This is a genomic window from Serratia sp. CY52157 (genome assembly GCF_052168495.1).
In the GTDB taxonomy this organism is placed as follows: domain Bacteria; phylum Pseudomonadota; class Gammaproteobacteria; order Enterobacterales; family Enterobacteriaceae; genus Serratia; species Serratia ureilytica.
Window position 1 is genome coordinate 619,058 of the sequence record NZ_JBJNMO010000002.1, and the last position, 55,854, is coordinate 674,911.

Annotated in this window: 56 protein-coding genes and 1 pseudogene (2 of these 57 only partly in view); 27 read left to right on the forward strand and 30 right to left on the reverse strand. The window is 59.9% G+C overall.

Going from position 1 to position 55,854, the window contains the following annotated elements; translation table 11 throughout:
• From ACJ8IP_RS12750 to ACJ8IP_RS12760, 3 genes and pseudogenes are all read left to right on the forward strand, one after another.
• Positions 1–554, forward strand: the 3' portion of a protein-coding gene (locus tag ACJ8IP_RS12750; protein WP_164107250.1) for an FMN-binding negative transcriptional regulator. The gene continues 76 nt to the left of window position 1, outside the view; only the last 554 of its 630 coding nucleotides appear in the window; its start codon lies beyond the left edge, outside the window; its stop codon occupies positions 552–554.
• A gap of 37 nt (positions 555–591) precedes the next feature.
• Positions 592–1,551, forward strand: a complete 960-nt coding sequence (gene ybiB / locus ACJ8IP_RS12755; RefSeq protein ID WP_164107251.1) for a DNA-binding protein YbiB — start codon at positions 592–594, stop codon at positions 1,549–1,551.
• A gap of 46 nt (positions 1,552–1,597) precedes the next feature.
• Positions 1,598–3,454, forward strand: a pseudogene (locus ACJ8IP_RS12760) (M3 family metallopeptidase).
• Between the two features lie 62 nt (positions 3,455–3,516).
• On the opposite strand, the gene ACJ8IP_RS12765 reads toward ACJ8IP_RS12760, so the two are convergent.
• The gene (locus tag ACJ8IP_RS12765) at positions 3,517–4,152 is read right to left on the reverse strand and encodes a carbonic anhydrase (RefSeq protein WP_004939270.1); all 636 of its coding nucleotides are present in this window, start codon (positions 4,150–4,152) and stop codon (positions 3,517–3,519) included.
• 378 nt (positions 4,153–4,530) lie between these two features.
• Here ACJ8IP_RS12765 and ACJ8IP_RS12770 point away from each other — a divergent pair, with 378 nt between their 5' ends.
• Positions 4,531–5,070, forward strand: coding sequence for a hypothetical protein (locus ACJ8IP_RS12770; protein ID WP_044031650.1), 540 nt, complete (start codon positions 4,531–4,533; stop codon positions 5,068–5,070).
• Positions 5,067–5,483 carry a putative T6SS immunity periplasmic lipoprotein gene (locus tag ACJ8IP_RS12775; RefSeq protein WP_047572179.1) on the forward strand — a complete coding sequence of 139 codons (417 nt, stop codon included), beginning with the start codon at positions 5,067–5,069 and terminating at the stop codon, positions 5,481–5,483. The genes ACJ8IP_RS12770 and ACJ8IP_RS12775 overlap by 4 nt, the downstream gene beginning before the upstream one ends.
• 68 nt (positions 5,484–5,551) lie before the next feature.
• Here the strand turns inward: ACJ8IP_RS12775 and bhsA are convergent, their stop codons facing one another.
• Positions 5,552–5,812 carry a multiple stress resistance protein BhsA gene (gene bhsA, locus ACJ8IP_RS12780; RefSeq protein ID WP_015377148.1) on the reverse strand — a complete coding sequence of 87 codons (261 nt, stop codon included), beginning with the start codon at positions 5,810–5,812 and terminating at the stop codon, positions 5,552–5,554.
• 166 nt (positions 5,813–5,978) lie between these two features.
• Positions 5,979–6,608: a flavin reductase family protein gene (locus ACJ8IP_RS12785; RefSeq protein ID WP_047025039.1), complete on the reverse strand. Its 630-nt coding sequence runs from the start codon at positions 6,606–6,608 to the stop codon at positions 5,979–5,981.
• Between the two features lie 118 nt (positions 6,609–6,726).
• Here ACJ8IP_RS12785 and rlmF point away from each other — a divergent pair, with 118 nt between their 5' ends.
• From rlmF to ACJ8IP_RS12810, 5 genes are all read left to right on the forward strand, one after another.
• On the forward strand, positions 6,727–7,692 hold the full coding sequence (gene rlmF / locus ACJ8IP_RS12790) for a 23S rRNA (adenine(1618)-N(6))-methyltransferase RlmF (RefSeq protein ID WP_442524411.1): 966 nt from the start codon (positions 6,727–6,729) through the stop codon (positions 7,690–7,692).
• 294 nt (positions 7,693–7,986) lie between these two features.
• A complete protein-coding gene (locus ACJ8IP_RS12795) occupies positions 7,987–9,291 on the forward strand; it encodes a methyl-accepting chemotaxis protein (RefSeq protein ID WP_442524412.1) in 1,305 nt (434 codons plus the stop codon).
• Between the two features lie 180 nt (positions 9,292–9,471).
• Complete coding sequence (locus tag ACJ8IP_RS12800; protein ID WP_033642384.1) at positions 9,472–10,041, forward strand: TetR/AcrR family transcriptional regulator; 570 nt, start codon at positions 9,472–9,474, stop codon at positions 10,039–10,041.
• 11 nt (positions 10,042–10,052) lie between these two features.
• Positions 10,053–10,691: a GNAT family N-acetyltransferase gene (locus ACJ8IP_RS12805; protein WP_164107252.1), complete on the forward strand. Its 639-nt coding sequence runs from the start codon at positions 10,053–10,055 to the stop codon at positions 10,689–10,691.
• Positions 10,679–11,689, forward strand: a complete 1,011-nt coding sequence (locus ACJ8IP_RS12810) for an alpha/beta hydrolase family protein (RefSeq protein ID WP_089196784.1) — start codon at positions 10,679–10,681, stop codon at positions 11,687–11,689. The genes ACJ8IP_RS12805 and ACJ8IP_RS12810 overlap by 13 nt, the downstream gene beginning before the upstream one ends.
• A gap of 2 nt (positions 11,690–11,691) precedes the next feature.
• Here the strand turns inward: ACJ8IP_RS12810 and ybiO are convergent, their stop codons facing one another.
• The 6 genes from ybiO to dps form a co-directional block, all read right to left on the reverse strand.
• Positions 11,692–13,911: a mechanosensitive channel protein gene (ybiO, locus tag ACJ8IP_RS12815; RefSeq protein WP_164107253.1), complete on the reverse strand. Its 2,220-nt coding sequence runs from the start codon at positions 13,909–13,911 to the stop codon at positions 11,692–11,694.
• 154 nt (positions 13,912–14,065) lie between these two features.
• Positions 14,066–14,788 (reverse strand): glutamine ABC transporter ATP-binding protein GlnQ, encoded by a 723-nt coding sequence (glnQ, locus tag ACJ8IP_RS12820; RefSeq protein ID WP_004939230.1) that lies wholly within the window; start codon positions 14,786–14,788, stop codon positions 14,066–14,068.
• Positions 14,785–15,444 (reverse strand): glutamine ABC transporter permease GlnP, encoded by a 660-nt coding sequence (glnP, locus tag ACJ8IP_RS12825; RefSeq protein WP_004939229.1) that lies wholly within the window; start codon positions 15,442–15,444, stop codon positions 14,785–14,787. The genes glnQ and glnP overlap by 4 nt, the downstream gene beginning before the upstream one ends.
• A 103-nt stretch (positions 15,445–15,547) precedes the next feature.
• Complete coding sequence (gene glnH / locus ACJ8IP_RS12830) at positions 15,548–16,291, reverse strand: glutamine ABC transporter substrate-binding protein GlnH (RefSeq protein ID WP_016928516.1); 744 nt, start codon at positions 16,289–16,291, stop codon at positions 15,548–15,550.
• Between the two features lie 338 nt (positions 16,292–16,629).
• The gene (locus ACJ8IP_RS12835) at positions 16,630–16,896 is read right to left on the reverse strand and encodes a DksA/TraR family C4-type zinc finger protein (RefSeq protein WP_033642389.1); all 267 of its coding nucleotides are present in this window, start codon (positions 16,894–16,896) and stop codon (positions 16,630–16,632) included.
• 142 nt (positions 16,897–17,038) lie between these two features.
• Positions 17,039–17,542, reverse strand: a complete 504-nt coding sequence (gene dps, locus ACJ8IP_RS12840) for a DNA starvation/stationary phase protection protein Dps (protein WP_016928514.1) — start codon at positions 17,540–17,542, stop codon at positions 17,039–17,041.
• A gap of 357 nt (positions 17,543–17,899) precedes the next feature.
• Between dps and ACJ8IP_RS12845 the strand changes: the two genes are divergently transcribed.
• A complete protein-coding gene (locus tag ACJ8IP_RS12845; RefSeq protein WP_164107254.1) occupies positions 17,900–18,451 on the forward strand; it encodes a shikimate kinase in 552 nt (183 codons plus the stop codon).
• On the opposite strand, the gene nanQ is transcribed toward ACJ8IP_RS12845, so the two are convergent.
• Complete coding sequence (gene nanQ / locus ACJ8IP_RS12850; RefSeq protein WP_033642391.1) at positions 18,433–18,900, reverse strand: N-acetylneuraminate anomerase; 468 nt, start codon at positions 18,898–18,900, stop codon at positions 18,433–18,435. The genes ACJ8IP_RS12845 and nanQ overlap by 19 nt on opposite strands.
• 132 nt (positions 18,901–19,032) lie before the next feature.
• Positions 19,033–19,920, reverse strand: coding sequence for a threonine/homoserine exporter RhtA (gene rhtA, locus ACJ8IP_RS12855; protein WP_033650558.1), 888 nt, complete (start codon positions 19,918–19,920; stop codon positions 19,033–19,035).
• Positions 19,921–20,320: 400 nt separating this feature from the next.
• On the opposite strand from rhtA, the gene ompX reads away from it, so the two are divergent.
• Positions 20,321–20,839 (forward strand): outer membrane protein OmpX, encoded by a 519-nt coding sequence (gene ompX, locus ACJ8IP_RS12860; protein ID WP_019454480.1) that lies wholly within the window; start codon positions 20,321–20,323, stop codon positions 20,837–20,839.
• A gap of 86 nt (positions 20,840–20,925) precedes the next feature.
• Here ompX and ACJ8IP_RS12865 read toward each other — a convergent pair whose 3' ends face one another.
• The gene (locus tag ACJ8IP_RS12865; protein ID WP_108680345.1) at positions 20,926–21,909 is read right to left on the reverse strand and encodes a nitrilase family protein; all 984 of its coding nucleotides are present in this window, start codon (positions 21,907–21,909) and stop codon (positions 20,926–20,928) included.
• A 91-nt stretch (positions 21,910–22,000) separates the two neighbouring features.
• Here ACJ8IP_RS12865 and ACJ8IP_RS12870 point away from each other — a divergent pair, with 91 nt between their 5' ends.
• Complete coding sequence (locus ACJ8IP_RS12870) at positions 22,001–22,873, forward strand: LysR family transcriptional regulator (protein WP_042783989.1); 873 nt, start codon at positions 22,001–22,003, stop codon at positions 22,871–22,873.
• Between the two features lie 4 nt (positions 22,874–22,877).
• Here ACJ8IP_RS12870 and ACJ8IP_RS12875 read toward each other — a convergent pair whose 3' ends face one another.
• The 6 genes from ACJ8IP_RS12875 to ltnD all read right to left on the reverse strand — a co-directional run bounded on the left by ACJ8IP_RS12875 (position 22,878) and on the right by ltnD (position 28,531).
• Positions 22,878–23,408, reverse strand: coding sequence for a GNAT family N-acetyltransferase (locus ACJ8IP_RS12875; protein ID WP_033650561.1), 531 nt, complete (start codon positions 23,406–23,408; stop codon positions 22,878–22,880).
• A gap of 63 nt (positions 23,409–23,471) precedes the next feature.
• Positions 23,472–24,842, reverse strand: coding sequence for a GntP family transporter (locus ACJ8IP_RS12880; RefSeq protein WP_042783990.1), 1,371 nt, complete (start codon positions 24,840–24,842; stop codon positions 23,472–23,474).
• Positions 24,843–24,948: 106 nt separating this feature from the next.
• Positions 24,949–25,725, reverse strand: coding sequence for a 2-oxo-tetronate isomerase (gene otnI, locus ACJ8IP_RS12885; RefSeq protein ID WP_046686680.1), 777 nt, complete (start codon positions 25,723–25,725; stop codon positions 24,949–24,951).
• A gap of 3 nt (positions 25,726–25,728) precedes the next feature.
• Complete coding sequence (gene otnC / locus ACJ8IP_RS12890; protein ID WP_089191378.1) at positions 25,729–26,361, reverse strand: 3-oxo-tetronate 4-phosphate decarboxylase; 633 nt, start codon at positions 26,359–26,361, stop codon at positions 25,729–25,731.
• On the reverse strand, positions 26,358–27,617 hold the full coding sequence (gene otnK, locus ACJ8IP_RS12895; protein WP_164107255.1) for a 3-oxo-tetronate kinase: 1,260 nt from the start codon (positions 27,615–27,617) through the stop codon (positions 26,358–26,360). Before otnK ends, otnC begins: the two co-directional genes overlap by 4 nt.
• A complete protein-coding gene (ltnD, locus tag ACJ8IP_RS12900; protein ID WP_042783993.1) occupies positions 27,617–28,531 on the reverse strand; it encodes an L-threonate dehydrogenase in 915 nt (304 codons plus the stop codon). Before ltnD ends, otnK begins: the two co-directional genes overlap by 1 nt.
• Positions 28,532–28,814: 283 nt before the next feature.
• On the opposite strand from ltnD, the gene ygbI reads away from it, so the two are divergent.
• Complete coding sequence (ygbI, locus tag ACJ8IP_RS12905) at positions 28,815–29,585, forward strand: DNA-binding transcriptional repressor YgbI (RefSeq protein WP_042783995.1); 771 nt, start codon at positions 28,815–28,817, stop codon at positions 29,583–29,585.
• Positions 29,586–29,734: 149 nt separating this feature from the next.
• Here ygbI and ACJ8IP_RS12910 read toward each other — a convergent pair whose 3' ends face one another.
• The 4 genes from ACJ8IP_RS12910 to ACJ8IP_RS12925 form a co-directional block, all read right to left on the reverse strand.
• Positions 29,735–30,262, reverse strand: a complete 528-nt coding sequence (locus ACJ8IP_RS12910) for a hypothetical protein (protein WP_049866663.1) — start codon at positions 30,260–30,262, stop codon at positions 29,735–29,737.
• A gap of 122 nt (positions 30,263–30,384) precedes the next feature.
• Positions 30,385–31,152 carry a molybdopterin-dependent oxidoreductase gene (locus tag ACJ8IP_RS12915; RefSeq protein WP_042783996.1) on the reverse strand — a complete coding sequence of 256 codons (768 nt, stop codon included), beginning with the start codon at positions 31,150–31,152 and terminating at the stop codon, positions 30,385–30,387.
• Entirely contained in the window at positions 31,145–31,750 is a 606-nt protein-coding gene (locus tag ACJ8IP_RS12920) for a cytochrome b/b6 domain-containing protein (protein WP_042783999.1), read from the reverse strand. The genes ACJ8IP_RS12915 and ACJ8IP_RS12920 overlap by 8 nt, the downstream gene beginning before the upstream one ends.
• A gap of 13 nt (positions 31,751–31,763) precedes the next feature.
• Positions 31,764–32,390 carry a hypothetical protein gene (locus ACJ8IP_RS12925; protein ID WP_072628051.1) on the reverse strand — a complete coding sequence of 209 codons (627 nt, stop codon included), beginning with the start codon at positions 32,388–32,390 and terminating at the stop codon, positions 31,764–31,766.
• Between the two features lie 140 nt (positions 32,391–32,530).
• On the opposite strand from ACJ8IP_RS12925, the gene ACJ8IP_RS12930 reads away from it, so the two are divergent.
• Positions 32,531–33,202 carry a heavy metal response regulator transcription factor gene (locus ACJ8IP_RS12930; protein WP_033650568.1) on the forward strand — a complete coding sequence of 224 codons (672 nt, stop codon included), beginning with the start codon at positions 32,531–32,533 and terminating at the stop codon, positions 33,200–33,202.
• On the forward strand, positions 33,199–34,617 hold the full coding sequence (locus tag ACJ8IP_RS12935) for a heavy metal sensor histidine kinase (RefSeq protein ID WP_089191383.1): 1,419 nt from the start codon (positions 33,199–33,201) through the stop codon (positions 34,615–34,617). Before ACJ8IP_RS12930 ends, ACJ8IP_RS12935 begins: the two co-directional genes overlap by 4 nt.
• 13 nt (positions 34,618–34,630) lie before the next feature.
• On the opposite strand, the gene ACJ8IP_RS12940 is transcribed toward ACJ8IP_RS12935, so the two are convergent.
• Together ACJ8IP_RS12940 and ACJ8IP_RS12945 are read right to left on the reverse strand one after the other, a co-directional pair.
• Entirely contained in the window at positions 34,631–36,097 is a 1,467-nt protein-coding gene (locus ACJ8IP_RS12940) for a sensor histidine kinase (protein WP_033650570.1), read from the reverse strand.
• Between the two features lie 3 nt (positions 36,098–36,100).
• Positions 36,101–36,814, reverse strand: coding sequence for a response regulator transcription factor (locus ACJ8IP_RS12945; protein ID WP_016928494.1), 714 nt, complete (start codon positions 36,812–36,814; stop codon positions 36,101–36,103).
• A gap of 151 nt (positions 36,815–36,965) precedes the next feature.
• Between ACJ8IP_RS12945 and ACJ8IP_RS12950 the strand changes: the two genes are divergently transcribed.
• From ACJ8IP_RS12950 to ACJ8IP_RS12965, 4 genes are all read left to right on the forward strand, one after another.
• Positions 36,966–37,577 (forward strand): cytochrome b/b6 domain-containing protein, encoded by a 612-nt coding sequence (locus ACJ8IP_RS12950; RefSeq protein WP_033650571.1) that lies wholly within the window; start codon positions 36,966–36,968, stop codon positions 37,575–37,577.
• Positions 37,578–37,587: 10 nt separating this feature from the next.
• Entirely contained in the window at positions 37,588–38,364 is a 777-nt protein-coding gene (locus ACJ8IP_RS12955; RefSeq protein ID WP_046686687.1) for a molybdopterin-dependent oxidoreductase, read from the forward strand.
• 59 nt (positions 38,365–38,423) lie between these two features.
• On the forward strand, positions 38,424–38,729 hold the full coding sequence (locus ACJ8IP_RS12960) for a pentapeptide MXKDX repeat protein (protein ID WP_108680354.1): 306 nt from the start codon (positions 38,424–38,426) through the stop codon (positions 38,727–38,729).
• 64 nt (positions 38,730–38,793) lie between these two features.
• Entirely contained in the window at positions 38,794–39,264 is a 471-nt protein-coding gene (locus ACJ8IP_RS12965; protein WP_004939115.1) for a YkgB family protein, read from the forward strand.
• 44 nt (positions 39,265–39,308) lie between these two features.
• Here ACJ8IP_RS12965 and ACJ8IP_RS12970 read toward each other — a convergent pair whose 3' ends face one another.
• Complete coding sequence (locus tag ACJ8IP_RS12970) at positions 39,309–41,348, reverse strand: choline transporter (RefSeq protein WP_004939112.1); 2,040 nt, start codon at positions 41,346–41,348, stop codon at positions 39,309–39,311.
• Positions 41,349–41,748: 400 nt separating this feature from the next.
• On the opposite strand from ACJ8IP_RS12970, the gene betI reads away from it, so the two are divergent.
• The 3 genes from betI (at position 41,749) to betA (ending at position 45,643) form a co-directional block, all read left to right on the forward strand.
• Positions 41,749–42,351: a transcriptional regulator BetI gene (betI, locus tag ACJ8IP_RS12975; RefSeq protein WP_033642409.1), complete on the forward strand. Its 603-nt coding sequence runs from the start codon at positions 41,749–41,751 to the stop codon at positions 42,349–42,351.
• A gap of 14 nt (positions 42,352–42,365) precedes the next feature.
• A complete protein-coding gene (gene betB, locus ACJ8IP_RS12980) occupies positions 42,366–43,838 on the forward strand; it encodes a betaine-aldehyde dehydrogenase (RefSeq protein WP_047572157.1) in 1,473 nt (490 codons plus the stop codon).
• A 137-nt stretch (positions 43,839–43,975) separates the two neighbouring features.
• Positions 43,976–45,643 (forward strand): choline dehydrogenase, encoded by a 1,668-nt coding sequence (gene betA / locus ACJ8IP_RS12985; protein ID WP_004939099.1) that lies wholly within the window; start codon positions 43,976–43,978, stop codon positions 45,641–45,643.
• A gap of 108 nt (positions 45,644–45,751) precedes the next feature.
• Here the strand turns inward: betA and ACJ8IP_RS12990 are convergent, their stop codons facing one another.
• The 3 genes from ACJ8IP_RS12990 to ACJ8IP_RS13000 form a co-directional block, all read right to left on the reverse strand.
• On the reverse strand, positions 45,752–47,377 hold the full coding sequence (locus ACJ8IP_RS12990; protein WP_004939096.1) for an FMN-binding glutamate synthase family protein: 1,626 nt from the start codon (positions 47,375–47,377) through the stop codon (positions 45,752–45,754).
• A 184-nt stretch (positions 47,378–47,561) separates the two neighbouring features.
• Positions 47,562–48,152 (reverse strand): LuxR family transcriptional regulator, encoded by a 591-nt coding sequence (locus tag ACJ8IP_RS12995; protein WP_004939094.1) that lies wholly within the window; start codon positions 48,150–48,152, stop codon positions 47,562–47,564.
• 21 nt (positions 48,153–48,173) lie between these two features.
• The gene (locus ACJ8IP_RS13000) at positions 48,174–48,890 is read right to left on the reverse strand and encodes an EAL domain-containing protein (RefSeq protein WP_016928483.1); all 717 of its coding nucleotides are present in this window, start codon (positions 48,888–48,890) and stop codon (positions 48,174–48,176) included.
• Positions 48,891–49,404: 514 nt separating this feature from the next.
• On the opposite strand from ACJ8IP_RS13000, the gene ACJ8IP_RS13005 reads away from it, so the two are divergent.
• Genes ACJ8IP_RS13005 through ACJ8IP_RS13020 form a run of 4 tightly spaced genes read left to right on the forward strand, consistent with a single transcriptional unit; the run spans position 49,405 to position 54,371 of the window.
• Positions 49,405–49,947 (forward strand): fimbrial protein, encoded by a 543-nt coding sequence (locus tag ACJ8IP_RS13005; RefSeq protein ID WP_033647475.1) that lies wholly within the window; start codon positions 49,405–49,407, stop codon positions 49,945–49,947.
• A 48-nt stretch (positions 49,948–49,995) separates the two neighbouring features.
• Positions 49,996–50,682, forward strand: coding sequence for a fimbrial biogenesis chaperone (locus ACJ8IP_RS13010; RefSeq protein WP_049198962.1), 687 nt, complete (start codon positions 49,996–49,998; stop codon positions 50,680–50,682).
• Between the two features lie 12 nt (positions 50,683–50,694).
• A complete protein-coding gene (locus ACJ8IP_RS13015) occupies positions 50,695–53,289 on the forward strand; it encodes a fimbria/pilus outer membrane usher protein (protein ID WP_033650576.1) in 2,595 nt (864 codons plus the stop codon).
• 14 nt (positions 53,290–53,303) lie between these two features.
• Positions 53,304–54,371 carry a fimbrial protein gene (locus ACJ8IP_RS13020; protein WP_042785668.1) on the forward strand — a complete coding sequence of 356 codons (1,068 nt, stop codon included), beginning with the start codon at positions 53,304–53,306 and terminating at the stop codon, positions 54,369–54,371.
• Positions 54,372–54,448: 77 nt separating this feature from the next.
• Here the strand turns inward: ACJ8IP_RS13020 and ACJ8IP_RS13025 are convergent, their stop codons facing one another.
• Both ACJ8IP_RS13025 and ACJ8IP_RS13030 read right to left on the reverse strand, forming a co-directional pair.
• On the reverse strand, positions 54,449–54,907 hold the full coding sequence (locus tag ACJ8IP_RS13025) for a helix-turn-helix domain-containing protein (RefSeq protein ID WP_033642413.1): 459 nt from the start codon (positions 54,905–54,907) through the stop codon (positions 54,449–54,451).
• Between the two features lie 212 nt (positions 54,908–55,119).
• On the reverse strand, positions 55,120–55,854 hold the end of the coding sequence (locus ACJ8IP_RS13030) for a malate:quinone oxidoreductase (protein WP_033642414.1). It continues 846 nt past the right edge of the window; the window shows 735 of its 1,581 coding nt (coding positions 847–1,581); its start codon lies beyond the right edge, outside the window; it ends in the stop codon at positions 55,120–55,122.

Genomic DNA, 55,854 nt, shown 5'->3' on the forward strand with positions numbered 1-55,854 from the left:
TGTTGGTCAGCCACGGCGAGCACGGATTGACGGCCGACCCGCTGCCGTTTGTGGCTGATGTCGAGCAGGGGCAGCTGCGGCTGCGGGCGCACCTGTCGCGCGCCAACGAGCACTGGCGGCGGTTGCGGCACGACGCGGAATGCCTGGTGATCTTTCAAGGCCTGGAAGGTTATGTGTCGCCAGGCTGGTACCCGAGCAAACGCCAGACCGGCAAGGTGGTGCCGACCTGGAATTACAGCGTGGTGCAGCTGTATGGCGTGCCGACGATGACGGACGATCCGGCCTGGCTGCGCCGCCAGCTGATCGCTCTTACCGCGCAGCAGGAAGGGCGACGCCCGGAACCCTGGCGGCTCGATGATGCGCCGGCCAACTACATCGCCGCGCAGCTTAAAGGCATCGTCGGCATCGAGATCGCCGTCACCCGGCGTGAAGGCAAATGGAAGATGAGCCAAAACCGCAGCGCCGACGACGCCGGCGGGGTCATCGCCGGGCTGCGCGAGGGCGATGACGCGCAGCGGCGACTGGCGCAGGAGGTTGAGCGGCGGCGCGGATAGGGTATGCTAACTGAAGGGCAGCCAGGGGAACCTTCGGATGGATTACACCAAAATTATCAAAGAAATAGGCCGCGGCAAAAATCATGCGCGCGACCTGGATCAACAGACCGCTTTTCAACTGTATCTGGCGATGCTGGCCGGGGAGGTCCCCGAACTTGAGCTGGGCGGCATTCTGATCGCGCTGCGCATCAAGGGCGAAGCCGAAGAGGAGATGCTGGGGTTCTACCAGGCGATGCAGCAGCAGGTATTGTCGCTGCAGGCGCCGCAAGGGCGCCCGCTGCCGGTAGTGCTGCCGAGCTACAACGGTGCGCGCAAGCAGGCCAACCTGACGCCGCTGCTGGCGCTGCTGCTGGCGAAAGTGGGCCTGCCGGTGGTGGTGCACGGCGTCCTGGACGACAGCACCCGCGTGACCAGCGCCGAGATTTTCCGCGCTCTGGGGCTGCCGTGGTCGGAACAGGCCGCTCACGCCCAGCGGCGTCTCGATAAAGGCGAGGCGGTATTCATGCCGGTTTCCACGCTGTCGGCGCCGTTGGCGCGGCAGCTCGGATTGCGTTGGCGCATGGGGGTGCGCAACAGTGCCCATACGCTGGCCAAGCTGGCGACGCCGTTTGGCGAACAGGATGCGTTGCGCCTCGCCAGCGTCTCACATCCGGAGTATGTTGGCCGGGTGGCGTCGTTTTTCCGCCAGATCGGCGCCCGCGGGTTGCTGATGCACGGCACGGAAGGCGAGGCCTACGCCAACCCGCTGCGCTGCCCGCAAATTCACCACATCGTCGGCGGCGAACAGCAGGTGCTGCTGGAGCGCACCTTGCCGGATGAAACGCCGGCATTGCCGGCGGCGAAAGACGCGGAAACCACCGCGCGCTGGACTGAACGCTGTCTGGCGGGTGAGGTGGCGATCCCGCAGGCTATCCAGCGGCAGGTCGCCTGTTGCCTGGTGGCCGCCGGCGAGAGCGAGACGCTGGAGCAGGGGCTGCAGCGCCTGCGTCAGGCCTAAGCGCGACTATACTGGGATATTTCCTCATCGGCTGAGAAGGACGGTTATGCAACAGGCTCTCGATTACTTCAATCAATTGAACCAGGATTACCTCGACGTTCACCGCGCTAAAGAAGAGCTGTTCTGGCAAAACTACATGGGCACTGGCGATGAAGACGTCTCGGCGCGCTTTTCCGCCGCGGAAAGCGCCTATAAGCGCTTCGTCGCCGAACCGCGCCGGCTGGCCGAGATCCGCAGTCTGCTTGCCGGGCTGGAAGCGTTGCCGCAGGAGGCGCAGCGCGATGCGCTGATCCATGGCCTGCAAGGTTGGCTGCGCTTTTTCGACTGCAACGCCATTGAAGACTCGCAGGCGCAGGCGCTGTTGGATCAAATCATCCACGCCGAGTCCGATCTCTACTCGCGCCGCAAGGGCTATCAGGTCACGCACCTGAACGCCGACGGGCGGCGGGTGGCGGCCTCGCTCGGCGAGCTGTTGACCAACCAGGCGACCAACCCGAACGAAGACTCTCGCCGCAGCTCGCAGCAGGCGCTGCGCGATCTGGAGCAATGGCTGCTGCATAACGGCCTGCCGGAGCTGATCGGCCTGCGCAACCGCTTTGCGCGCCAGATGGGCTATCGCAACTACTTCGATTACAAGGTGAACAAAACCGAGCGCATGACGCCGGAGCAGCTGTTCGCCATTCTGGATCGCTTCGAGCGGGAAACCCGCGCGGCCAACGCGCGCAGCCTGCGGCAGCTGGCGGCCGACAAGGGCGACCAGGCGCTGGAGCCGTGGAACGTACGCTTCGCCAGCGCCGGCGACGTTACCCGTCAACTGGATCCTTACTTCCCGTTTTCTCGTTCGCTGGAACGCTGAGTCGACAGCTTCAAACGCCTGCACATCGGTTTTGGCGGCGCCGAGATGAATCTCGATCTGCTGGTGCGCAAAGGCAAGTTTGAGAACGGCTTCATGCACGGCCCGGTGCCGCCGTTTGTGCGCCAGGAGGAATGGGTGCCGGCGCGCATCAACTTCACCAGCCTGGCGCAGCCGGGGCAGGTGGGCAGCGGCGCTTACGGGCTCAACACCCTGTTCCACGAGGGCGGCCACGCGGCGCACTTCGCCAACATCCGCCAGAATGCGCCGTGCTTCTCGCAGGAGTTTCCGCCGACCTCGATGGCCTATGCCGAAACCCAGTCGATGTTCTGCGACAGCCTGCTGGACGATGCCGACTGGTTGAAGCGCTATGCGAAAAACGCTGCCGGCGAAGCGGTGCCCGATGCGCTGATTGAAGCCGGCATCGCGGCGCGCCAGCCGATGCGCGCGTTCAACGAACGCCATATCCTGCTGGTGCCGTACTTCGAGTGGGCGTTGTATCAGTGGGATGACGAGCAGCGCACGCCGGAAGCCATCACCGCGCTGGCGCGCGAGGTCGAGCAAAAGATCCTCGGCATCAGCGGCAGCCCGCGCCCGACGTTGGCGATCCCGCACCTGCTGTCGCTGGAGTCCGCCTGTTCCTATCAGGGTTATCTGCTGGCGATGATGGCGGTGGAGCAAACCCGTCACTTCTTCCTGCAGCGCGACGGTTACCTGACGGACAACCCGGCCATCGGCCCGGATCTGGCGCAACACTACTGGTTGCCGGGCAACAGCGTCAGCCATGACGACACGCTGCGCAGCCTGACCGGCGAAGGGTTTAATCCGGACTATCTGGCGCAGGCCTGCAACCAGACGGTGGCGCAGGCGTGGCACGAGGCGCAGCAGACGATGGCCGCCGCGGCCAAGCGCCCGCAGCCGCCTGCAGATTTCGATTTGCAGGCGCACATCCGGGTGGTGGATGGCGAGACGGTATTGGCGGACAACGCTGAGGGTGACGAACGGATGTGCCGCGACTTCGCTGCGGCGATAGAGGCGCGCTTGGCTTAAGGCGGATAATAAAATCCACGCCGCGGCGTGGATTTTATTTAATGGCTAAACCGGACGCTATTTTATTCGAAATAGACGTCGGGATTATCGGCCAAAGACACGAAGCTCTTGGTGTTTCTATCCAGCGTGCGAATTTCGCCGCTTTCGATGTCGTACACCCAGCCGTGCAGGCGCAGCCCGCTGTTGCGCAGACCCACCGCCACAGAAGGGTGGGTTTTAATATTATTTAGCTGAGCAATAACGTTCTCTTCGACCATAGCGTTAACTTTGTCTGTTTCGCTATTCCACGTTTTCTTCTCGACCACCGCTTTTGCCGCATCGGCATAGTGCAGCCAGTGGGCCACGGCAGGCATGGGATCGAGGCACTGGCAGGAGGCTATCGCTTTCATGGCGCCGCAGTTCGAGTGGCCACAAATCACGATATCGGTAACCCCCAACGCCACCACTGCATACTCGATGGTGGCAGAGACGCCGCCCGGCTCCGGGCCGAAGGAAGGGACGATGTTGCCGGCGTTACGGATAACGAAAAGCTGCCCAGGTTCTTGCTGTGTGACCAGCTCGGGCACTAAACGGCTGTCAGAGCATGAGATAAACAGCGCTTTGGGATTTTGGCTGGAGGCAAGGCTGCGGAACAGTTCCTTGCGCTGCGGGAAAATCTCTTTCTGGAAACTGAGGAAACCTTCAATGATATGTTGCATACAACGCTCTCTGCATCTGTAGTCTGCGTAACATGATAATCATCCTCTCCCGTTAGTCCAGCTATGGGCAGGTAAAAAAATGTGTGTGCAAGCCGCCTGCAAACCCCATTGAATACAGGGTTTCTGCCTGTTGGCGACACAATTTTCCGGCTCGTTTACGCATGGGGGGATAATGCGGACGGCAAAAAACTCTTTGTTTTAGTTATTTAAAGAATAAATAGATTTTAGTGAGTCCATCATAAATCAGAATTGGTATCGCACTAACGAGAGGATACCATCAATTTTTCCGGGAGAATTATCCCAAACTATCAGGGCATTCCCGCACAAGGTGGCTATTTATGCTAGGGTATTCTTTCACTTGTCAATGGAACTGACGATATGACTACGGCTAAAGGAATGGCGCGAAAGCTCACCGTCGGTGAGATAGGAATAGCCCAGATCATTTTTAAGAATGCTATCGATTATTCGAGAGTGAGTGTGCATAACGCGGGTTATTTCCCTTTAGGTTTGCAAAATGATAATACGGCCGTTACACCGAACGGCGAAATTTATTTCACTCCAAAGAATTTTCGTGAGGATTATTCAAGAGAGGGCGCGGGTTTTCAACATTGGTTTATCCATGAAATGGCGCATGTTTGGCAGTATCAAATGAAAATGAATGTGTTGCTCAGAGGTACCATGAGCTGGGCGGCAACTTATGAATACTCTCTTCCCAACTATAACACTCTCGCTGATTACGGAATGGAGCAGCAGGCTTCCATCCTTGCTGATTACTTTTTACTTATTCGTTTTAGTCGAGAAGAGTGGCGTCGTAACAAACGGATGACTGGCTTGGAAGGGCCAGATCTTAAAACTCGCTATGAAACCGTGTTACGGTTGTTCCTTCGAGAGCCGCGTAATCCTAAGGCGATGAAATGAAAAAACTGACTTTTTTATTGGCGCTGGCATTGCTGAGCGGCTGTGTGCAGGAACGTCCCTGGTTCTATCCGGCAAACGTCAGCGTTAAAAACAATCGCGTATGCATTAGTGTGCCGGACGATATTGACGGAAAACGCGAGCTGGTGGGCATCGGAATTTATCAACCGGGGGCCGGAGGGAAGGCGGAATGGTCCACGTCGGTTGCGCCGGGCCAGCAGCCGATAGCGGTCATGCCTGGCGAATGCCTGACGGAGGCTTTCGACGGGTTCAAGATTGGGCATAGCTATTCGGTTGAGATTGCGACGGTCGGCAATGCGTCAAATGAGGCACCGCGCAAATATTGGACTGAATTTACATTGGTTGCTGACAAAGCGGACGGCAAAAAACTCGCTGTCTTACCCATCCAGCGCTAATGCACTTGAACATAAAAAAAGCCCGCCGGGGTGATAGCCGGCGGGCTTTTTGACGTCTGGGGCGGCGATTATTTGTAGATAACCGCGGTGGCGTGCATCAGGTTATTGCCGCTGGTGGAGGTGATGGTGAAAGCCTTGGCGCCCGCCGCATCGGCTTTGGCGGCCAACTGGGATTTCAGGCTGCTCAGGTCGGTCGCGCCGCTGGCGACGATCACGCCGGCTTTTTCGAATTGGGCGGCATCCTGCGCGCTGACGTGTTCAGCGGCGAAAGTGGTGAAAGAAACGGTAGCCAGAGCGATAGCAGCAGCAAAAGTTTTGATGGTTTTCATGTTCGTCATTCCTGTCAAAGCGGATTAGGGAGAAAGGGAGTGCCTTTCGATGGGAAGATTATTGCGCAGGATAAGACGTGATGAAATCGGAGAGTGTTGACGGTTTTATTCAGATTTTTTGATTGTTAATTCCCCCGTTCATCTTCTGCATAAACGGGGGAGACGATCAGCGCGTCGGGCGCGTCAGATCGAAACGGTGCTGCTCGGAAATGCCGTAGTAGGCGCTCGGGCCGCCGGCGCGCAGGATCGGTTCGGCGGCGGCGGTCTGGTAAACGCCGTGTTCATCCAGCAGCGCCGGATCGAGATGCACCGCCACCACTTCGCCCAACACCAGCCAGGTCTCCACCTGTTCCCCGGCGGCGGTTTGCAACTGGATGCATTGGGTCAGGCGGCATTCGAAGTTCACCGGGCTTTCGGCCACGCGCTCGGCTTTGACCCGGCGCCCGGGCAGCGGCGTGACGCCGGCGAAGGCGAATTCGTCCTCACCGCGCGGCAGGGTGATGGAACTGTTGTTCATCGCTTCCGCCAACGGGCGCGTTGCCAGGTTCCAGACGAACTCGCCGGTTTCCACGATATTCGCCACGCTGTCTTTCCAGCCGGTGCTGGCGAAACCGATGATTGGCGGGCGGTAGTTGAAGCAGTTGAAAAAGCTGTAGGGCGCCAGATTACGCAAGCCGGCGGCGCTGCGGGAAGAGATCCAGCCGATGGGGCGCGGGCCGACGATGGCGTTCAGCGGATCGTGCGGCAGGCCGTGGCCGGCGGCGGGTTCATAATAATAACGAGATTCACGGCTCATGGGGGCCCCTGTGGCAATCGATGAAGCTTTCATTGTGCCGGGTTTCCCGCCGCTGCGCCATTCCGGGCCGGATGTGTTATCTTACGCGCCGGAAATACCTTCAAGAGAGCCCGTCACGGTGGAAAAAAAGAAAACCTTCCCGCAGCAGAAAAGCGGCCTGCATCCGCGCAACCGTCATCGTTCGCGCTACGATTTCCCGGCGCTGATCGCCAGCTGCCCGGCGCTGGCGCCGTTCGTAAAACCGAACGCCTGGGGCGATGTCTCGGTGGATTTCGCCGATCCGGCGGCGGTGAAAATGCTCAACCGTGCGTTGCTGCAACACTTTTACGGCATCGAACACTGGGATATTCCGGCTGATTACCTGTGCCCGCCGATCCCCGGCCGCGCCGACTATCTGCACCACCTGGCGGATCTGCTGGCGACCAGCAACGGCGGCGAGGTCCCGCGCGGCAAGGGCGTGGCGATCCTCGACGTCGGCGTCGGCGCCAACTGCATTTACCCGATCGTCGGCCTGCGCGAATACGGCTGGCGTTTCACCGGCTCCGAAATCGATCCGGTGTCGCTGAACGCCGCCAAAATGATCGTCGAGATGAACCCGACGCTGCGCAACAGCGTGCGTCTGCGGCTGCAAAAACAGCCTGAGCTGATTTTTAGCGGCATCATCGGCGCGGCCGAGAAATTCGACGCCACTCTGTGCAACCCGCCGTTCCACGCGTCCGAGCAGGAAGCGCGCGCCAGCACCCGCCGCAAGCTGCATAAATTGGGCAAAGGGGAAGTGGCCGACAAGCCGGTGCAAAACTTCGGCGGCAAGAACAACGAGCTGTGGTGCGAAGGCGGCGAAGAAGCCTTTGTGCGCAAGATGGTGGAAGAGAGCGTCAGCAAGGCCAACAACTGCTTGTGGTTCACCTCGCTTATCTCGAAAAACACCACGTTGCCGGCCATCTACCATGCGCTGAAAGTGGCGGGGGCGGCCGAGGTGCGCACCATCGAGATGGCGCAAGGGCAGAAGATCAGCCGCTTCGTCGCCTGGACCTTCCATGACGCCGAGCAACAGGCCGCCTGGGCAGCCGAGCGCTGGCATTAATCTTCCCGGCGCCGGTTATCCTGCCGGCGCCGACAAAAATCCGCATTTTACCTTTCAATTTTCATCACTTACGTTATTCTCAATACAGTTATTCATAATAAAAATCTTAGGTTGTTGGTTTATTTAAATTCGAATAATTACTTTACTGAATAAATAAATTTAATCCGGTTAAGAGCAATAACCAGAAGGATCGGCGCGCCCGCTCCTTCCGCGATGGCACGTCTGCGTGTGGGCGCGGCATGTGGCCAGACAAAATAAGAAAAGCGCGATCATCTGCCACAAGGACTACACCCTATGCTGTTACGATTCAGTCAGTTAACTACCCACAAAGGCGCCGAGCTGAGCGCGATAGAACACGCCGTTCCCATGATTGTATTCTCGCCCGACGGCACGGTATTGCGCGCCAACGATCTCTTTCTCAGCACGCTCGGATTTCAACGCGATGATGTGAGAGGCCGGCATCACCGTATTTTCTGCGATCCGAACTATGTCGCCAGCCCGTTATATCGCGAACATTGGGAGACGCTGAATAAAGGGCAACCCATCACGGACACGATAAAGCGCATCGCGAAAAACGGCGAGGCGGTGTGGCTGCAGGGCACCTATGCGCCGGTGCTGAATAAACAGGGTAAGGTGGTGGAAATCGTCAAGATCGCCAGCGAAGTGACCGAGCGAGTGACCCAGGCGCAGGAACACCGCAGCCTGCTGGCGGCGCTGAATCGCTCGATGGCGATGATTTCTTTCACGCCGCAGGGCGACATTGTCAGCGCCAATGACAATATGCTGGCGCTGATGGGCTATCGGCTGGATGAGGCGTGCGGGCAGTCGCATGCGGTGCTGTGCCCACCGGCGTTCGCCGCTTCCGACGACTATCGGCGGCATTGGCAGCGCCTGGCGCGCGGCGAGTTCATCACCGGGCGTTTTGAGCGCGTCAACCGGCGCGGCGAACGGGTCTGGCTGGAGGCCAGCTATAACCCGATCCTCGACAACGACGGCCAGGTGGTGAAAGTGGTGAAGATCGCCCAGGACATCACCCGGCTGATGCAACAGCAGCAGCACGAAGAAGAGATGGTGCGCAACGCGCATCATCTGTCGCTCGATACCGACCGGCAGGCGGCGCAGGGCGCGGTCATCGTGCAGCAGGCGGTGAAGGGCATGCAGCAGGTCGAAGCGGCGGCGCGCGAAACGTCGGACGTGGTCACCGAGCTTGGCAAGTGCTCTCAGCAGATCGGCACCATCGTCGAAGCCATTCGTAAAATCGCCTCGCAAACCAATCTGCTGGCGATTAACGCCTCCATCGAAGCCGCCCACGCCGGTGAGCACGGGCGCGGTTTTGCGGTGGTGGCCAATGAGGTGCGCACGCTGGCGGAACAGTCGCGCAAGGCGGCGACCGAGATCGAACGCATGACCAAGTCTATCCAGCAAGGCGTGGCGGCGGCGATCGCCGGCATGGCGACCTGCGTGGAACAGGCTGGCGGCGGTGTGGCATTGACCCATGACGCCGGAGAAGTGATCAACCAGGTCAACATCGGCATGCATGACGTCGTGAAACTGATGCAGGCGTTTACGTCGGTGAAGCAGGGCGACGCGCTGCACTGAGTTTGCCGGGCGCCGCCCCTGAAAGTGGGGCGGCGTTTGTCTCTTCCCACCGATCTCTGCCCCGTTGAGCCGTAGTTCAATTTTACCGGTCTATGCTAGACTTGAAAATGAACGAACGTTCGTTCACTTGTTTGTATCAATTTACGGCGCCCAGCGCCCTCATTGCTTCGGGAGCTGCCGATGGGAAACCGAGAAAAGATTGTCGACGCTGCGCTGCACAGCTTTACCCATAAGGGATTTCACCAGACCAGCATGCGGGATATCGCCCAGGCGGCGGGCGTTAGCGTGGGCAACCTCTATAACCATTTTTCCGGCAAGGAGGCGCTGATCGGCGAGATCGCGCTGCTGGAAAACGGCGTATTCGCCGAGTTCGCCGCCGCATTGCGGGCCGAGAAAAAGCGGCCGAAACAGGCGCTGTCGGCCTTTTTCACCGCCTATCACGCTTTTGTCGCCGAACCGGACAATGTGCAACTGTCGGCGGAGATTGTGGCTGAAGTGGCGCGTAACCCGGCATTGGCCGAGCCGTTCAGCGCCAACCAGCGGCAGTTGATTGAGGCGCTGGCGACGACGATCGCCGAGGCTCAGCAAATCGGCGAGATCGCGCCGGCGATAGCGCCCTTGCCGCTCGCGCAGCTGGTGCTGGACGTGATCGAAAGCCAGGCTTGGCGGCAGGCGATCTTCGCGTCGCCTTCGCCGGAGGCGATCACGCCGGTGCGGCTGTTGGAGCAACTGCTCTACCGCCAACCCTAGTCGAGGTTGATATGTTGCACATTGAGCCTTATCGCGACGCTGACCGGCTGCAAACGGCGGCGTTGATCTACGCCGCGTTCTGCGACAAATTCCAGCGCGCGCGCCGTCTGAGCGCCCGCCTTCAGTGGCGTCTGTTCTATCGGCTGTGGCGTTGGCGGCAAAGCGGCAGCCGGGAGCGCAGCTTCGTGGTGAAACAGGATGAACAGGTGGTGGCGGCCTTTGCCCTGAATGCCATCGATGGCGAGAACCGCGCCGGGCTGCGTCCGCACGCCTTGCCGATTTGGCGGCTGTGTCGCCGCTATGGCTGGCTGAACGTTTGGCGCATGTATCTGCAAATTGCGGTGTTGCAGCACACCCCGGCGGCCGATGAGCTGTATCTTTCCTACCTGGCGGTGGCCGAGAGTCAGCGCGGCAAAGGCGTGGGCAGGCGACTGCTGCAGTGGATGAACGACTACGCCGCCGAACAAGGCGCAGGCCGGCGCCTGAGCCTGCACGTCAGCCGGCGCAACGTCGATGCGCAGCGTCTGTATCAGCGCTGCGGTTTTCAGGTGCGGCGCGAAGAACATTACGCCTCGCTGGGCTTGCTGTTCGGCCAGGCCGATTGGGTGTTGATGGAGAAACGCAGCGGGGAGGCGACGTGCGCAGAATAGGGCTGTGTCTCGTGGCGCTGCTCCTGCCGGTGCTCGGCTGGGTGATTTACGTCAACGACTTTCGCTTTGTCACCGAACCGGTCGTGGTGACCGCCGGTGGCAATCGGCTGACCGGCACGCTGGTGCTGCCGGAGCATGCGCCGGTGAAGCCCGGCGTCGTGGTGTTCGTGCACGGCGATGGACCGGCCAACGCCAGCCGCGACGAAGGCTATTACGGCATTTGGGAGACGATGGCGCAGCAGGGCTATGCGGTTTTATCCTTCGATAAGCCGGGCGTGGGCGGCTCCGGCGGCAACTGGCTGCATCAGACCATGGCGGATCGCGCGCGGGAAACCGTCGATATCATCGACTGGGCCCGGCGGGACGGGCGCTTCGATGCGCGCTGCGTGGGGCTGTGGGGCACCAGTCAGGCGGGGTGGGTGATGCCGGAGGTGGCGCGTTTGCGCCCCGACATCGCGTTTACGCTCGCGGTGGCGCCGGCGATCAACTGGCTGCGGCAGGGGCGCTACAACACCCGGGCGGCGATGGCGGCGGCAGGGGACGATGAAGCGTCGATCGCCGCGCGCGAGGCGCACTGGCGCCACATCCAAACGCTGCTCGAACAGCCGGACGGTTACGAACAGTACCGCCGTGAGTCTGGCGCCGCCGCTGCATTGAGCGCCGACCGCTGGCGCTTTATTCGCGCCAACATGGCCAGCGACGCGACGGCGGGATTGCGGCATTTCGCCACGCCGGTGCACCTGATCCTGGGCGGGCGCGACGTCAACGTGGACGCGGACGAAACCGAGCGCGTGTATCGGCAAACGATCCCGGCCTCGCTGCTGACGGTGACGCGCATCGACGAGGCCGATCATGTGATGGTCAAGCCGCTGTTCGCGCGCCATCCGTGGCTGATCAACGTGGTGGGCCTGTTTGCCCCGCGCTCGGTGCAATACGACGCCTACCGGCAGGACGTGGCGGCCTTCCTGGCCGCTCAGCCCTGCGGGCGCGGGCGCTAACCTCAGATCGCCGCGGGCGGCGCCTGCTCGTCATGCGGCTGCGGCGCGCGGGAAATCTGCATCGCCTGCTGCGGCATGCCGATGCCGGCCCGATCGAAATGGATTTTCACCAGCCGGTCGAGGGCGTATTGCACCACCCACTGTTTCAGCGCCTGCGTGCGCACCGTCACGCGGGTGGTGAACGAGCGATCGCCCAGCGCCACCACGCCGTTGAAGACCGGCTCGCCAATCAGGAAATGCTTCACCTGTTCATCCTGCTTCAGCGCCTCGATGGCCTGATGCAGCACCTCATTGACCCGATCGATGTCCTCGTCGCGGCTGACGGTGTAATTGGCGCGGTATACCCCGAACTCACGCGCATAGTTGGCCAACGTGGTGATCGAAGAGTACGGCACGATGTGATAGACGCCGTAGTCGTCGCGCAGGCCGATCGAGCGGATGGTCATGCGCTCCACGGTGCCGGTGATGCCGCTGACGGTCACGTATTCGCCGGTATTCATGCCGTTTTCAAACTGGATGAACACGCCGGTGATCACGTCTTTCACCAGCGTCTGGGCGCCGAAGCTGATGGCCAGCCCCAGCGCGCCGGCGCCCGCCAGCAGCGGCGCGATGTTCAGTCCGACCTGCGACAGCACGATCATCACGGTGATGGTGCTGATAACGATAGCCAACACGTTGCGAAACAGCGTCAGCAGCGTGCGTTCGCGCGCGCTCGGCCGCACGCCGTTGCTCAGCTCCAGCGCCAGGCGGTGCTCGATGATGCTGGCCATCAGCGTCCAGCTGAACACGGCGATCAACAGGATCAGCAGAATATGCACCAGCCCGCCGAGCGTCCGCTGGCCATTTTCGCTGCCCGCCCATTGATACAGGTTGATCAGATGCCAGGCATCGAGCAGAAACAGCGTCACTGCCAGCACCACCATCACCCGCAGTATCTTCAACCCGTTGGGGATGTAAGAGTTGATGCGCCGCTCAAGCATCGGATAGCGCAAATTGACGTCGGTCGGCAGCGAAATGCGGCGGAAAATCCAGCGGGTCAGCATGCCGGACAGCAGGGCGCCGACGCCGACCACCAGCAGGCTTTTTACCGTGGCGCTCATCATAAAGCGCAGGCTGTTGCCGATGTCGAACTGGGACAGCACGAACAGCACCAGAAAATAGGCGATCGCCAGCAGGTGCCAGACATGCCCCAGCCCGCGCAGGATCACGCTGAAAAACGCCATCGACCGTTCGGCCAGCAGGTTGATCTGTTGCTGTATCGGTTTGCGGTTGTGCAGGATCAGCCAAATGGCGTATAGCGTCAGCGCCAGCATTACCACCAGGTTGACGGCGGCGGCGGCCGAATAGCTGATCTGCACCGCCACCACCGGCACCACCACCATCAGGCCATAGCCGATCAGGCCGCTGAGCCAGGCGAGGCGGGTGTTCCAATAGCGCGCGCTCCGATCGCTGAAGGGGAACGGGCGCAGATAGTCGAAGCTGGGGGCGAAAATCAGCCGCAGCACCGCCTTGAAAAATTCAATTACCGCGAAGGCGCTGAGAAACAGGGTCTGCAGCCGCAGGATGGTGGCGCTGTCGGCGTGGACGTGGCGGGCAAACAGGTTGCCTGCCGCCAGCGCCAGCAGCAGCACCAGCAGATCGATGGCGAAAGCGCCGAGAATGGCGGCGGGGCGCTTATACCACGGGCCGCGCTGCAGCCTGGCGTTGTGCCCCCAACTGCCCATGCGCTTGTACAGCGGCGCGATCAGCCGGCGGATCAGGTGGAACAGCGCAAAGGTGACCGCCACCGTCAGCAGAAAGTAGCCCAGCGCGCGGAAAAAGCCGGCGGGATTGAAAACGCGCTTCGGGCCGGAATCGATCAGCTTTTGCAGCGCGCCGAGCTTCTGGTTAAAGGTGCCGATGCCTTCCTGCGCCAGCGAGTTCAGGCTGTCGCTCAGCGTAACGGGCGTCGACTCCTCCGGCGTTGCCGGCGCGGCGGCCGCAGCGTCGCCGGCGGTCTGTTTCAGGTGGTCGATGAGTTCCGCGCGCGCTTGGTCGTCTTGCAGCAGATCGGCCAGCGCGGCGTAGGCGGCTTTCTGCTGCTCGCTCTTGTCGGCGGGCGCAGGCGGCGCGTTTTGCGCCAGCGCCGGTGCTGCGAAGACGCTCAGGGTCAACAGCAGCAGCAGGAAAAGCAGGTGTTCTCGCAGATGAGAACCTCGTCGGGAGTCTGCGTTTGGCGGCATGGTTCCTCTCTTTGGCGTTCTGTGATCGGCGGATGTCAGAGCAATACGATGAAAAACAATCAATATAGTAGGAAAGGAAACGCGATGGGGCGTGGAAGAGCGTGCGGAATGAAAGCGGCGGGCGCGTGGCGCGCCCGCCGTTAAACCGCCAGGATCAGGAAACGTGCTGCAGGAATTCCTGCAGACGCGGGCTCGGCGGATGGTTGATCAGATCGTGCGGATTGCCGTCTTCGGCAATCCGGCCCTTGTCGATAAAGATCAGGCGCGACGCCACTTTTTCGGCAAAGCCGACTTCGTGGGTGACGATGACCATCGTCATGCCTTCCTCGGCCAGATCCTGCATCACCTTAAGCACTTCGTGGCGCAGCTCCGGATCGAGCGCGGAGGTCGGCTCGTCGAACAGCATCATTTTCGGCTTCACCGCCAGCGCGCGCGCGATCGCCACGCGCTGCTGCTGGCCGCCCGACAGTTCGGACGGGTAGTGGTGGGCGCGCTCAGCCAGACCGACCTTGGCCAGCAGCTCGCGCGCCAGCTTTTCCGCATCGGACTTCTTCGCGCCGCGCACGCGGATCGGGCCGAAGGCGACGTTTTCCAGCGCCGTCAGGTGCGGGAACAGGTAGAACTGCTGGAATACCATGCCGGCTTCCTGGCGGATCAACCGATCGTCCACTTTCGGATCGTTGGCTTTCAGGCCATCGACGATCAGATCGCCGCTGGTCACCTCTTCCAGCTTGTTGATGCAGCGCAGCAGGGTGGATTTGCCGGAGCCGGACGGCCCGATGATCACCACCACTTCGCCTTTGTCGATCTTCAAATCGATGTTGTGCAGCACCTGGGTTTGGCCAAAATGCTTGGAGACGTTTTTAAATTCAATCACAGGATTTTCATCCTTCTTTCCAGACGACGCAGCACGAAGCTCAGCACCAGAGTAATAATCAGGTAGATAACCGCCACGGCGCTCCAGATTTCCAGCGCGCGGAAGTTACCGGCAATAATTTCCTGACCCTGACGGGTCAGCTCCGCCACGCCGATCACGATGAACAGCGAGGTATCTTTGATGCTGATGATCCACTGGTTGCCCAGCGGCGGCAGCATGCGGCGCAGCGCCAGCGGCATAATGACGTAGCGGATGGTTTCGCGGCGCGACAGGCCGAGCGCCAGCCCGGCTTCGCGGAAACCGTTATGGATAGACAGCACCGCGCCGCGGGTGATTTCCGCGATGTAGGCGCCGGAGTTGATCATGATGGTCACCACCGCCGCGGTGAACGGATCGATGCGCAAATCGGTGAACGCCATCGGCAGGGCGAAGTAGATGAACATCACCTGCACCACGATCGGCGTGCCGCGGATCACTTCGATAAACACCAACGCGATGTGGTTGGCGATCCATCCGCCGTAGGTGCGGGCAAAGCCGGCGACGAGGCCGATGATCAGGCCGCCAATCAGACCGAGGACCGAAATCCACAGGGTCATTTTGGCGCCCTCTAACAAGATAGGAATGGCGGGCCAGATGGCGCTCCAGTCGAACTGCATGATATTTCTCCCGGTGATCCCAAACGTGGGTATCAGATACAACGAAGCGCAGGGGGTTAAGCGACCCCCTGTGCTTAAGTTAATAGCGTGCCAAGTTCACCGCTTACTTAGGTTCGGTGCCGAACCACTTCTTGTAGATTTCGTTATAGGTGCCGTTCTCGCGCAGGGTTTTCAGCGCGCCGTTCACCTTCTCGCGCAGCGCATCGCTGCCTTTAGGGAAGGCGATACCATACTGCTGCGCTTCCAGCGAATCGCCGACGGTTTTGAACTTGCCGGCGCCGGCCGTCTTGATGAAGTATAAGATGTTTGGCGTGTCGTGCAGCACCGCGTCGGCGCGCTTGGTGCCCAGTTCCATATAGGCGTTGTCAATGTTCGGGAACTGACGCAGATCCTTGGTTTTGATGTGCTGCTTGGCGTAATCCACCGAGCCGGTGCCGCTCTTCACCGCCACCACTTTACCGTTCAGATCGTCGATGCCTTTCACGCTGTTATTGTCGGCATTGACCATGACCAGCAGGCCGCTTTTGTAGTAACCGTCTGAGAAGTCGATGGCTTTCTTGCGCTCATCGGTGATGGTGATGCCGGCCAGCGCCAGATCGACGTTTTTGGTCTGCAGCGCCGGAATGATGCCGCCGAAGTCCATCGGTTTCAGGGTGTAGTCCAGCTTCAGCTCTTTGGCGACGGCGGCCCACAGGTCGATGTCGAAGCCGACGTATTTGTCGCCTTGCTTGAACTCAAAAGGAACGAAAGCGGTGTCGGTGGCGACCACCAGTTTGTCTGCTGCGTGGGAACTTACGGCAAAGGCCAGGGAGAGTGCGGCCAGGGAGACTTTAAAAATCGACTTCATGAGAGGAATTCCTGTACAGGTTGCGGATTACCCATTTTTTATATTGCAGTTGGTGCCATGAAAAAATCGTGCCATGTTTTCAACTAATATAAAAACAAAGAGTTACTGCGTGATGTTGTGCCGTGACGGCGAATAGTTATGGTTATGCACCACAATGAGGCACCGAAATGGTGCGTAAGAATTATCTTGGTGCACGGGGCTATCATTAACCAAATTTTGGCTGTGAAACAACCGTTCTTTAACGTTTTTGCTTCAATATTGATAACTAACTCTAACTTTCATGATCCATTGACGGTGCAAGCGTGACCGCGAGAGGGGAAAAAGGGGAGCAGATAATGCTAGCGCAACTGGCTGTCTTTGCTGCCGCGCCGGTTGTACAGGCTGCTGGCCGCGTGTTTTTTGTCTTGTTCGGCCTGGCAGGTGACACAAAAACGCACCCCCTTCAGCGCCTTGCGGCGCGCCTCGGGGATCGGTTCTCCACATTCCTGGCAATAGCGCTCGCTCTCGCCATGCCCGAGCGCATCACGCGCACGCTGCACCGCATCGTCGACGGTAGAATCAATTTGATCTTGTACGGCGCCGTCCGCCGCCCAGCCGCTGGCCATCATGACCTCCTGACAAGGGAAACCTACCGTTTAATATGGGCCGTTTATTGCACAATTCAACGGCCGCGCAAAAGAAAACAGGCCGGGCGAAGCCCAGCCTGTTCTGCCCGGCACAACGGGCGGTCTGCAACGCGCTGCGGCGTTATTCGATGTTGGATTCGATGAACCACAGGAACTTGTCCAGATCGCGCGAGGCGGCGGTGAACATGTCGGCGGTGTCTTCGTCTTCCACTTCGGTAATGGCCTTACGGATGTCATTCGCCACCGCGCCGTAGCGATCGGCCAGCGCTTTCAGGTGTTCTTGCACGCTGTGGATATTGGTCGGATAGCTTTTCAGCGGCGTGCGATCGTTCACCACCTGTACGGTGCCCAGCGCCACGCCGCCCAGCTGCACCACGCGCTCGGCGAAGGTGTCCTGGTGCTCGATGATGGCGGTGCGGAAGCCGTCCAGCATTTCATGAACCGCGATAAAGTTCGCGCCACGCATGTTCCAGTGCGCCTGTTTGGTGATCAACGAAAGATCGATGAATTGCACGACCTGATGGTTCAGCGCCTTGATGGCGGCCAGTTTGATTTTTTCGTCCAGATCGTTACGGGTATACAGCAGATCAGAAGATTTCGTTTTCACCAGTTTAGCGGTACTCATATCAGATATCCTCTTGATTAGTCGTTGTCCTATTTCGTTACGGGATCAATTATAGCAGGGCTGTTTATTTTTGCCGGACGAAAATGGCTATTGCACAAATAGGGTTAGCCTACGAATAATGGATCTGGTTGAATTTTTAATTAATGCAACATCATGAAAAATATAATTATTTATCATTCGCTGATTTATTGTTTATGGCTGTGAAAATTTACCCTGGTTATTTTATTTTTTCGCCTGCGGGCTTCGGCTAAATATCCGCTTTGTTATCGTAGTGTTAATTTCTCATCCATTCATATTGATAGCGGTAATTGATGCCGCTACAGTAGGGCAATTATCCTCTCTCTTTATAGGCGAATAATGAAAATTAACGTCGTCGGCACCAGCGGCAGCGGTAAAAGCACCCTGGCACGTCAACTGGCGGAACGGCTTGGCGTGCCCTATATCGAGATGGACAGGCTGTATTGGCGGCCCGAATGGCAGGGAACGCCTGATGACGCGTTCCTGGCGCGGCTTGAACAGACGCTGGCCGAAGCGGGGGATGGCTGGGTGCTGGACGGCAATTACAGCCGCACGCAGCCGATCAAGTGGCGCGAGGTCGATTATATTCTGTGGCTGGACTACGGTTTCGGCCGCACGCTGTGGCAGGCCGTGCGCCGCGCGTGCCGACGCGCGGCCGGCAAAAGCAAGCTGTGGCCGGGCACCGGCAATCGGGAAAGCTTCCGCCGTTCTTTCTTCAGCCGCGAGTCGATCGTGCTCTGGACGATCCGCACTTACTCGAAGAACCGGCGAAAATACCTGGCGGAGATGGCTCGTCCCGACGCCGGACGCCGTTTCGTGCGCCTGCGTTCTCCCCGCCAGGCCGCCGATTTTCTACGGGCGCTGCCGCAGGTTCACAGCAGCAGACGGTGATGGATCCTCACCACCGCTTTCTTGATTTGCTGTGGCCGCTGCCACACGCAGCCGGTCTTGTGCGGCTCCATCTGGAAAAAGAGGGCGAACATGCCGTGCGTCATGTGCAGCGTTTGCGGGTGGCGTTTGATGTCCAGCAGCAGCAGATCGCTATTTTCCGCGTGGGGTTGTTCGCGATGTCCGTTGCCCGCCAGACCGTATTCGATGCGCTCTTCACCGCTGATCAGCAGATGCAGCGCAATGTATTCCTGATGCATTTCGGCGCGCTTTTCCGCCGCCGGCGCGGTGGTCAGCGTCATCACGTCCATAAAGATGTTGTCGCCGTCGATCGGGTGATGCCCCAGCGCCAGTTCTGGCAGGTCGCATCGGCGCAATTCGGTCAGGGTTGAAACCAGCGCCGGCGCGAGTCCGCGGCCGAAGCGTGGGTTGAACAGGCTGTTGTGAATCACTGTTATTCTCCATGTGAGCGAAAGTCCAAAGAGCCTGCGATACAGGCTAAGGGGAAGTATGCCGACTTGTCACGAGGAAAACAGTTAACCCGCCTGCATTCCGACGTTGCGGTCTGCAGGCGAGTCGGGTCATCAGGAAAGGCTTTCGAGGCGAGGTTTGGGGCGAATGGTGAGGGCGGAGCCCATGGAGGCGGCGATGATCGCCGCCAGCGCCAGCCATTGCACGCCGCTCAGGTGTTCGCCGAGGAACAGCATGCCGGATAACGCCGCCATCGCCGGTTCCAGGCTCATCAAGGTGCCGAAGGTGCGCGCCGGAATTTTGGGCAGCGCGATGATCTCCAGCGAATAAGGCAGCGCGGTGGAGAGGATCGCCACCGCCAGCGCTATCGGCAGAATCTCAACGTTGAACAGCACGCTGCCGGTTTGCCAGGCGCCGATCGGGCAGAACACCAACGCGGCGATCAGCGAGCCGAGCGCCACCGTGCCGGGGCCGTGATCGCCGCCGGCCTTCTGGCCGAAGATGATATAGACCGCCCAGCAGGCGCCGGCGCCGAGCGCGCAGGCGGCACCGAACGGGTCGATTCCGCCTACGCCGTGACCAAGCGGCAGCAGGAACCACAGCCCGGCGATCGCCAACGCCACCCAAAGGAAGTCGATCGGCCGCCGCGACGAGAACATGGCCACCGCCAGCGGGCCGGTAAACTCCAGCGCCACGGCGATGCCGAGCGGCACGGTGCGCAACGACAGGTAGAACAGGTAGTTCATCGCGCCGAGCGACAGGCCGTAAATCAACAGCGGCAAGCGGCTGCCGGCGGCGATGCGCATGCGCCACGGGCGGAAGATGATGAACAGAATCAGGGTGCCAATGAAAAGACGCAGCGTCGTGATGCCTTCCGCGCCCACGATCGGGAACAGGCTTTTGGCCAACGAAGCGCCGCTCTGGATCGACACCATGGCGATGATTAACAGACAAATGGGCAGCAGCGCGGAGGGCGCTCTGCCGGCAGTAGATAACGACATCCTTAACGGGCCTTTTATGCGCCGTTCCTCAGCCTTGAGAAAACGGTCGAAACGGGGATGCGAGCAGTGTAAATGAAATGGCGAAAATCTGTCTGAGAAAAGCGCGCATCGCGGTGAAATCCGCCGATCCTCGGATGAGATGTGGCGGATTTGGTCAAAAAATGCGCTTTTTCTTAAGAATTATCTGGATATTAAATAGGTGATTTTTGTCACAGAAAGTCGTAGAATACGGCCGAAAATAGAGCGAAAAGAAGAAGATACACTGTTCTTGAAATCTTCTGTTACACGATATAAAGCATTAGACACTCATTTCAAGGCAGAGTTTCACGCTAATTTTTGTTATATTTTCAAAGCATGAACAAATGGATGTACTTAATAATAAAACGCGTTTGAGGTGGTTATGAAAAAAATTGCATGTCTTTCCGCAGTAGCAGCTTGCGTATTAGCAGTTAGCGCAGGTACCGCATTCGCTGGTCAGAGCACCGTATCCGCTGGCTATGCGCAGGGTGATTTCCAAGGCGTTGCTAACAAAGCCGACGGTTTCAACCTGAAATACCGTTACGAGTTCGACAACAACCCACTGGGCGTAATCGGTTCCTTTACCCACCTGGAAAAGGACGGTTCTCAGGACGGTTTCTATAACAAAGCTCAGTACAACTCTATCTCAGCCGGTCCAGCATACCGCATCAATGACTGGGCGAGCATCTATGGTCTGGTTGGCCTGGGTTACGGTAAATTCACTACCAACGCTCAGAACGGCACTTCTCGTCACGACACCGCTGACTACGGCTTCACCTACGGCGCCGGTCTGCAGTTCAACCCAATCGAGAACGTTGCCCTGGATGTCGGTTACGAGCAGAACCGCATTCGCAGCGTTGACGTTGGCACCTGGAACGTTGGCGTAGGCTACCGCTTCTAAGTGTGTTCGTGCCTGCGGGCATGAACCTGCGGCCTTGTTTGCCGCACCCATAAAAAATCCGCCTCCGGGCGGATTTTTTTTATCTGTCATTCACCGCCGCGCCCCGTCGGCTGCGTCGAAAAACGCGCGCTGCGGGCATCGCGCTCGTAGCCTTGCGGCTCGGTCAACAACCCGTACAGCTCGGGGCGCCGCCCGTAGATCCAGCGGCGACCGGTGCTGAGCGGGATCAGCGTCAGATCGAGCTCGGCGCTGACCATCCGGTCTTCCGCCGCCCAGGTCTCCGCCACGATCCGGCCGTAAGGATCGAGGATCATCGCGTTGCCGGTGCGTATTTCATCGTCATCTCGGCCCACGCCGTTGCTGAACAGCAAGAACAGCCCGTTGTCGTGAGCGCGCGACGGCAGCCAGCGCATCAGCCAGCCGCGGCCGTGTTCGCCGCGAAAGGCGGCTTCTATCGCCTGCGGATCTTCCGCGCGCCGCTGCCACAGCGCCTGTGGGATCGGCTTCATGCCGTGCGGGCTGCGCGAATGGGTGCCGCCGGTCTGGTGCGGGGCGATCAGCACCTCCGCGCCCAGCAGCGCCGTTGCGCGCACATTCTCCACCAGATTATTGTCCCAGCAGATCAATACGCCCACGCGTACGCCCCAGGGGGTATCGAACACCGTATAGCGGTCGCCGCTGGCGATAGCCGGGTGCTCGAAGGCGTGCAGTTTGCGGTGCACATGCAGTTCGCCGTCCGGCAGACAAACGGCATAGGCGTTGTAACACCGGCCGTCATCGCCCAGCTCGATCAGCCCGACGCCAATCGCCATGTTGTAACGCTCAGCCAGCGGGCGAATGCGCGCCAGCGAAGGGCTGCTCACGATCGGCTCCGCCAGCGCCCGCACTTCGGCGTCGGACAGATGGCGCACGTGCCAATAGCCGGTGACGCACATTTCCGGGAAGGCCAACAGTTGTATCTGTTGTTCGGCCGCTTCCTTGATAAAGCGTTCCATGGTCGACAGGTTGTAATTCTTGTCATTGGCATGATGCTGGAATTGCACCGTGGCGGCGCGTAATGAGGTGGTCATGGGATCTCTCCGGTTGGGGTCTGCATTGATTACAGCAGGCGAATTGATTACTGTATAATCAATTAAATTCCTTATTTGATAACATAATGGAATGGATATAAAACAACTGCGCGCCCTGGTGGCGCTGGCGGAGCAGGGCAACTATCGGCAGGCGGCGAGCCTGCTGTGCATCAGCCAACCGGCGCTGAGCAAGCAAATTCAGGCGCTGGAAGCCCAGCTTGACGTTCGGCTGTTCGAGCGCGGCCGACAAGGGGCGGTGCTCACTGCCGGCGGGCGGCGGCTTTACCCGGAGGCGCAGGCGCTGGTGGAGCAGTATCAGCAGTTTCAGCGGCGCGCGCGGCGGGTGGCGCTCGGGGAAGCGGGGCGGCTGGCGCTGGGGTTTGGCCTGTCCAGTTTTCATCTGGCGCCGCAGCTGGTGGCCGCCTTTCGCCAACGGTTTCCCGAGGTGGCGATTGGCCTCGAAGATCTGCCGTCGGAGCGGCAGTATCAGCTGTTGCTGCAGGGAGAGTTGCAGGCGGGGTTCGTGCGCTTGCCGGTCAATACGCCGCTGTGCGGTGTGGCATTGCTGAGCGATAGGTTGGTGCTGGCTGCGCCGGGCGCGCTGGCGCTGCGCACCGACGATCTGATGGCACGTTTCAATCAGCTGCCGCTGTTGCAATTGACCCCTAAACGCGGGCGCGGGCTGAGCGATCAGTCGCTGCGGTTTATCGCCGCTCACCGGTTGACGCCGAACGTGGTGCAGCAGGCCGGCGACATCCAGACGCTGTTGGCGTTGGTCGCCGCCGGCGTCGGCGTCGCGCTGCTGCCGCACAGCATCACGCATATCGCGCCGGCCGGCATCGACATTTTACCGCTGAGCGGCGAGGAGACGGAGTGGCAGGTCGGTATCGCCTGGGATCCGCAGCGCACCGACGCGCTGCGGGACAACTTCATTCAGACGGCGTTGGCGGTGCAACGCGCTTAGGCATTCAAAGCGGGCAGTGCATCACCACGATCGGGTTTTGATGGTACTCGCTGCGGTGGCTTTCGCTGAAGCCGACCTTTTTCGCCAACGCCAGCGAAGCCTGGTTTTCAGGCGAGATGATGCAGACGGTTTTTTCCCCCGGCAGGTGCGTTTTCCCCCAGGCCAGCGCCGCCCGCAGCGCCTCGGTGGCATAGCCTTTGCCGTGCGCCGAACTCACCAGCGTCCAGCCCATCTCCGGCGCATCGAGCGCCGGGGTGATGTCGCGCAGGAAGTTGGAAAAGCCGATGCTGCCGAGGTACTCGCCGCTCTGCTTGTCACGCACCGCCCAATACCCGTATCCCAACAGCGCCCAGTGGCCAACGTAGCGCATCAGGCGCCCCCAGGAGTCTTCCCGGTCGCGCGGGGTGCCGCCGATATAGCGCACCACCAGCGGGTCGGCCCACAGCGCGGCCAGCGAGTCGAAGTCGTCCAGCGTGTGCGCGTCCAGCCGCAGGCGTTCGGTGATAAGCGTTGGCGCGGTGTTGATTACGGTCATGTTGCTGCTCCTGCACAGGGTGAAAGGCGATGAAAAACAACGGCGTTCAGTATGCCAGAGAAATCACGCCGCCAGCCACAACAGCCAGGTGAACAGGAAGCCGCTCAGGCCGAGCAGGGTGGTCAACACCGTCCAGGTCTTCAGGCCATCGGCCACCGACAGCCCCAGATAGCGCGTGACGATCCAAAAACCGGAGTCGTTGACGTGCGAAAGCCCGAGCCCGCCGAAACAGGTCGCCAGCGTTACCAGCACCAGCTGCAGTTGATTCAAGCCGCTGACCGCTTCCGACAACAGACCGCCGGTGGTCAGGATCGCCACGGTGGCGGAACCCTGCGAGGCGCGCAGCGCCAGCGAAATGATAAAGGCGGCGGGCACCAGCGGCAGGCCGATGGCCGTCAGCACTTCCGCCAGCGCCTTGCCGACGCCGGATTCCACCAGCACCTTGCCGAACACGCCGCCCGCGCCGGTTACCAGGATCACCACTGCGGCGGTCGGCAGCGCAGCCCCCATCACGTCGCTGGCGTGTTGCAGGCTCCAGCCGCGGCGCAGCGCCAGGAAGTAGAAGGCCAACAGCAGGGCTATCATCAGCGCCACCGCCGGCGAGCCCAGCAGCGACAGCGCATCGCGCAGCGCCGAGCCGGCCGGCAACAGCGTGGCGGAGACGGTGCCGAGCATGATGATGGCGATCGGGATGACGATCAGCGCCGCCACCAGGCCGGCGCCGGGTGGGTTGATGCGATCGCTGAGCGGCGCGTGATCTTCCGGACGCGGCTCCGGCGCCGCCAGCTGCAGCTGTTCCAGAACCTCTATCGATAACGGATAGGTTTTGCGGTTGAGGTAGTTGGCGGCGAAATAGCCGATAACGCCGACCGGAATACAGATCGCGAGGCCGATAATGGTCAGCCAGCCGATGTCGGCGTTGAGCAAGCCGGCGGCGGCGACCGGGCCGGGGTGCGGCGGCAGCGCGACGTGTACCGTCAACATCACGCCGGCCATCGGCAGGCCGAACTTGAGCGGCGACACTTTGGCGACCTTGGCGAAGCCATAGATAATCGGCGCCAGAATGATAAAGCCGACGTCGAAGAACACCGGAATGCCGAGAATAAACGCGGCGAGGGTCAGCGCCGCGACGGTATGTTTCGGCCCCAGACCCTGGCTGAAACGCTGCGCCAGCGACTCGGCGCCGCCCGATTGTTCGATCATGCGGCCGAGCATCGCCCCCAGACCAATGATGATGGTCACCGAGCCGAGCACGCCGCCCATTCCGGCGGTCATCACTTTCATCACTTCGCCGGTCGGAATGCCGCTGGCCAGCGCCACCAGCAAACTGACCACCAACAGCGCGACAAAGGGTTGCACCTTCGCCTTAATCACCATCAATAACAGCAGCACCACGCCGAGTACGGCAATCAGCAACAGCAGAGAGGTAGACATGAAAAAAGCCTTTCGTTGGGTAAGCGTTGGGCACCGCGATCGCCGCGTGGCGATACGGGTGCGTTTCATTGTTATAAAATCGATTTCCTGGTGTCGGCGTGCGGCTTTAGCGGTAAGGCTTCAGCCAGCCGAGCCCGGCGGCGGTGTCGCCGCGCGGGCGGTATTCGCAACCGATCCAGCCCTGATAGCCGAGCGCATCCAGTTTGTCGAACAGCCACGGGTAATTCAGTTCGCCCTCGTCCGGCTCATGGCGATCCGGCACCGAGGCTATCTGGATATGCGCGTAGCGCCCGGCCAGCGTTTCCAGCAGCCCGCTGATATTGCCGTCCACCAACTGCGCGTGGAAAAAATCGAACTGGATGAACACGTTCGGTCTTTCGATCGCCGCCACCGCTTCCGCCGCCTGATGCTGACTGGCGAACAGGTAGTCGGGCTTGACCGGCGGGCTGAGCGCCTCGATCAGCACCTTGACGCCATGCGGCGCAAAAGCGTCGGCGGCATAACGCGCATTGGCGATAAAGGTGTCGAGATAACGCCGTCGATCCGCGCCTGCGGGCACCACGCCGGCCATCAGGTGCACGCAGGGGCAGGAAAGGGCGATGGCGTAGGCCAGCGCGCGATCGATATCGGCGCGCGCATCCCGTTCGCGGCCCGGCAGCGCCGCCAGCCCCCATTCGCCGGCGGCGGCATCGCCGGGCGCGGTGTTGAACAGCACCTGTTGCAGGCCGTGTTCGCGCAGTTTCTCGGCCAACAGATCGGCGGGATGCTCGTAAGGGAACAGGAATTCCACCGCGCTGAAGCCCTGTGCGGCAGCGGCGGCAAAGCGATCGAGGAACGGCACCTCGGTAAACATCATCGACAAATTGGCGGCAAATTTAGGCATGGTTCAGCTCCGTAATTCGGCAATTTCATCAGCGGTCAAATAGCGGATCGGACGATCGCCGAGGGTGAAGATCAGCCGCGCCGCATCTTCCATCTCTTCGGTATTGTCCGCCGCCGCTCGCAGGTCTTTACCCGTCACCACCGGCCCGTGGTTGGCCAGCAAAAAGGCGCGGTGGGTCGGCGCCAGGCGGGCCAGATCCTGCGCCAGCCTTTCGTCGCCGGGCCGGTAGTAAGGCACCACCGGCACCTTGCCGACGCGCATCACCACATAGGGGGTGAACGGTTTGATGGCGTTGTCGGCGTCCAGCCCCTGCAGGCAAGAGAGCGCCGTGAGGTAGGTGCAATGCAAGTGCACGACCGCTTTGCATTCTGGGTTGTTCAGATAGAGCGCCCGATGAAAGCTGATCTCTTTCGACGGTTTGTCGCCGGAGAGCCAGTCGCCGTTCAGGCTCACTTTAGACAGGCGATCGGCCTGCAGCTCGCCGAGGCAGGAGCCGGTCGGCGTCGCCAGCAGCGCGCCGTCCGGCAGCAACAGCGAGAGGTTGCCGGCGGAGCCGGTGGCGTAGCCGCGTTGGAAAAACGAGGCGCCCAGGCGCACCATCTCTTCACGCGCCTGCTGTTCAATCGTCATGCTCATACCGGGAACTCCGTTTGCGCGCGCGTGAAGAAGGCTTCATCGCCAAAATTACCCGATTTCAGCGCCAGGGAAATGGCTCGATCGCTGGCGCGCACCCAGGGAACGCCGGGGGAAATGCTGGGGCCGATATGGAAGCCGCGAATACCCAGCGCCTGCGTGACCACGCCGGAGGTTTCGCCGCCGGCGACGATAAAGCGGCTGAATCCCAACTGGCGCAGTTGCACCACCAGCTCGGCGAACAAGGCTTCCACCGCCTCGCTGGCGGCGGCGCCATGCCGTTGTTGCGTTTGCTGCAGCGACTCCGGCGATGCAGTGGCGTAGATCAGCGGGGCAAGCGCTTCTCCGGCATGGCGCTGCGCCCAGTGCGCCAACTCGACGGCGTAGGCGGCGCGCGTCTGGGGATCGAAGCAACGGTCGATATCGATGGCCTGCGCCGCCGCGCGTTCGCGATAGTGCGCCACCTGCCGGTTAGTCATGACGGAGCAGGAGCCAGACAGTACCGCCGCCTTTTCCCCCAGCGGCGCGCCGGCCGCTTCTGCCGCGCGATCGCCGTTCTGCGCCCATTGCCGCGCCAAACCGATCGCCAGGCCCGAACCGCCGGTCACCAGCTTCATCGTTTTCAACGCTTCACCCTGGGTAAGCAGATGCCGTTCGTTGAGCGTGTCCAGCACCGCGTAGCGCACGCCTTCCTGCGCCAGTTGCTGCAGCTTCTCGCTGACTGCCTCGGCGCCGCGATCCATTTCCGCCGCCGTCACCAGCCCACAGCGTCCGGCGGCCTGGGATTCCATCAGGCGAAGCAGGTTGCTGTCGGTCATCGGCGTGACCGGGTGATGACGCATGCCGGACTCAGACAGCATCTGTTCCCCGACGAACAGGTAGCCCTGATAGACCGTGCGGCCGTTTACCGGCAGCGCCGGGGAAACAACCGTGAAATTTTCCCCCAGCGCGGCGAGCAGGGCGTCGGTCACCGGGCCGATATTGCCCTGTGCGGTGCTGTCGAAGGTGGAGCAGTATTTGAAGTAGAACTGGCGGCAGCCCTGTTTTTGCAGCCAGGCCAGCGCTTGCAATGCCTGTTCGATCGCCTGCTCTGCCGGGCAGGAGCGCGATTTCAGGCTGATGACGACCGCCTGAGCGCCGACCGGCGTTTCGTCCTGCGGCACGTCGTTCAACTGCACCGTAGGCAGGCCGTTTTGCACCAGAAAACTGGCGATGTCGGTCGCGCCGGTAAAATCATCCGCGATTACGCCGAGTTGCATCAGAGCGTCTCCTTTTTCTGCGGCAGATCGATGCCGGCAAAGATTTTGATTACCGCGCTGTCATCTTCTTTACCGTAGCCGGCGTTGCTGGCGGCGGTAAACATGGTGAAGGCGGTGGAGGCCAGCGGCAGCGGGAAATGCAGCGCCTTGGCGGTATCCGCCACCAGCCCCAGATCCTTGACGAAGATATCCACCGCCGATTTGGGCGTATAGTCGCCGTCGACCACGTGGCGCATGCGATTTTCGAACATCCAGGAGTTGCCGGCGGCGTGGGTGACGACGTCATACATGACGTCCAGCGGGATGTTGGCGCGGGCGGCCAGCGCCATGGCTTCCGCTCCGGCGGCGATGTGCACGCCGGCCAACAGCTGGTGGATGATTTTTACCGTCGCGCCCAGGCCGATGGTTTCGCCGATGCGGTAAACCTTGCCGGCGATGGCGTCCAGCACGGGTTGCAGGCGCGCGAAGGTGGCGTCGGCGCCGGCGGCCATCACCGTCATCTGGCCTTCTTCCGCCTTGGCCGCCCCGCCGGAAACCGGCGCGTCCAGCATCGCCAGGCCGTAGTCCAGCAGCCGTTGCTCGATCTGTTTGGCGTCATCGGCGGAAATGGTCGAAGACACCATCACCGCCGTGCCCGGCTTGAGCTGCGGCGCCAGGCCTTGCTCGCCGAACAGGATTTGCTTCACCTGCGCGGCGTTCACCACCAGCAGCAACACGGCGTCCAGCTCGGCCGCGAAGTCGCAGGCGCTGGTAGACGCTTGTTTCGCGCCGGCCTGTTGCAGCGCCGCCAGCGCCTGCGGATTGAGATCGGCGCCGTAGGTGGTCAATCCGGCGCGGAGGCATGAACGCGCGGCGCCCATGCCCATCGCCCCCAGCCCGATGACGCAAACGGCATAATTCCCTGGGTGTGTCATACTGCACTCCTGTTAATTTTAGTGATAATTTGTTTTGTTGTGTTAAATGTAAGCGCTTGTCGGCTGATTATCCGCGATCGCTATCACAATAATTAACAATGCGTGAAACGGGTTTTTCGTGCGATTTCTGGCCTGAAGCAACATTACTATTATGTTTTTAAATAAGTTTATTTTTGGCTGGCCTAACTGCGCTCGCCGTCACGCTGCGAGAAATTAGGGCTATCGGCGAACGAAAATTGACGTAAAATCACAATTATTATCACCGCAGCAACGAGAGGGAACCGTGATACCTGTAGAACGCCATCAACAAATTCTTGCGCTGGTATCCGAACGCGGCGTCGTCAGCATCGCCGAGCTGACCGAACGGCTGGGGGTGTCACATATGACGATCCGCCGTGACGTGCAAAAGCTGGAAGAGCAGGGGGCGGTGCAGTCGGTCTCGGGCGGCGTGCAGGCGCCGGAACGGGTGGCGAGCGAACCTTCTCACCAGACCAAAGAGGGGATGTTCGGCCGGCAGAAAATCGCCATCGGTCGGCTGGCGGCGCGGCAAATTCCCGCCAATGGCTGTATCTATCTGGATGCCGGCACCACCACGCTGGCGCTGGCGAAACAGATCGGAGAACGTGACGATTTGACGGTGGTGACCAACGACTTTGTCATCGCCGGGTTCCTGATAGAGCATAGCCAGTGCCGAATCATCCACACCGGCGGCACCGTGTGCCGGGAAAACCGTTCCTGCGTCGGCGAGGCGGCGGCGCAGGCGCTGCGCGGTCTGTTTATCGATCTGGCGTTCATCTCCGCCTCTTCGTGGAGCATGCGCGGCCTGTCGACGCCGAACGAAGATAAGGTGATGGTGAAGAAGGCCATCGTCGAGGCCAGCCGCCGCCGCATTCTGCTCAGCGATACGTCCAAATACGGCAAAGTCGCCACCTATCTGGCGCTGCCGATCGCTGCCTTTGACGCCGTCATTACCGACGAAGGGTTGCCCGCCGCCGCGCGGGAGGCCATTGAGCAAGCGGGGATTGCATTGCTGACGGCGGGAGAAGAAGAATAAGAACGAACCGGAATCAGGATGAAAGTTCGGTATCGATGCTACGTGCGGGCGGTTCACTGGCTTCAACGCCGCCGCGTTCACGCCATTCGCGGCGCCTTTGTTCCCACCACTCTTCGTGGAAGGCTTGCATCTCTTTCAGGCGCTGTTCCTTAACGTGCTGTTGGCAAGTATGGGATGCTATGGGGGCTACGTGGGATTTCGATGACATAGAGGCCGTCCTTTATAAACTCTATTTTGTATAAATAATGCCCTTTGTGCGCGTATTTTTTCAACAAAAAATCATAAATTTTAGCTAATGCTGGCCTTAACGGTGCACTTAAGATGATCCTGGCATGATACTGATAGGCAAATTTGAGAAGAGTTTCCCCGATGCCAACAACGAATAAGCGTTCGCGTTGGAGAAGGGTATAATGCATTGCGGTATAGGTATCGAAAGCTGAGCGCCGATGCCTGTTTACGTCGCTCAACGCCTTAACATCATAAAACTCCAGAGAGAAAGCATTATTGAGGAGAGCAGTGTCCACATACACTGGGGCAAACCAATGGTGCATGTTTTGCCCAATTCTCTTGAAATCCAAATGATAGATGGCCGATTTACCATCACCTTTTCTGACGGCAATCTGATATCTGTATGTGTCTGCTATTCCAGTGTGTGACTCCCTCACATCAATCTCCATGATAAAATCCTTTTTACTATTATTTTTCCTATAGTTATCCCCTTTGTGACGAACAGATTATTAACCGCGGCGGAGACGATCCTCCAGCCGCCGATGAAGGTTGTGCGCAGCGCCGCGCAAAACTAAATGCCGCTGAACCAGTTGTAGCCCTGATCTTCCCAATACCCGCCCGGATTGACGTCGCTGACGAAGATCGCGGCGATATGTTTGGCGTTTTTGAACCCCAGCTTGGTCGGCACGCGCAGCCGCAGCGGGTAGCCGTAGTCCGCCGGCAACGCCTTGCCGCCGAAATCCAGCGCCAGGATGGTCTGCGGGTGCAGCGCGGTGGCCATGTCGAGGCTGGCGTAGTAACGATCGGCGCATTTGAAGCCGACGTAACCGGCATTCAGATCCGCGCCGACGTGCTGCAGAAAGGTGCGCAGCGGCACGCCTCCCCATTGGCCAATGGCGCTCCAGCCCTCAATGCAGATCAGGCGCGTGATCTGGCTTTGCTGCGGCAGCCGCTGCAGCTGTTCCAGCGTCCAGGGCGCTTTTTTCTCCACTTTCCCCGCGACCTCAAGCCGGTAGCCGGCGAGACCGATCTCGGGGACGTTGTATTCCGGGTAAAATGCGTTAAAGGGGAAAGGGTGGGTGATCTGGTCCGGCCGGTAAGTTTGCGCCAACCGCTGGCCGCTGAACAGCCAGGCCTGCACCCGGTCGTTCCAGCGCGACATGGCCCACAGCACTTTATCCACCCGATCGCCGTCTTGCAGATTACACCCGGTCAGCATGGCGATGCCGCCCAGCGTCAGCCCGGAGCGCAACATCAACCGGCGTTGCAGATTGACCAGCTGCTTTTTTTGATCCGGTTCCAGCGTCGGCGCGGTTGCCCGCTGTTTTTTCTCATTCATGTTTGCCACCCGTTATCATCGCCCACAGGGTTTTGGGCACGACAACCACCATAAAGACGTGGATCGCCACAAACAGGCCGATGCCGGCCATGGCGAAGAAATGCACGTAGCGCGCGAAGTCGAAGCCGCCAAACAGCGCGACCAATCCCTGCAGCTGAACCGGTTTCCAAATCGCCAGGCCGGACAGCACCAGTAATAGGCCGAGCGCCAGTACGCCGAGGTACATCAGTTTCTGAATGGCGTTGTAGCGGCCATGCCGGTGGCGCAGGCGCAGCGTCATCGCCAGCCAGATATCCTGCCGCAGCGCGTCGGCGCGAAGCGGCAACAGATCGCGGCGAAAATGGCCGCTGAACAGGCTCCACAGCAGATAGCAGACGGCGTTGAGCGCCAATAGCCACATCACCGCCAAATGCCAACCAATCGCGCCGCCCAGCCAACCGCCCAGCGTCATCTGCGGCGGAAAGCGGAAATCGAACAGCGGCGAGGCGTTGTAGATTTCCCAACCGCTCATGAACATGCACACCATGGCGAACAGGTTGATCCAATGAGTGATGCGAACCGGCCAGCGATGCACCGGCGGCGACGCGTTGGTCTTCATGGCATTCCTCCGGTTACATCGGTGGCACGGTGCCGTCTTTGCCGGCGGAAATGCGCGTGGCGACGCGCTGGCCCTTATCGTCGGCGGCGGAGAACAGCACGATGTGCACGCCCGGTTTCAGCAGGCTCAGATGGCCCGGATCCAGCGTCACGATCGGCACGTCTTCCGGCACGACGACGGTTTTCTGCTGGTTACCGTAAGTGACGGTCAGGGTGCGGCCGTTGGATTTCACCAGTTTGCCGACGGTGCCGTTGGTCATGGTGTCTACTTTGCCGTCGGCGGATTCCCAGGCCGAATGCCCTTCGCCGGTGCCGCGCAGGCTGGCGGCGAACACGTGCACTTCCAGTGCCTTGAGCGTGCCGTCCGGCTGCGGCACGGCGGCGGTGCCGATAAAGCTGTCCGGCTTGATATCGTCCAGCGTGGCTTTGGAAACGCTGAGCACTTTAGTTTGCTCGTTCAGCTTGACGCTGAGTGTCTCGCCCTTGCGGTCGGTCAGCTGCAGATTGCCGTCGGCAACCTGCGTGATGGTGCCGCGCAGCGGCGCAATCACCTTGCCCGGCGTTTGGGCGGCGGCGGACAATCCGCTGGAAAGCAGTAACGTGGACAACAGTAAACCGGCTATACGATGACGGGTAATCATAACGTTCTCCTGAAATGAGTTTGCCGGTTAAGCATGGTTGACCTACTGGGTCAGCGCCATGGCCGTTTGATGACATTAATGTCATCAAGTTTGTCCGCCGAAGCTGCTAGTATTTTTGCAGACGTAACGAGGTGGCGAGCATGCGAATACTGGTAGTTGAAGACGATATCGGCACAGGGGATTACCTGAAGAAAGGGCTGGGGGAAGCGGGCTATGGCGTCGATTTGGCGCGCAACGGCACCGACGGGCTGTTTCGCGCGTTGGAGCAGGACTACGATGCGATCGTGCTCGATGTCATGCTGCCGGGGCTGGATGGCTGGCAGATCATCGAGGTATTGCGCAAGAAAAGCGACGTGCCGATCCTGTTTCTCACCGCCCGCGATGGCGTGCAGGATCGCATCCACGGTCTGGAGCTGGGCGCGGACGACTATCTTATCAAACCGTTTTCCTTTACCGAGCTGGTGCTGCGTTTGCGCACCTTGCTGCGCCGCGGGCCGGCGCGCGAAGCCGATCATTACGCCATCGCCGATCTGCAGTTGGACGTATTGCGCCGCCGGGCGGTGCGCCAGGATCAGGTGATCCCGTTGACCAATAAAGAATTCATGCTGCTGCATCTGCTGGTGCGGCGCGAAGGCGAAGTGCTGTCGCGCACGCAGATAGCGTCTCAGGTGTGGGACATGAATTTCGACAGCGACACCAATGTGGTTGACGTGGCTATCAAACGCCTGCGCGCCAAAATCGACCGGCCGTTCGACGTCAAGCTGATCCACAGCGTGCGCGGCATCGGCTATGTTTGCGAGCCGCGCTCGTGAACGCCCGCGCTTCACGTCGGCCGGTGTCGCTGACGCTGCGTACCGCCATGCTGTTCGCGCTGGTGGCCGCCTGCGTGGTGAGCGGGGCGGGCTGGTATCTGTTCGGCGCGATGCGCCAGGAAATGACGCTCCGCAGCGATCTGCAGGTGACCGGGCGCGTAGAGTATTTCCGCCATTTACTGGGGCAGCGCTTTCCTTTGGCGCGCCTGACCGCCAATAACGGCCTGTTCGAAAATATGCTGGGCAATGAACAGGATGTGTTGATTTTCCAAATTCCGGGGCAAAAACCGCTCATCAATGTGAATCCGGCCAGGGTGGCCCTGCCGCCGATCGCGCCGACGCCGCCCGAACAGGCGCAGACGCTGGCCGCCGTGCGCGGCGGGGAAACGGCGCAGGGGGTGCCGCTGCGCGCGGCATCGGCGATGGTGCGTCTGGAAGACGGCAGTTTGCTGCAGATCTCCGCCGCGCACGTCATGGTCAACGAGCAGAAGATGCTGGCGCGTTACCTGTGGCGCATTGTCGCGGCGGTCATTGTGGCTTTCCTGCTGATTGCGCTGCTGGGCTATGGGGTCATGCGCCGGGGATTGAAGCCGCTATGGCGCATGGCGGCGCAGGCGTCGCAGATCGCGCCCAATACATTGTCCACTCGCCTCAGCGAACAGGGGGCGCCGAAGGAGTTGCAGCAATTGACCCGGTCGTTCAATGCGATGCTCGATCGGTTGAATGAAGGCTATCAGCGGCTGACGCAGTTTTCCGCCGATCTGGCCCATGAGATCCGCACGCCGGTGGGCGCGTTGATGGGCCAGTGTCAGGTGGCGCTGTATCAACCCCGCAGCGTGGAGGAGTACGAAACCCTATTGTCGAACAATATGGACGAGCTGGAGCGTATTTCGCGCATGGTGGAAAACATCCTGTTTCTGGCGCGCGCCGGTGAGGCGCAGTCCGCGCTGAACTACAGTCGTCTGGAGGTGGCGGCCGAGCTGCGGCGGGTGGCGGATTACTTCGAAGGGCTGGCGGAAGAACGCGGCATCGTGCTGAGCTGTGAAGGGGAAGGAGAGCTGAAGGCGGACGCGATGTTGTTCCAGCGGGCGCTGAGCAACCTGGTGGCCAACGCGGTGCGCTATGCCGATGAAAACAGCCTGATCGTGTTGCGGGCTGAACGGCGTGCCGATGCCTGGTGGGTGCAGGTCATCAATCAGGGGCCGCCGATCGCGCCGGCGCATCTGGAAAAGCTGTTCGATCGTTTCTACCGCGCCGATCCCGCGCGCAGCGCCGGCAGCCACGCCAGCGGCCTCGGGCTGTCCATCGTGCGCGCCATCATGACGCTGCACGGCGGTGAGGTGCGTGCCGAATGTATCGAGCGCGCGCCTGTCGCCAGCCTCATTTTCAGCCTGCGGTTCCCGCTAGCGCAATAACCGATATGCCGGATTAACGCGGCGGAATGGCAAAGCGGAAGCAGGCGCCGCTTTGCGGTTGTTCGATCAGCTGAATGTCGCTGTCGTGCAGCTGCAGAATGCGCCGCACGATCATTAACCCCAGCCCGCCGGCGGGGCGTCGGGCGCCGCTCAGGACAGACGGCCGCACGAACAGATCGGCGCGCAGCGTCTGCGGAATGCCGGGGCCGCTGTCGCTGACCTGCACCATCACCTGGTCTTCCTGCCGCCACAGCCGCACGCCGATGTCGCCGCCGGGCGGCGTATGGCGAATGGCGTTGTCCAACAGGTTGGTCAGCACCCGCTCAATCATGCTGAGATCGGCGAACACCGGCGGCACGCCGGGGGCGATGTCGGCGTGCAGCCGCTGGTTGCGCGCCTCCGCCGCCAGCTCGAACTTCTGGAACACGTCCTGCAGCAGCTCGCTGAGGGAGAAGGGTTCTTTCTGCGGTTTCACCACGCCATATTCCAGCCGCGCCAGCTCGAACAGCTCCTGCGCCAGCTTGCCCACCTTGCGGCTCTGCGCCAGCGCGATCTCCAGATAGCGCCGCCGATCGGCGTCGCTCAGGGTGGCGGCCTTGACCGACAGCGTTTCCAGATAGCCGTGCAGCGAGGTGAGCGGGGTGCGCAGATCGTGCGAGACGTTGGCGATGAATTCGCGCCGCAGCCGATCCTGCTGCGCCAGCGTTTGCCACTGTTCGGCGAGGCGCTGCGCCATGCGGTGGAAGGCCTGTTGCAGCTGGCTGACCTCGTCGCGCCCGGCCGGCACCGCCGGTAGCGCCGCGTAGGCCTGCACGGCCTCAATGCCGCCGCTGTCCAGCGCATTGACCTGACGGGTCAGGCGCCGGATGGGGCGAGTGACCCAGTAGAACGCGAAACCGCCGGCCAGCAGGCTGAACAGCACCATCACCCCGGAGGTCCACAGCGCCATTCTGGCCGCGGAGTTGAACTGGGCGTTGCTGGCCAACGCCGTGTACTCTTCACCGAGCAAGACCACATACAGATAGCCCTCGACCCGGCCGTCGACCTTCAGCGGCGCAACGCTGAACACCTTGCGCCCGTCCGCGCTGCGCGGATCGTCGCCGTACACCGGCATCTGCGCGCCATCGAGCAGCGCCTGCAGCGGCGCCAGCGCGACCCGCTGCCGCTTCAGATGCCCGGCCGGCGCGGCGTTGCCGATGATTGCGCCCTGTTTGTCTAGCAGATAAACCTCAACGCTGGGGTTCACCGCCATCAGCTGATCGAACAGGGTATGCACCGCCTGCGGATCCGGCCCGTTCACCCCCAGCAGCGGATTACTGTCGGCGATATGCTGCGCCAGGTTGCCGGACAGGCGCTGTATCACCGCCTGGCTGTACTGGGTATTGCTGCGCACCTGCATCCAGCCGGAAAAGGCGCAGCCGATGACGATCAGCAGCGCGAAGATAATCGTGAGGCGTTGCGCTAACGTAAGGTTTTTCATGGCTCACTCTTGCGGCGCGGCCGCGAATTTATAGCCCATGCCCCACACCGTGAGGATGCGCTCGGGTTCCGCCGGGTTGCGCTCGATCTTGATGCGCAGCCGGTTGATATGGGTGTTGACGGTGTGCTCATACCCCTCGTGCTGATAGCCCCAGACCTGATTCAACAGGCTGAGGCGCGAGAACACCTGGCCCGGGTGGCGGGCGAAAAAGTACAGCAGGTCGAATTCGCGCGGCGTCAGCTCGATCGGCTGTTGGTGCAGGCGCACTTCGCGGGCGATGGGATCGATGGTCAGATCGTTGAAGCTGAGCGCGCCGGCGTCCATGCGCAGGTTGCGGCTCATCGCCTCCTGGCGGCGAAACAGCGCCTTGACCCGCGCCACCAGCTCCAGCATGGAAAAGGGTTTGGCCAGATAGTCGTCGGCGCCCAGCTCCAGCCCCAGCACGCGGTGCACCTCGCTGGAGCGCGCGCTGGTGATGATGATCGGCGTGTAGCGCGTCATGGTGCGCGCCCGGCGGCAAATCTCCAATCCGTCTACGCCCGGCAGCATCAGATCGAGGATCAAGGCGTCCCAGCCGCCCTGTTCCAGCATCGCCATGCCCTGATTGCCGTCGGCGGCGTGGCTGATGGCGTAACCCTCGTCACGCAGATGCAGCTGCAGCAGCTCGGCGATGTCGCCGTCGTCCTCGACGATCAAAATTCGTTTTGGCTTGTCCATTCTCATTACCGCTGATTAGCCCGATTCTCTCTGAAGTTTACACAACCGCCACCGGCGGAGTTATCACATTTTATTTAACTTTGCGTGAGGTCTTGGGGAACAAATCCGGGGAATACTCGGTTCATCGCATCGTTAGCTGGCAGGAATCGTTATGAGCCTCACTCTCACCCCGGAACAACGACAGACCGTACATCCGCTGTGGCTGCGGTTAACGCATTGGCTGAATGCGCTGGCGATGCTGATCATGGTGACCAGCGGTTGGCGCATCTACAACGCTTCGCCGCTGTTCAACTTCAGTTTTTTCAACGAGCTGACGCTCGGCGGCTGGCTGGGCGGCGCGCTGCAGTGGCACTTCGCCGGCATGTGGCTGTTTGGCGTCAACGGGCTGTGTTACCTGCTGCTGAACCTCGCCAGCGGGCGCTTCAAACGCAAATATTGGCCGCTCAGCCCGAAGCAGTTTCTCGCCGATGTCGGCGCGGCGCTGCGCGGCAGGCTGCAGCACGCCGACCTGCGCCACTACAACATGGTGCAGCGCGTGGCCTATCTGTCGGTGATGCTCCTCGGCGTGCTGAGTGCGCTGTCCGGGCTGGTGCTGTGGAAATCGGTGCAGTTTCCGCTGCTGCGCACGCTGCTCGGCGGCTATGAGGCGGCGCGCTATATCCACTTTTTCGCCATGTCGGCGCTGGTGGCCTTCGTCGCGATCCATTTGGTGATGGTGGCGCTGGTGCCCCGCACGCTGCTGGCCATGCTGCGCGGACGTTAAGGAGTTCACGATGAAAAAGGATAAACAGATCATGACGATCGTTGAAGGGCAGGCGATCGTCAAAGAAGCGCAGCGCTTGTTGACCGCGTCGTCCCGCCGCCGCTTTCTGCGCAACGGCCTGACGCTGGGCGGTATCGCTATGCTTACCGGCTGCGATCTCAGCGGCAACGCCAACGTCGAGCAGGCGCTGAGCCGTATTTCGCGCCTCAACGATCGGGTGCAGGGCTGGCTGTTCAACGGCGATCGCCTGGCGCCGGTCTACCCGGAGTCGATGATCACCCGGCCATTCCCGTTCAACGCCTTTTACGCCGAGGAGGACGCGCCCGACATCAACGGCGACGACTATCGGCTGGAAGTGGCGGGGTTGGTGCAGGACAAGCGCGCCTGGAGCCTGCCGCAGCTGCATCGGATGGCGCAGGTTAGCCAGGTGACGCGTCATATTTGCGTCGAGGGTTGGAGCGCCATCGGCAAGTGGGGCGGCGTACCGTTCGCCAACTTTCTTAAGGTAATCGGCGCGGATCTGAGCGCCCGCTACGTCAGCTTTAAATGCGCCGACGACTACTACACCAGTATCGACATGGCCACCGCGCTGCATCCGCAGACGATTATCGCGCTGACCTACGACGGCCAGACCTTGCCGCGCAAGTACGGCTATCCGATGAAGCTGCGCATGCCGACCAAGCTGGGCTACAAGAATCCGAAGCACATTCAGGTGATCGAGGTCACCAACCGCTTCCCGGGCGGTTACTGGGAAGACCAGGGTTACAACTGGTTTGGCGGCAGCTGAGGCGGCCGCCGGCCATTCTCCGGCACTCCGGTGCCTTTGACATGACGGAAGGAAATACCATGAAAAAGTTATTCGCAATGATGATGTGCAGCGCGCTGATGCTGGGCGTGGCCGGCGCCAACGCCGCGGACGGCATGAGTAAAGACGCGATGAAAAAGGACGGCATGAGCCAGATGTCGCACGACGGCATGGCGAAAGATGGGATGAAGAAAGAGTGCATGGGCAAGGACTGCATGAAGAAAGACAAAATGGGCAAAGACGCCATGAAAAAGGATGGCATGGCGAAAGACAGTATGGCGAAAGACAGTATGGCCAAAGACGGCATGAAGAAAGACGAGATGAAAAAGGATGCGATGGGGCACTAAGCCGCCTCACCCCGCGGCCGCAAGCGGCAAACCGCGGCGGCTGCGGGCAACATAAGGAGAGAGGATGATGTTGGCGACATGGCTGCGGCGCTTTCGGCGCTCGAACGGGGACGTTATCTTTATGCGCGCGGCGCTGGTGGTGATCTTCGCCGCCTTCGGTTACGCCAAATGGTTTGATTACGAGGCGCAGGGGCTGGTGCCGCTGATCGGCAACAGCCCGCTGCTGAGCTGGATGCATCAGGCGTTCGGCATTCGCGGCGCCAGTTATGCATTGGGCGTCGCTGAATGGAGCTTCGGTTTGCTGCTGCTGGCGGGGTTCTGGTCGCGGCGTCTGGGTTTGCTGGGGGCAATCGGATCGACGGTGACCTACCTGACCACGCTGACGCTGATCTTTTCCACGCCGGGCGCCTGGGAGCCCTCCGCCGGCGGTTTTCCCGCCATGGCCGGGGCCACCAGCTTTTTAATCAAGGATCTGGTGTTGCTGGCCGGCTCCCTGGTGCTGCTGAAGGCCGATTTGCCGGCCGAGCAGGCATAAAAAAGGGCGTAGCCTGGCTACGCCCTCTGGATATTTCTCGGCCGTCACATATCCGGGAAGGTCAGGGTGCCCCCCGGCGCTTCGCGATGAATGTGCAGGAAGTTCAGGTGCTTCTCGTACTGGTCGAGAATATCGCCAATCACCTGTTCCTTGCTGTAGTCCATCAGGTCGTTGCCCTGGGTGCCTTCCATCAGGAAGGTTTCCAGCCGGTAGTAGTGCGACTTGCCGGAGCGGGCGCGGTAGGTGAAGCCCGGCACCGAGTAGCGCATCGGCCAGATCTGATAGATAAAGTTCTGTTCCTCGCCCAGGTGCACCAGCAGCTCCAGGTGGTTCAGGCGTTCGTCTTCGGTCGGCGGCACTTCGCTGAACTCCACCTTCGCGCCGCGCAACTCCAGCTCGCGCGCCACGTCCTGCATCGCCGGGCGGCAAACCTTATCCAACATTTTCTGCGTGTACTGCGTGCCCGGGTAGTTCATCACCCGCGACAGACGCTGTTTCCAGTTGAGCACGTCGTGGCTGGAGACCGGCACCGGCGCCAGGGTGCTGAGCGCGCTGGCCTTGCGGTAGTCCTCCACCCGCAGCGATTTGTACAGCCCGGCCATCACGAAGAAGATCACGAAGCTGAACGGCAGGCCCATGATCACCGTGGTTTTCTGCAGCGCCGGCACGCCGTCGGTCATCAGCATGCCGATGGTCAGCAGGCCGATGGCCACCGACCAGAAAATCCGTAGCCAGTTCGGCGCATCATTATTGATGTCGGCCAGGCGCGAGGTGAAGTTACCCAGCACCAGCGAGCCGGAGTCCGCCGAGGTGACGTAGAACAACAAGCCGGTGATGGTGGCCACCGAGGCGCTGAAGGTGAAGCCGGGGTATTGCGCCAGCAGGCTGTAGAAGCCGCGCTCCGGGAACTGCATCACTTCCTGCGCGAATTCCGCGTTGCCGTGAATGATCTGATACAGCGCGCTGTTGCCGAAGATAGACAGCCACAGCAGGGTGAACACGAACGGTATGATCAGCGTGCCGACCACGAACTGGCGAATGGTGCGCCCGCGCGAGATGCGCGCCAGGAACAGGCCGACGAACGGCGACCACGCCACCCACCAGGCCCAGAAGAACAGCGTCCAGTTGTTCATCCACTCCACCGGCCGATCGAACGCGAAGCTGTTGAGCGTCATGCCCATAAAGCGGTTGACGTAATCGCCGACGTTAAGTACCAGCGCGTTGAGCAGGAACTCGGTGTCGCCGAAGAACAGAACGAACAGGATCAGGCCCAGCGCCAGCAGCACGTTCAGCTCGGACAGGATGCGGATGCCCTTGTTGACCCCCGAGGTGACCGAGATGGTGGCCATGATCACCGACAGCAGGATCAGCGAGCCCTGCACCGTCAGGTTTTCCGGGATCTCGAACAGCACCTTGAGGCCGTAGTTGAGCTGCACCACGCCAATGCCCAGCGTGGTGGCGATGCCGAAGATGGTGCCGAGCACCGCGGCGATGTCCACGCTATGGCCGATCGGGCCGTTGATGCGTTTACCAAAGATCGGGTACAGCGCCGAGCGAATGGTCAGCGGCAGATTGTAGCGATAGCTGAAGTAGCCGAGGGCGATGCCCATCAGCGCATACATCGACCAGCCGGTCAGGCCGTAGTGGAACAGCGTCCAGACCATCGCCTGGCGGGCGGCCTCCAGCGTTTGCGCGTCGCCTTCCGGCGGCATCATGTACTGGGTCACCGGCTCGGCGACCGAGAAGAACATCAAATCGATGCCGATGCCGGCGGCGAACAGCATCGCCGCCCAACTCATCAGGCTGAACTCCGGTTTGGACTGTTCCGGCCCGAGCTTGATGGAACCGAAGCGCGAGGCGGCGATAAACACCACGAACACGATGTACAGCGTCGCCGCCAGCAGGTAGTACCAACCGAAGGTGGTCGACACCCAATTCAGCGTGCGGGTGATCCACTGCCCGGAGAAGTCGGTGAAAAAGATGGTCATCAGCGAGAAGGCCAGGATCAGCCCCGCCGAGGTGAAGAAAACCACAGGGTTGAGGCGGTCCTGCTGCGGTTTGGAGGAGGTTTCGCGTGTTGTCATCGTCATCCTCTGAACTGAGTAAAATCGTGCCGCTCCGCATTCTGGGGCGCGTTGGCGCATCCGGAAAACGGGCGAATGAAGGCGGCGGCCATCCCCACGGGAATGGCCTGAACGATGCCGCTTTCGCCTGCTTATGAAGCACCGGAGCGCTTCGCGGTGGGAACCGCTTACAGCCACTGATTTTGGTCAGATTCGTTAATTACCTCACAAAAATCAGCCAGTTCCACAACCAGAAAATACATTTTTTTAACCAGGCGGCAATAAAATATATGCAATTTTTATTGAACGTTCAATCAAAAAAAAGTTTAATAGTCCTCATGATGACCTGAATCACGGGCGAAACGGCAGTGAAATTTGCCCGCTGAGATAAGGCCGAAGTCGGTTTTGTGAGAGTCGAAATATGCCAAAGGTAGGAATGCAGCCAATCAGAAGGCAGCAGTTGATTGATGCCACGCTCGCCGCGGTAAACGAAGTGGGAATGCATGACGCCACCATCGCGCAGATCGCGCGGCGGGCCGGCGTTTCCAACGGCATCATCAGCCATTATTTCAAGGATAAGAACGGCCTGCTGGAAGCCACGATGCGCTATCTGATCAGCCATCTGGGCGAGGCGGTGAAGCTGCGGCTGCAGGCGCTGACCGACAACAGCCCGGCGGCGCGGCTGCAGGCGATCGTCGCCGGCAACTTCGACGACAGCCAGATCAACAGCGCGGCGATGAAGACCTGGCTGGCCTTTTGGGCCAGCAGTCTGTACCAGCCGCAGCTCAACCGCTTGCAACAGGTGAACGGCCGTCGGCTCTATTCCAACCTGTGCGCCGAGTTTCGCCGCGTTATGCCGCAGCCGCAGGCGCGGTTGGCGGCCAAGGGGCTGGCGGCGCTGATCGATGGGCTGTGGCTGCGCAGCGCGCTGCGCGGCTCCGCGTTCAATCAGGCGCAGGCGCTGGCGCTCACGACCGAATACATCACGTTCCAACTCCGGGGGCAAACGCCGCCCGGAGGATAACTCAAGGAGATCCTATGTCCCGTTTTGGCTTGCAGAAGCTCTATATTCATGGCGCCTATGTAGACAGCACCGCTGGAAAAACCTTCAACGCCATTAACCCGGCGAACGGCGAAGTTCTGGCTGAAGTCCAGTCCGCCGGCGCTGAAGACGTCGATCGTGCGGTGGCCAGCGCGGCCAGCGGGCAGAAGGTGTGGGCGGCGATGACGGCGATGGCGCGTTCGCGCATCCTGCGTCGCGCGGTGGATATTCTGCGCGAGCGCAACGATGAACTGGCGGCGCTGGAAACGCTGGATACCGGCAAAGCGATGTCGGAAACCACCGCGGTGGATATCGTCACCGGCGCTGACGTGCTGGAGTACTACGCCGGCCTGATCCCGGCCATTGAAGGCGAGCAGATCCCGCTGCGCGATACCTCGTTCGTCTACACTCGCCGCGAGCCGCTGGGCGTGGTGGCCGGCATCGGCGCCTGGAACTACCCGATTCAAATCGCGCTGTGGAAGTCCGCACCGGCGCTGGCGGCGGGCAATGCGATGATCTTCAAGCCAAGCGAAGTCACGTCATTGACGGCGCTGAAGCTGGCGGAAATCTACACCGAAGCCGGCCTGCCGGACGGCGTGTTCAACGTGGTGACCGGCAGCGGCGCGGAGGTGGGGCAGTACCTGACCGACCATCCGGGCATCGCCAAAGTCTCTTTCACCGGCGGGGTGAAAACCGGCAAGAAGGTGATGGCCAACGCGTCGGGTTCGACGCTGAAGGAAGTCACCATGGAGTTGGGCGGCAAATCGCCGCTGATTATCTTCGACGACGCCGATCTGGATCGCGCCGCTGATATCGCCATGATGGCCAACTTCTACAGTTCCGGCCAGGTGTGCACCAACGGCACCCGCGTCTTCGTGCCGGCGGCGCTGCAGGCGCAGTTTGAGGCGAAAATCCTCGAGCGCGTGAAGCGCATTCGCCTCGGTGACCCGACCGATCCGCAAACCAACTTCGGGCCGCTGGTCAGCTTTGCGCACATGGAGTCGGTGCTGCGCTTTATCGAAAGCGGCAAGAACAGCGGCGCGCGCCTGCTGTGCGGCGGCGAACGCGTCACCCATGGCGAATTCGGCAAGGGCGCTTATGTGGCGCCGACGGTGTTCAGCGACTGCCGCGACGATATGGAAATCGTGCGCGAGGAGATCTTCGGGCCGGTGATGAGCATCCTCAGCTACCAGAACGAAGAGGAAGTGGTGCGCCGCGCCAACGACACCACCTTCGGCCTGGCCGCGGGCGTGGTGACCCACGATCTGGCCCGCGCGCACCGCGTGATCCACCAGCTGGAAGCCGGCATTTGCTGGATCAACACCTGGGGCGAGTCGGCGGCGGAAATGCCGGTCGGCGGCTACAAGCAGTCCGGCGTCGGCCGTGAAAACGGCCTGACCACGCTGGAGCACTACACCCAGATCAAATCGGTGCAGGTCGAGCTGGGCGAATACGCCTCGGTATTCTGATCTTCCCGTCGTCTTTCGAGCCGCAGCCGCGTTGGCTGCGGCCGACAATCTCTAGAGCGCCCAAATACACAGCCTGTTGCCGAGCCGCGCTTCGCGTCTTTGCCTGACCAGGCCTTTATAAAGTAAGGAGATAATGAATGGAATTTGACTACATCATTATCGGTGCCGGTTCCGCCGGCAACGTGTTAGCCACCCGATTGACCGAAGACGCCGACGTCAGCGTCCTGCTGCTGGAAGCCGGCGGCCCGGATTACCGGATGGATTTCCGTACCCAGATGCCGGCCGCGCTGGCGTTTCCGCTGCAGGGCCGCCGCTATAACTGGGCGTATGAAACCGATCCTGAGCCGCACATGAACAACCGCCGGATGGAATGCGGCCGCGGCAAAGGGCTGGGCGGTTCATCCCTGATCAACGGCATGTGTTACATTCGCGGCAACGCGATGGACTTCGACAACTGGGCCAAGGCGCCGGGTCTGGAAGACTGGACGTATCTGGACTGCCTGCCGTATTTCCGCAAGGCGGAAACGCGCGATATCGGCCCGAACGATTACCACGGCGGCGATGGCCCGGTGAGCGTCACCACGCCGAAGGCCGGTAACAACGAACTGTTCCACGCCATGGTGGAAGCCGGCGTGCAGGCGGGCTATCCGCGCACCGACGATCTGAACGGCTATCAGCAGGAAGGGTTCGGCCCGATGGACCGCACCGTGACGCCGAAAGGGCGCCGCGCCAGCACCGCCCGTGGTTATCTGGATCAGGCGCGTTCGCGGCCAAACCTGAAGATCGTCACCCATGCGCTGACCGACCACATCGTGTTCGACGGCAAGCGCGCAGTGGGCGTTAACTATCTGCAGGGCGACAGCAATCAGCTGACCCATGCCAAAGCGCGCCGCGAAGTGCTGCTGTGCGCCGGCGCCATCGCCTCGCCGCAAATTCTGCAGCGTTCGGGCGTCGGCCCGGCGGCGCTGCTGAAAAGTCTGGACATCAACGTGGTGCACGATCTGCCGGGCGTCGGAGAGAACCTGCAGGACCACCTGGAGATGTATCTGCAGTACGCCTGTAAGAAACCGGTGTCGCTGTACCCGGCGTTGCAATGGTTCAATCAGCCGAAAATCGGCGCGGAATGGCTGTTCAACGGCACCGGCGTCGGCGCCAGCAACCAGTTCGAGGCCGGCGGTTTCATCCGCAGCCGCGCAGAGTTTGCCTGGCCGAACATCCAGTATCACTTCCTGCCGGTGGCGATTAACTATAACGGCAGCAACGCGGTGAAAGAGCATGGCTTCCAGGCCCACGTCGGTTCGATGCGTTCGCCGAGCCGCGGCCGGGTGCAGGTGAAGTCGAAGGATCCGCGCCAGCACCCGAGCATTCTGTTCAACTACATGTCGACCGAACAGGATTGGCAGGAGTTCCGCGACGCTATCCGCATCACGCGCGAAATCATGGCGCAGCCTGCTCTGGACGAATACCGCGGTCGCGAGATCAGCCCAGGGCCGGAGGTGCAGACCGACGAGCAGCTGGACGCCTTCGTGCGCGAGCACGCCGAAACCGCCTTCCACCCGTCCTGCTCGTGCAAGATGGGCGAAGACGAGATGGCGGTGGTCGACGGCCAGGGCCGGGTGCACGGCATGGAAGGATTGCGGGTGGTGGATGCGTCGATTATGCCGCTGATCATTACCGGCAACCTGAACGCCACCACCATCATGATCGCCGAAAAGATCGCCGACCGCATTCGCCAGCGCGCGCCGTTGCCGCGCAGCACCGCCGACTACTACGTCGCCGGCGATGCGCCGGTGCGCAAGCAGTAACCGACACGCCCTCTCGCCGTTGAGGGGGAGGGCCGCTGTAGCAAGCAACCCCTCTCCATATGCTCTTCCCCAAGGCGAGGGGGCAACTCTCTTTTATTCCTTATCCCATCATGCCGCCGGCAGCGAGATTGCCTGATCGAAACTGTTGGGCGTCGCCATGCGCCACATGCGGGCGTAGAACTCGCTTTTGATCTCCGGCTGCAGCAGCGCGCCCGGCTCCAGGTAGTAATAGATATCGGCGTACACCTTGATCTCGGTCGGCGTGATGCGGCGCAACATATGGTGCGAGGTCAACTGCTCCGGGCGGCTGACGCCGGCCGCCGCCAGCATGTCCGCCAGCGCTTTCACCGTATTTTGATGGAAGTGATAGACGCGCTCCGCCTTGTTCGGCACCACCAACGCCTTCTGACGCAGCGGATCTTGCGTCGCGACGCCGGTCGGGCAGTGGTTGGTGTGGCAGCTTTGTGACTGGATGCAGCCGACGGCGAACATAAAGCCGCGCGCCGAATTCACCCAGTCGGCGCCGAGCACCAGCACGCTGGCGATGTCAAAGGCGCTGATGATCTTGCCGCTGGCGCCAATCTTGATTTGGTCGCGCAGGCCGCAGCCCACCAGCGTGTTATGCACGAACAGCAGCCCTTCGCGCAGCGGCATGCCCATATAGTTGGAGAGTTCGAGCGGGGCGGCGCCGGTGCCGCCTTCCTTGCCGTCCACCACGATGAAGTCCGGCAGAATGCGGGTGTGCAGCATTGCCTTGACGATGGCGACGAACTCCCACGGGTGGCCGATGCACAGCTTGAAACCGACCGGTTTGCCGCCTGACAGCTCGCGCAGCTGCTGAATGAACTGCATCATTTCCAGCGGGGTGGTAAAGGCGCTGTGCGAGGCCGGCGAGATGCAATCCACGCCTTCCGGCACGCCGCGGGTGGCGGCGATTTCCGCATCCACCTTCTTCGCCGGCAGAATGCCGCCGTGGCCCGGTTTGGCGCCCTGGCTGAGCTTGATTTCAATCATTTTCACCTGCGGGCTTTGCGCCTGTTCGGCAAAGCGGCGCGGATCGAAATGGCCGTCGGCGGTACGGCAGCCGAAATAGCCGCTGCCCAGCTCCCACACCAGATCGCCGTTGTTTTCGCGGTGATAGCGGCTGATGCTGCCCTCACCGGTGTCGTGGTAGAAATTGCCTTTGGCCGCGCCGAGGTTGAGCGCGCGGATGGCGTTGGCGGAGAGCGCGCCGAAGCTCATCGCCGAAATGTTGAAGATTGACGCGGAGTAGGGCTGGCGGCAGTCGGCGCCGCCGATGGTGATGCGAAAACTGGTGGGATCGGCGGCTTCCACCGGCCGCATCGAGTGGCCGATGCATTCATAACCGGTTTGGTACACGTCCAGCAGGGTGCCGAACGGCTTGTCGCCCATCTCGTTTTTCGCCCGGCGATACACCAGCGTGCGCTGGGTGCGGGAGAACGGGATCTCTTCATTATCCTGCTCGAGGAAATACTGGCGCAGTTCCGGGCGGATGAACTCGAAGAAGAAGCGCAGGCGGCCGATGATCGGGTAGTTGCGGCAAATGGCGTGGCGCTGCTGAGTGAGATCGTAGATCCCCAGCACCATCAGGCAACCGCAGGCCAGGGCCGGCAGCCAGAACCACGGATGGTTGTGCATCATGATCAAGAAAACCAGGGTGAGCAAGATGCTCAGCACAAAGCAGGTATAGCGGCTGAATAAGGACGACTTCATAACATCTCCTGATGTTTATTTTTAATCCACACGACATGACTCACGGATAATCCGTGTGCAAATCGTAGCCAACAGGAGAGGATGTTGTGTGTCTGTTGCTGCTTTGTCGCCGGTTGTTACATTAATTTAACTCGGCGAGGGGGCGGGTTGCCGCGCGGCGTACCGCGCAACAAACCAGGGCGTGTTATTTGCCGGCGACGAAGATGGTGCTCATGCTACGCAGCCGCAGCTTTTTCATCGCGCTGTATTTCTGCGAGAAGATGGTTTTCGGGTGCGTGCCGCGTTTTTCCGCGATATGCAGCAGGCTGTCGCCGCGCAGCAGATTGAAGATCACGTCGCTTTCCGCCGGGCTGAGCTCGCGGGTTTTCTGCACCCGGATACCGCCCGGCTCTTTGCTTTCCAGCAGCCGCTGGATTTTTTCCTGCAGCGAATAAAGCGGAATGCGGGTGGAGACCAACTCGACGGAAATCCCCAGGATCGACAGCAGTTTCACCACGCGCTCGTCGTCATAGAACACCAACAGGCGCGTTTTGCTGTTGTACTGCTGGTGCAGGGACACCAGGCTTTCGATCACGTTGACGCTCTGCTCCAGGTTTTGCGAGGTGAAAATCAGCGCGATATCGTGCTTGGTGATCTTTTCCGCTTTGGCGCCGCCGTGCATGAAATCGGAAAACAGGCGGATATCGTACGCGCCGTAGTGTTTCTTCAGCAGCACCGACAGGCCAACATAGCTGTACTTACACTCACTAATCACAAGAACGTTGTTTTTAGACATAGGGCAAACACCAATACCGAGTTAAAAGTATTCAGCTGTAAGAAGCGAGTTCAAATCCTTGATGCTGGATTCCTTCCACAGCTTTCCCTGCAGTGCGTAATATGGCATTTCATCCAGCCATTTCTTGTGTTCGGGAGTTTCAACTCCTTCGATAATTACCTTGTAATGATTAAGGTAAAAGAAGCGCAGTAACGCGCGCATCAAGCCCTCGCCGCCGGACTTTTTCATAAAGTCCCAAAGCAGAAAACGATCGAGCTTAACGAAGCGGAACTGGCTGTTGTACAACGCGGAAAAACCCGCATAGCCAGAACCAAAATCATCGAGCCAAAATGAATAACTATTCAATGACGGATCGCCGTGCACGCGATCTTTCACCAGCCGGGTTGAATTCTCGCTGATCTCAAAATGAATACAGCGCAGGGCATTAATTCTTTCGGCAAAGTGAGTATTCGCCAGCGATTGCAAGGAATAATCGTCAACATTCAAAGTGGCTATCACTTGGTTTTCATGAAACCAGTGTTTGTATTTATCGATCAGATTGATCTGATCCATCAAAATCTCAATCCGGGTAGCGCTGTCGGCATGGCGAAAGAACTGTTCAGGAGAAAAATGGGCATATTCGCTATTAAACGTAAAGCGAGACAGGCATTCAACGGCCAGCAATTGTCCCGATTTCGCGAACATTGGCTGGAAAACATAATTAATGCCGTTATTTTTCTCTCTGAAAGAACCGCTCATTTCCCAATCCTTGGATTGATATTTAACTTGTTGATTTTAAATGATTAAAAAGAAAGTTACTCCGTGTTTTTTGGTAAATTTCTTATTTAAAGCGTCAGGATGGCCGAAACGTGTCGACAGACCATTTAACGCGGAATTTGTGCCAAAGTCCAAACGTCGCAATCTGTTACTAAATGTAAATGTTCGGGATAAAATTCTGATTTTCAGGGCTTAACGCAAAATGTTGAACTCTGCAGCTTTCCCAAACACAGATTATTCCTATTCATATGAATCGTCAACATCGATCGATAGGTATTCGCCGATAGTTTATTCCTATCAAGAGGGGGCTTATGAATGTTTTAAACGATTTAACATTAAGAATATGCTTAGTCTATATTTCGTCCGGCAATGAGTTCATCGAGGCAACGCTCCTTTTCAGCAAGGGAGTGCTATCGCTGAGTGTATGCTCAGTGGCGGCAATATATATATAAGCCCGCCACTGAATCGATTATTTTATTGTTCTATGGAGCTGGAAATGAAAAAAGTATTATTGCCTTTGGCTGCCCTGGTATTGTCTGCAACTGCTTCCAACGCAATGGCAGCAAACGGCACTGTTAAATTCACCGGTGAAATCAAACAGTCTACCTGCCAGGTAACTAGCGATACTCAAAATAAAGAAGTTTACCTGGGTACTTACCCAACTTCTGCTTTCCCAACTGTGGGTTCTAAATCCGCTTCTAAAGCTTTCCAGATCTCTCTGGAAAAATGTGATGCCGGCGATTATAGCCTGCGCTTCGACGGTAACACCGTTGCCGGCAACCCAGACCTGCTGTCCGTAAGCAACGTTGGCGGCACCGGCGCTGCAGCTACCGGCGTGGGTATCGAAATCACCGATAACAACGGCAAGCCATTCGCTATCGGCGACGGTTCCAACATCAACGACGACGTAGCGAAAGTCACCATCGCTGCTGACGGTAAAGCGACCTTCAACCTGCAGGCTCGTTACCGTTCATTCGATAGCAACGTAACTGCAGGTCTGGCTAACGCCACCAGCCCGTTCACTATCGAATACAAATAATCGTCTTTCAGGACACATACGGCCAAGGATGGCCCATAGAGGAAACCGATGAAAAAGTTCTTTGCTGCTCTGCTGATGCTGGGCACCTTTAACAGCTACGCCGGTATCCAGGTAGATGCCACTCGCGTGATCTATAAAGGCGATGACAAATCCGCCTCTCTGCCCATTCATAACGATGCTTCAGAAGCTTATATGGTGCAGACCTGGCTGGACACCGGCGATAGAAACCAAGTGCCGAAAAATCTGCCTGTCGTTGTCGTTCCACCGATTCTGAAATTGGACGCTGCCAAAACCGCGGTTTTGCGCTTTATCTATTCCGGTAATGGCTTACCTCAGGATAAAGAAAGCCTGCTGTGGATTAACGTGCAGGAAATTCCACCGGCGCCGAAGCAAGAAAACGTGCTGCAGGTTGCGGTGCGTACCCGAATCAAACTTTTTTACCGGCCGGTGGCGTTGAAAACGACGCTGGACGAGCAAGTACAAAACTTGCGTTGGCAGCGTGAAGGTTCACGCCTGCAAGTGATTAACGATGGCCCGCTGCATATTACCTTTGGGGCGCTGCATTTGAAAAACAGCGCAGGCAAGACCGTGGATGTGGACGCCAACATGGTGAGCCCGAAAGATCGCTTATCGATCAACATCCCGGCGGGCGTCAGCGTCGGCAACAAGATTGCTTTCAGTTATATCAACGATTTTGGCGGTAGAACGGAAGTCAAGGACGTTCCAGTACAATAAGAGAGACAGGGAATGGCAAATCAACGAAAAGTAGCAGGCGGAACGACGCGGCTGACGCAGCTGATCCGTATTGCAATCATTGCCGCCAGCGCGCCGATGTTATGGAGTGAAACGGCGCTGGCAGAGTTTAACATGTCGTTTATTCACGGCGATGAAAACCTGAGTAACGCGGAAGCGGTCGCTCAGGGCGATGCTTTGCAACCGGGCGTTTACCCATTCGACATCTACGTCAACCTGACTCAGGTCGATCACAAAGATGTTACTTTTCGTCAGGTTAAAGGCCAGACCGCGTCTCAACCTTGCCTGAAAGTTGAAGACCTGCGCAACTACGGCATCAAACTGCCGGAAACGCTGCAGGCCGGCAGCTGCGTTGATCTGCCTGCGTTGGTTAAAGACGCCACCGTCAGCTATGACGCGGCGGTGCAGCAGATCAACATCTCCGTACCGCAGACCATGATGGATCTGAGCGCCATTGGCGCGATCCCGCCAAGCATGTACGATGAAGGCATCAACGCGCTGTTCGCCAACTATAACTTCAACTACAACAAGAACAGCTATCGCAAAGATGACGCCGACGACAGCGAGTACATGTTCCTCGCGTTGAACAGTGGCCTCAACCTGGGCAGATGGCGCCTGCGCAACAACTCCACCTGGGACAAACAGAGTGGCAGCAGCAGCAACTGGACCAACGTCTCTTCCTGGGCCGAGACCGACATCGTGCCATGGCGCAGCCGTTTGGTGATGGGGCAGGCGAGCACCAACAACAGCGTGTTCAACAGCTTCCAGTTCCGCGGGGTACAACTCTCTAGCGTTGACGACATGCTGCCGGACAGCCTGCGCGGTTATGCGCCGGTAGTGCGCGGCGTGGCGGCGACCAACGCCCGCGTCGAGATCCGCCAGAACGGTTACGTCATCTATAGCACCAACGTCGCGCCGGGTCCGTTCGAGATCCACGACGTCTACCCGCATACCAATAACGGTGACCTGCAGGTGACCGTGAACGAGGCCGACGGTTCGCATAAAACGTTCAGCGTCGCCTACTCCTCCGTGGCCAACATGCTGCGCGAAGGTATTTGGAACTTCCAGCTGACCGCCGGTAAATACCACAACGGTAACGGCGGCTATCAGCCGAAGCTGATTCAGGGCACGGCGGCATACGGCATGAACTATGGCCTGACGCCGTTCGGTGGCGCCATCATCGCCGAGCACTACCGTTCCGCTGCCGTGGGTATCGGTAAGAGTCTGGGCTCATGGGGCGCCATCTCCGTAGACGGTTCGATCTCCGATACCGAGCTGGCGAACGGCGATCGCAAACAGGGCCAGAGCTTCCGTTTCCTGTACTCCAAGTCGCTCAACCAGATGGGCACCAACTTCCAGTTGGCGGGCTATCGCTATGCGACGTCCGGTTACTATGATCTCAGCGATGCGGTCCAGGAACGCAACAGCTGGCGCAACGGCATTTATGCCAATGATTACTGGGATCCAAACGATCTGCAGCCGGGCCAGCCTTCCTGGAGCAACAACCAGAAACGCACCCGATACACCGCGCGCTACGGCAACAAGCGCGAACGCGTCGAGCTGTCGCTCAGCCAGCAGCTGTGGGCGGGGGCCAGCCTGTACGCCAACGTCAGCCACCAGAACTACTGGGGCGTGTCCGGTAACGATCGCACGATTCAACTGGGTTACAACGACGGCTTCAAACGTATTTCCTACGGCGTGTATCTGCAGGATACGCGCGGCCAGTACGGTTATTCCGATCGCAGCGTGAACTTCACGATGTCGATCCCGTTGGATTGGGGCCAGAGCAACAACTCGACCACCGCCAACTTCAGCGCGGCGCACAGCAAACAGAGCGGCGACAGCTACTCGACCGGCATCAGCGGCACCATGCTGGATGACCGTCGCATGAACTACTCGGTTTCCACCGGACATACGCAGTCCTCCGGTCAGAGCAGCAACCTGAACCTGGGCTACAGCAGCAGCATCGGTAACATCGACGGTAGCTATGCCTACAGTTCGAAATACCGCCAGGAAGGGCTGGGCCTCTCCGGTGGTCTGCTGGTGCACTCCGGAGGCGCGACTCTGACTCAGCCGTTGCAGAACACTATTTTGCTGGTGGAGGCGAAAGACGCCAAAGGCGTGCGTCTGGAAAACCAGCCGGGCGTGACCATCGACCGCTTCGGTTACGCGGTGGTGCCGTCGGCCAACCCGTACCGCTACAACTATGTGGCGCTGCGCACCGAAGATTTCGGCCCGGGGCTGGATGTGCCGGTGGCCAGTAAGCAAGTGGTGCCGACCGAGAAATCGGTGGTGAAGGTGAGCTTCGATACCTTCAAGGGCGTCAGCCTGCTGATTCACGCTCGTCTGGGTGACAACGGTTATCCGGCCATCGGCGCCGGCGTGTTCAACGAGTCCGGCCGCAACAGCGGCACCGTGGGCCTGGAAGGCGCAACCTATGTTTCCGGCGTGAAAGCGGGTGAGAAACTGACGATCAAATGGGGCCCGAAAGCCGATCAGCAATGCGTGCTGCCGATTCCGGCGGACGTGGGCGACAAACAAGCGGCCATGGGATATCAGGAACTGACCCTGCAATGCCAAAAACTGTAAGGTACACCATGAACTTGAGCAAATTAGCACGTAATACACTTCTGTCGGTGGTGGGGCTGGCGGGGTTGGCGATGGCGCAACAGGCGGCGGCGATGCAATGCCGCTTCGGCAACTCGACCGGCAGTAGCAGACCAACCGGCAGCGTGACGCAGGATATTGACGTCGGCCGCCCGATCGTGCTTGCCGCCAGCGACTTCGTCAAAGGCAACCTGATTTGGCGTTCGCAGAACTTTACCTCGACCTTTACCTGTTGGGATACCGATAACTACCCGCGCGGTGAGAACGCTTATATCTATTGGAACCCGCAGAACTCCTTTGGCGCCCTGGATAAGTCGTTGGAAATCGGGGTTTCGATCAACGGGCGTGATTATGATGCGATCAACCTGAAGCAAAGTTCCAACCGGCCGACGGGCCCTGATTTGGGGCCGGGTACCAAACCGGGTAGTAACAGAAGAAAAGCCGATCCTCAGGCGGTGACTGCCACCTATTCGGTGTATATCAAAGCCACCGGGGTAAAACCGCCTGCGGGTAACTTCCCGCCGCTGGCGCGTGCTTCGCTATTCCAGATCGATGGTGAGTTGGGGCTGAACGCCACCAAAGACAGTAACTTTAACGCCTACATCAAGGGGCTGGACAAGATCCGCGTGATCCAGTGCAACCCGCAGATCACCGTATTGGCCAACAACGGCGCCAGCGTCGATTTCGGCGTGCTAACCAGCTCCAGCGCCAAAACCGGCACCATCGCCAAGCAGGTGCCGTTCGATATCAAGGCTACCTTGAGCGGCGGCGAATGTGCCGGTCAATCTCTGCAGGCCAGTTTCAGCAGTACCAACGCGGATCCGAATGATAATACGCAGATCCTGCCAACCACCCAACCGGGCGTGGCGATCTTCCTGACGCAGCAGCGCGACACCAGTAAAAAACCGATCCCACTGCAAACCAACGTGGATTTCGGCGGTGTGCTGCAGGATAAGCAGAACGAAGTGAAAGAGACCTTTATCGCGAACCTGAAGTGGTTGACCAATACGCCGAAGACCGGGGTGTTCAACGCCACTGCCAACGTCGACGTCACCTTCAAATAATTCGGTGTCTCGTCAATAATAAAGAAAGGGTTCAGTTCTCGCGAACTGAACCCTTTTTTGTGCCTTTACCATGAGGATTAACGCAGCCCCATCCAGCTGGTGCATACGCCTTCCGGCAGTTTGCCGGCAAACCAGTGCGGTAAGGCGGGGGCGTCGCGGTGTTGCTCAGTCTGCGTCTGCGCCGGCTGCGCCGGCCACTCTGCGACGTCCCAGCGGGTGGTGCGGCGATAGACCGCCGGGGTCTTGCCGAACTGTTTCTTGAAGGCGCGCGAGAACGACGGCTGAGAATCGAAGTGGTATTGCAGGGCGATATCCAGGATCGGGCGTGGGGTGGAGCGCAGCGCCTGCGCCGCCTGCGACAGGCGCCGCTCGCGGATATAGCTGCCGAGCGCGTGGCCGGTGGTGCTGCGGAACATGCGCTGCAGGTGCCATTTGGAGTAGCCTGACTTGGCGGCAACGTTATCCAGCAGCAGCGGTTGGTCCAGATGAGTTTCAATCCAGTCTAGTAAATCGTGAATGATATTGACGCGATCCATGGTTTTAGTTCTCCCGCAAAAACGACATTCAGGTCACAGTGACTTAGCTTAATTATCCAAGAATATGCTTTGATAATAGGCGTGACTACGCCGTTACGCAAGGGTAAACCGGGGGTAAATAGGTGGCCAAAAATGCTCTTTGAGCGGCAGGGGTATAGAAAAAAGGCCGCATAAAGCGGCCTTGTCAGCAGGAAACCACGGGGAATCAGGAATCAGTTAGTTTCCGGTTTCACTTCAATGTAGTTCAGACCCAACACGCTGCTGGTGTAACCGCGGATCTTGTTGGTCATCTCGATATCGCCGTTCAGCTTGTGGCCGTAAGACGGGATGATCTCTTTCAGCTTGCTCTGCCATTCCGGCGTCGCCACTTTGTCTTTGAACACGGTTTCCATCAGATGCAGCATGATTGGCGCAGCGGTAGAGGCGCCCGGCGAAGCACCCAGCAGAGCGGCGATGCTGCCGTCTTCAGAACTGACGACTTCGGTGCCGAACTGCAGCACGCCGCCTTTATCCGCGTCTTTCTTGATGATCTGCACGCGTTGGCCTGCGGTCCACAGCTTCCAGTCTTCCTGCTTGGCGTCCGGGAAGTACTCTTTCAGCGCGGCGAAGCGATCGTCGTCGTTCATCATCAGCTGGCCGACCAGGTATTTCACCAGATCGAAGTTATCCAGACCGACGTGGGTCATCGGCATCAGGTTCGAGGTGCTCAGCGAGTGCATCAGATCGAACAGCGAACCGTTCTTCAGGAACTTGCTGGAGAAGGTGGCGAACGGCCCGAACAGCAGCACGCGCTTGCCGTCCAGCATGCGGGTATCCAGGTGCGGCACGGACATCGGCGGTGAACCTACGCTGGCCAGGCCATACACTTTGGCCAGGTGCTGGTTGGCGATCTCCGGGTTGGTGGTGACCAGGAACTGGCCGCCGACCGGGAAGCCGCCGTAGCCGTC

Coding starts and splice junctions, on each gene's coding strand:
- ybiB (WP_164107251.1), top strand. CDS start 592: ATGGATTACACCAAAATTATCAAAGAAATAGGCCGCGGCAAAAATCAT.
- ACJ8IP_RS12765 (WP_004939270.1), bottom strand. CDS start 4,152: ATGCAACATATCATTGAAGGTTTCCTCAGTTTCCAGAAAGAGATTTTC.
- ACJ8IP_RS12770 (WP_044031650.1), top strand. CDS start 4,531: ATGACTACGGCTAAAGGAATGGCGCGAAAGCTCACCGTCGGTGAGATA.
- ACJ8IP_RS12775 (WP_047572179.1), top strand. CDS start 5,067: ATGAAAAAACTGACTTTTTTATTGGCGCTGGCATTGCTGAGCGGCTGT.
- bhsA (WP_015377148.1), bottom strand. CDS start 5,812: ATGAAAACCATCAAAACTTTTGCTGCTGCTATCGCTCTGGCTACCGTT.
- ACJ8IP_RS12785 (WP_047025039.1), bottom strand. CDS start 6,608: ATGAGCCGTGAATCTCGTTATTATTATGAACCCGCCGCCGGCCACGGC.
- ACJ8IP_RS12795 (WP_442524412.1), top strand. CDS start 7,987: ATGCTGTTACGATTCAGTCAGTTAACTACCCACAAAGGCGCCGAGCTG.
- ACJ8IP_RS12800 (WP_033642384.1), top strand. CDS start 9,472: ATGGGAAACCGAGAAAAGATTGTCGACGCTGCGCTGCACAGCTTTACC.
- ACJ8IP_RS12805 (WP_164107252.1), top strand. CDS start 10,053: ATGTTGCACATTGAGCCTTATCGCGACGCTGACCGGCTGCAAACGGCG.
- ybiO (WP_164107253.1), bottom strand. CDS start 13,911: ATGCCGCCAAACGCAGACTCCCGACGAGGTTCTCATCTGCGAGAACAC.
- glnP (WP_004939229.1), bottom strand. CDS start 15,444: ATGCAGTTCGACTGGAGCGCCATCTGGCCCGCCATTCCTATCTTGTTA.
- glnH (WP_016928516.1), bottom strand. CDS start 16,291: ATGAAGTCGATTTTTAAAGTCTCCCTGGCCGCACTCTCCCTGGCCTTT.
- ACJ8IP_RS12835 (WP_033642389.1), bottom strand. CDS start 16,896: ATGGCCAGCGGCTGGGCGGCGGACGGCGCCGTACAAGATCAAATTGAT.
- dps (WP_016928514.1), bottom strand. CDS start 17,542: ATGAGTACCGCTAAACTGGTGAAAACGAAATCTTCTGATCTGCTGTAT.
- ACJ8IP_RS12845 (WP_164107254.1), top strand. CDS start 17,900: ATGAAAATTAACGTCGTCGGCACCAGCGGCAGCGGTAAAAGCACCCTG.
- rhtA (WP_033650558.1), bottom strand. CDS start 19,920: ATGTCGTTATCTACTGCCGGCAGAGCGCCCTCCGCGCTGCTGCCCATT.
- ompX (WP_019454480.1), top strand. CDS start 20,321: ATGAAAAAAATTGCATGTCTTTCCGCAGTAGCAGCTTGCGTATTAGCA.
- ACJ8IP_RS12865 (WP_108680345.1), bottom strand. CDS start 21,909: ATGACCACCTCATTACGCGCCGCCACGGTGCAATTCCAGCATCATGCC.
- ACJ8IP_RS12870 (WP_042783989.1), top strand. CDS start 22,001: ATGGATATAAAACAACTGCGCGCCCTGGTGGCGCTGGCGGAGCAGGGC.
- ACJ8IP_RS12875 (WP_033650561.1), bottom strand. CDS start 23,408: ATGACCGTAATCAACACCGCGCCAACGCTTATCACCGAACGCCTGCGG.
- ACJ8IP_RS12880 (WP_042783990.1), bottom strand. CDS start 24,842: ATGTCTACCTCTCTGCTGTTGCTGATTGCCGTACTCGGCGTGGTGCTG.
- otnI (WP_046686680.1), bottom strand. CDS start 25,725: ATGCCTAAATTTGCCGCCAATTTGTCGATGATGTTTACCGAGGTGCCG.
- otnC (WP_089191378.1), bottom strand. CDS start 26,361: ATGAGCATGACGATTGAACAGCAGGCGCGTGAAGAGATGGTGCGCCTG.
- otnK (WP_164107255.1), bottom strand. CDS start 27,617: ATGCAACTCGGCGTAATCGCGGATGATTTTACCGGCGCGACCGACATC.
- ltnD (WP_042783993.1), bottom strand. CDS start 28,531: ATGACACACCCAGGGAATTATGCCGTTTGCGTCATCGGGCTGGGGGCG.
- ACJ8IP_RS12910 (WP_049866663.1), bottom strand. CDS start 30,262: ATGGAGATTGATGTGAGGGAGTCACACACTGGAATAGCAGACACATAC.
- ACJ8IP_RS12915 (WP_042783996.1), bottom strand. CDS start 31,152: ATGAATGAGAAAAAACAGCGGGCAACCGCGCCGACGCTGGAACCGGAT.
- ACJ8IP_RS12920 (WP_042783999.1), bottom strand. CDS start 31,750: ATGAAGACCAACGCGTCGCCGCCGGTGCATCGCTGGCCGGTTCGCATC.
- ACJ8IP_RS12925 (WP_072628051.1), bottom strand. CDS start 32,390: ATGATTACCCGTCATCGTATAGCCGGTTTACTGTTGTCCACGTTACTG.
- ACJ8IP_RS12930 (WP_033650568.1), top strand. CDS start 32,531: ATGCGAATACTGGTAGTTGAAGACGATATCGGCACAGGGGATTACCTG.
- ACJ8IP_RS12940 (WP_033650570.1), bottom strand. CDS start 36,097: ATGAAAAACCTTACGTTAGCGCAACGCCTCACGATTATCTTCGCGCTG.
- ACJ8IP_RS12945 (WP_016928494.1), bottom strand. CDS start 36,814: ATGGACAAGCCAAAACGAATTTTGATCGTCGAGGACGACGGCGACATC.
- ACJ8IP_RS12950 (WP_033650571.1), top strand. CDS start 36,966: ATGAGCCTCACTCTCACCCCGGAACAACGACAGACCGTACATCCGCTG.
- ACJ8IP_RS12955 (WP_046686687.1), top strand. CDS start 37,588: ATGAAAAAGGATAAACAGATCATGACGATCGTTGAAGGGCAGGCGATC.
- ACJ8IP_RS12960 (WP_108680354.1), top strand. CDS start 38,424: ATGAAAAAGTTATTCGCAATGATGATGTGCAGCGCGCTGATGCTGGGC.
- ACJ8IP_RS12965 (WP_004939115.1), top strand. CDS start 38,794: ATGATGTTGGCGACATGGCTGCGGCGCTTTCGGCGCTCGAACGGGGAC.
- ACJ8IP_RS12970 (WP_004939112.1), bottom strand. CDS start 41,348: ATGACAACACGCGAAACCTCCTCCAAACCGCAGCAGGACCGCCTCAAC.
- betI (WP_033642409.1), top strand. CDS start 41,749: ATGCCAAAGGTAGGAATGCAGCCAATCAGAAGGCAGCAGTTGATTGAT.
- betB (WP_047572157.1), top strand. CDS start 42,366: ATGTCCCGTTTTGGCTTGCAGAAGCTCTATATTCATGGCGCCTATGTA.
- betA (WP_004939099.1), top strand. CDS start 43,976: ATGGAATTTGACTACATCATTATCGGTGCCGGTTCCGCCGGCAACGTG.
- ACJ8IP_RS12990 (WP_004939096.1), bottom strand. CDS start 47,377: ATGAAGTCGTCCTTATTCAGCCGCTATACCTGCTTTGTGCTGAGCATC.
- ACJ8IP_RS12995 (WP_004939094.1), bottom strand. CDS start 48,152: ATGTCTAAAAACAACGTTCTTGTGATTAGTGAGTGTAAGTACAGCTAT.
- ACJ8IP_RS13000 (WP_016928483.1), bottom strand. CDS start 48,890: ATGAGCGGTTCTTTCAGAGAGAAAAATAACGGCATTAATTATGTTTTC.
- ACJ8IP_RS13005 (WP_033647475.1), top strand. CDS start 49,405: ATGAAAAAAGTATTATTGCCTTTGGCTGCCCTGGTATTGTCTGCAACT.
- ACJ8IP_RS13010 (WP_049198962.1), top strand. CDS start 49,996: ATGAAAAAGTTCTTTGCTGCTCTGCTGATGCTGGGCACCTTTAACAGC.
- ACJ8IP_RS13015 (WP_033650576.1), top strand. CDS start 50,695: ATGGCAAATCAACGAAAAGTAGCAGGCGGAACGACGCGGCTGACGCAG.
- ACJ8IP_RS13025 (WP_033642413.1), bottom strand. CDS start 54,907: ATGGATCGCGTCAATATCATTCACGATTTACTAGACTGGATTGAAACT.